Source organism: Oscillatoria sp. FACHB-1406 (assembly GCF_014698145.1).
Classification (GTDB): domain Bacteria; phylum Cyanobacteriota; class Cyanobacteriia; order Cyanobacteriales; family Spirulinaceae; genus FACHB-1406.
Window position 1 is genome coordinate 1 of sequence record NZ_JACJSM010000012.1, and the last position, 57,671, is coordinate 57,671.

Genomic DNA, 57,671 nt, shown 5'->3' on the forward strand with positions numbered 1-57,671 from the left:
GAATCCTAGACAGACTTTGGGAAAAAGGCTTAAGCAACATCTTCATGCAAGTCGCACTCGCCTTGGTGAAAAAATACGACATTTGCACAGAGGTTCTACACTTAGATAGCAGTTCATTTCACGTGCATGGAGAATATAACACCCATGACCCCCTTCAAGAAGAGAACTTAGAACCGCGCTGCATAGAGATCACCTATGGATACTCGAGAGACCATAGACCCGACCTGAAACAATTTACATTAGACTTAATCTGTAGCGGGGATGGAGATATCCCCTTGTGGCTGAAAACGAATTCGGGAAACGCATCAGACAGCCAACAATTTGCGAAGATTCTGCAACAGTTCAAAAAAGAAATAGACTGGGAGAGCTTATTCGTAGCAGATTGTGCATTCTACAGCCGAGAGAACTTAGCACTGAGTAGCAACTTAAAATGGCTGACGCGAGTTCCCTTAACAGTCAAAGCCGCCCAAAAAATCGTGAATCAAATCCCCTCCGAAGAGCTAATCGCCAGTGATACAGAGGGTTACAGGTATAGCGCCCTCTCTCAAAACGACAGTGGAATCGAGCAACGCTGGTTGTTAGTCGAAAGCGAAAAAAGACGAGAATCAGACTTAAAAAAACTCAACAAAAACTTCGAGAAAGCCGCGCAAAAACTGGCGACCGAACTGCGACAACTCAGCCGACAAACTTTTGCCTGTATCCCGGATGCACGTCAGGCGGCTCAGAAACTCTTCAAGAAGGCTAAGTATCATCAATTAGGGGAAATTAAAATAGAAGAAATTCCGCCATCCTCGAAAAAGCAGAATCAGTCTTCAGCGTATCGAGTCACAGCAACAGCCGGCGAATCTCCGGAAAAATTAGCCCCCCTTAAAGTGGCGGCTGGACGCTTTATCCTGGCGACGAATGTTCTCGATGAGCAAGCCTTAAGTCATGAGGAGATGTTAAGCCATTATAAAGGTCAACAAGCGGTCGAGAGAGGATTTCGATTTCTGAAAGACCCGATGTTCTTAACCGATAGTGTGTTTCTCAAGTCGCCCCAACGGATTGAAGCTTTGGGTTTAATTATGGGTTTATGCTTGTTAGTTTATAGTTTGGGTCAACGTCAGTTGCGCTCTGAATTGCAACGTCGAGAAGCGACAGTTCCCAATCAATTAGGTCGTCCGACCCAGCGTCCGACTTTAAGGTGGATATTTCAATGTTTTCAAGCCATTCATGTCTTCGATTTGGGCAAGGGGATACAAGTTTCTAATTTAAATGAGGAACGCTTGTTAATGTTGAAGTTCTTTCCGCCAGCTTGTCAGCGCTATTATCTGGTCGCTGAATAAGACCGATAGCTAACAATTGAGAGCGAACGACTCCATTTCAATTTCTGAGATGGGGTAAGCTGGGATTGCGCCATTTTTCCCAAAATGGCAGTTGAGATTGGGATTGGATTCTAAAAAGGGCGAAAAACCTCGGTATCAGAGCGTGAGAAACCGAGGCCGAGCTATGTCGCACAGAGGGCTACTATTTGTCGTGCGGAATGTGGGTTAAATCAGTGCCATTCAGGAAAAAGTAGATCGATGCCCAGCACCGATATTCAAGCCCCCGATTTCAGTTCTTATCTAATCATTACGAACTCCGAATTATCAATTACGAATTATGTTAATTCGGAGAAGGAGCAACGGCTGCTCGGTTCCCACCAATTTGGACATTTGGCGTTTGAATCGTCGGCGCTTGTTCCCCATTCCACTTTTCAACCCTCGCCCGTTCCACCCGCAAGCGCTCTAACTCCAGCAATTGCGGCGTAATCGAACCGGCGCGCAAGCGGTTTGCCTCGGCTTCGGCTTTTGCTTGCTCGATTGTAACTTGCGCCTCGCCCTTCGCTTTTGCGACATCTGCCGCCGCTTCTGCCTCTACCTTTTTGCGATTAAACTCTGAAGTTTTAGCGGCTTGTTGCGCTGCAAATTGTTCGTTGATACTCTTTTGAATATCGGGCGGCAAACGCATCGGGCCTAGCAGCGATACATCTTGGACAACAATCGTCGGGAAGCGATTTTGAGTACAATCTATCACTCCTTTGACTAACTTTTGTTGATTGGTGGGCAACATCGAAGGCGTTAAATTAAAGTTTTCGGCAACATCGGCAAAACAGTTGCGAAGCCCGTTTCGTAACTCATTCGCGCGAAACTGTTCCGGCGTTTTTCGATAGGTTTCATAGAATTGATGAAGTTTGGTTTTATTACCCGAAATGGGATCGGTTGTGAAGCCAAAAGAAACACCAACATCGGCAGAAACCGGGCTTCCTCCTACCGAGAATGTAACCGATTCATCGTTGGTCGAGCCTTCGGTAGCCGCTTGAGTAAAGGGATAAGTATTAATAAAGGTTGGGAAAATCACAACTTGTTCGGTATAGCCGTTATACCAGACTCGCCCCGTGACGAGTTTGGCATTTTCAATTCCTTTGTTACCGCCGTAGAGTTGAATTTTTAAGCCCGCATAACCGGGTTCTACTGTCTTAACGCTGGTTCCCGGTACGACACCGCAAGAGGCGAGTCCGGAACCCAAACCGAGCAGCAATGTCATTGAAACCAAAGTTTGTTTAACGTTCATCGCTTTTTGATTCCTTTTAACAATTCCATAGGAGTGAGATGTAGTGCTTGAAAATCGGGATCGCTTTGCAATACATCGAGCATTTCGAGGGATTCGAGAACTTGTTGGGAGGAAATGTCTAAAAATTCAGCGAGTGCGATCGCGTCGTATTCGGGAAAGCGCTTTAAAAATAGAGTTCTGGCTTTTTTGGCATCGGCAGCGCGCAATCCGACGTATAATCCCGAACTGCCCAATAAACTGGGGACAGCCAACCAGATCGCAAAACCGATCGCGGGTTTGTTGGAGTTGAGGAAAATTGGCGCAACAGATAACAGCACGAGCGAGAGCAGAACTTCTGCTGCACCGACAATGAGCCATTTTCGGATCGTCTTCAAATTCACAACCTCCTCTGGAGGGGGTAAAATTCAGCAATATCGGCTTTCTGGGACGCGCACGCCTCGAATCTACCCGTATCGAGAGAGAACTACAATCGCTCTTCAGACTTTTTCGGAAGAGGGCGCTAATATCCTAGAATTGAGCCATCAAATCTCTACAGTCATTGATGAGGAGTTCCGTTTTGATGCAATGGTTGCGTTCTCTGTTCGCGCTCGCGCTCGCCTGTCTCAGCTTCCTCGCCACAAGTTGCACCAGCGCTAAAGTTAGCCAATGTAAAAACTTGCTCGAAATCGCCGCTCGAAGCAATCCCCAAGCTCCTGCCGATCGCGCGCCGAAATCCGAGCAAATGATTCGACAAGCCGATCTCGCCGAGCAAAAAGCCGAACAAGTGGAATCGGTTGGCATTACCGATGCCAAACTTAAGGAATATCAATCGAGCATCGCCAATTTGTACAAGGAAGAAAGTCAGCGCTTCCAAGATGCAGCGAAAGCCCAGATCGCCGCGAACCAAGTCTCGGCAAAAACCGATAAAGCATCGCTCGATGCGTTGTCTAAAAGCGCCTCGCTCTATCTCAAGGCGATCGAGATCTATAGCCAACAAAACGATGCGATCGGCAACTTGAGCGCCTATTGCACTCAGTAAAAAACCGTTTCAGTTTATATTTAATGGGAGTCAGTCAAAATTCTATGACCTCGTTGCCACTCAAAATTTATGCCGGATATCGTTGATGTTGCTGTCAGTGCGGGTTCGTTCCAGACTTTAGTCACCGCCGTCCAGATTGCAGGCTTAGTCGATGCCCTTAAAAGTCCCGGGCCATTTACTGTCTTTGCGCCCAATGACGATGCTTTTGCTAAGCTCCTGCCGGGAACCGTAGAATCTTTAGTTAAATCGCCGCCTCAATTAGGTCGAATTTTGACCTATCACGTCGTAGCGGGCAAACTGATGAAAGCAGACCTCGAAAAGGTTCAATCCGTAACTTCCCTGGAAGGTTCGCCAATTCCGATTGATTGTTCGGATGGATTTGAGGTTAAAAATGCAACGGTGATTGCCCCCGATATTGAAGTCGATAATGGCGTAATTCATATTATCGATAATGTCATTTTAATGGGGTAATTTCAGTGACTTTGCTGATGGGGAGCGCAGAGCGATCGCGCTTTTACATCTGACTGTTAAGACAGCAAGTTTCCGATCGCGACTGCCCCTAATTTCCCATCCATGTCTCTACTCGAAACAGCTTGGCAACACGAATTTATAACCACGAACGGCGTGCGATTGCATTACGTGACCCAAGGGGAAGGGCCTTTGATGTTAATGCTGCACGGTTTTCCGGAATTTTGGTACTCTTGGCGGCATCAAATTCCCGAGTTCGCGAAGGATTACAAAGTTGTTGCCCTCGATTTGCGCGGCTATAACGACAGCGAAAAACCCCAGGATGTCAACGCCTATCGCATGGAAGAATTGCTGGGCGATGTCGAAGGGGTTATTAGGGCTTTGGGCTACGAACGCTGCGTTTTAGTCGGACACGATTGGGGAGGCGCGATCGCATGGTTTTTCGCCGATCGCTTTCCCCAGCTTCTCGATAAACTGATTGTCCTCAATCTTCCCCACCCGGCCAAGTTTGCCGAAGGCTTGCAAACCAATCCCCGGCAACTCCTACGCAGTTGGTATATCTTCTTTTTTCAATTGCCTTGGCTGCCAGAATTCCTACTCGGACTGAACGATTGTTCTGCGATCGCAGACGCTTTCTCTCAAATGGCGATTGACAAAAGTGCCTTTGCCCCCACTGACCTGCAAGCCTTTCAAAATGCGGCAGGAAAGCCGGGGGCATTAACGGCAATGCTCAACTACTACCGCAATGTTTTTCCTATCCTAACGCGATCGCGCCCCTGGAACATTCTCGAAGTTCCAACCTTACTCATTTGGGGCGAAGAAGATACCGCACTCGGCAAAGAATTAACCCACGGAACTGAAGCGCTTGTGCGAGATTTTCAAATTCATTACATCCCAAATTGCAGCCATTGGGTACAACAGGAAAGACCCGAATTAGTCAATCAGTATATGCGAGAATTTTTAGATCGGGAAATTAAGTAAGGAGAAAGCAGTTGTGAAATTCGGTCAGTGGTTGGGCTTAATTGTCCTCGTTGTTTCTTTATATATTTTGTGGCAGATTCGGCAACTGGTACTGCTGTTTTTAACTGCTGTTATTCTTGCCGTTGCTTTAGGCTTTCTCGTCAAAAAGTTGCAACGCTTCGTACCGAAACGGAGTCAGGCAGTTTTTCTCTCTCTCGTTCTCGTCTTTTCAATTATTATTGGCGTATTTTGGCTGATTGTCCCCTCCTTTACCGATCAGTTTCAACAACTCGCGACTCGTATTATCGAAAGTTTGCAAAAACTCGATACTTGGTTTCGGCAACTCGAAGCTCGTCTCGACCCAAGATTCGTTCAATTAATTCCCGCTCCCAACGAGCTAGCCAAACAACTTCAACCTTTAGCTAACAGAATCTTTAACCAAGGCTGGGGCTTTTTCTTCAATACGCTAGGAAACCTCCTCAATGTTCTGCTGGTCTTTATTTTGACCTTAATGATCCTCGCCAACCCTCAACCTTATCGTCAGGGGTTTATTCGCCTGTTTCCTTCCTTCTATCGACGGCGTGCCGATGAAATTCTCGATGGCTGCGAAGATGCCTTACAGGGATGGCTAGTAGGCGTTTTATTTAATATGTTTGTGATTGGGACGCTCAGCTTTGTCGGGTTGCTTGCCCTGAGAGTTCCCCTCGCTTTGTCCCAAGCCATTTTAGCCGCATTTTTTACCCTAATTCCTAATATCGGGCCTGCTTTAAGCGTGGTTGTGCCAATGGCGATCGGTTTCCTCGATGCGCCCTGGAAACCCCTGGCGGTCTTGTTACTTTACTTTTTCATTCAACAACTTGAAACCAATGTTTTAACTCCCCTTGTCATGGCGAGGCAAGTTTCGCTTTTGCCAGCGATGACATTACTCGCTCAAATCTTTTTTGCCAGTATCTTTGGATTTTTAGGGTTATTCCTTGCCCTGCCGCTTACCGTTATCGCTCAAGTTTTAATCTCTGAAATTTTAATTGTGGATGTTCTCGATCGCTGCAAAGGAAAGGAAAAATCGGGGCAGTCCTTAGAAGGGACAATTGCGGAAGAAAAATTGCTCCCTGCAACAACAGAAATATCCGATCGCATTCGAGAAGTTATCCGTCCGCCCGAACCGCCTTTTACAACAGTGGAAACGGACGATACACCTCCATCCCTTCGAGAAGGATATCCTGACTCCGAGGAACGCGCTTAACTAGACCCATCACGCAGCAAATTCTATGCGGACGATCGCGGAAATTAATGAAAAAATTGGCAGTCAGCGCGCCGTTGTTTGGACGGTAGAAGAGTTGAAAGCGCGGGTGCAAGAACTCGGCGTGACGCAAGCAGCAAAACAAGTCGATGTCGTTACGACCGGGACTTTCGAGCCGATGGAATCGACTGGCGCGATGATTAACTTAGGCCATACCGATCCGCCCATTAAGATTCGGCAGTGTTGGTTCGATGGCGTTCCCGCTTATGCCGGTTTGGGGGCAGTAGACTTGTACTTAGGGGCGACGGCAATGGCGGACGAACAGAGTTCCCAAGAAGCGAGTGAAGTTTCCGGAACTCCCCTCAGACGCGGCGGCGGTCATGTTATCGAAGATTTAATCGCGGGCAAACCCATTAACCTGCGCGCGCGGGGACAGGCGACGGATTGCTATCCGAGGGCTTTTTTTGAAACAACGATTACCCGCGATACGATTAACCAATTTTATTTATTCAATCCGCGCAATCTGTATCAAAATTTTTTAGTCGGGGTTAATGGCGGCGATCGCGTCCTCTTCACTTATCTCGGGCCATTGCAACCGCGCTTGGGAAATGCCGTTTACTCCAATCCCGGCGCGATTTCCCCCCTCTTTAATGACCCCGATTTAGAAATTATTGGGGTTGGGACGCGCATTTTTTTAGGCGGCGGGATTGGTTATATCAGTTGGGAGGGAACGCAGCATTTCCCCCTACAAAAACGCCTCGAGAATCGCACGCCCATCGGCCCTGCGGCAACCCTCGCGTTAATCGGCGATGCTAAGCAAATGAACCCTTATTGGGTGCGGGGATGCTACTTTTATAAATACGGCCCCTCGATTATGTTAGGCGTTGGCATACCGCTGCCGGTGTTACACGAAGAAGTGGTGGCGCGCTGTGCGGTGCGGGATAAAGAAATTGTTGCACCCGTAGTGGATTTTTCCATTCCCCGGCGGGTTCGTCCGACCTTTGGTTTGGTCAATTACGCGCAACTGAAAAGCGGGCGGATTAAGATTGAAGGAAAGACCGTGAGAACCGCGCCGTTAGCCAGTATTGCCCTCTCGCGACAGGTAGCGGAGGAGTTGAAACAATGGATCGATCGCGGCGAATTTACCCTCACCGAACCCACCGTTAGCCTCGCGCGCGATCGCGCCTTTCTCCCTCAAGATAGTTGGGGTTCGCAAATTATTTTGGAATAGAAAAAAATCTGGGTTATATAGATCGGCGAATAGCAAACATCCGAATCGCACCCGAACGTTTTTATTGGGAAACTGGACGCTCTTGCGGCGTTGCTTTTTGGGGATATAACCGCGTGCAGAAACCCCGACTCGCTTCCGATAGTCTTGACGACCCCTACATTCGCGAACTAGAATCAGACAATCAAAAATTGGGGCGGGAACTTTGGGTCTTGGATATTACAAGCGACTTGGAGATTCCGACTTTTGCTGCGATGAATGGAATGCGAACTGTTCTGGGTGGTTTCAAAAAATCCCAGAGATTTTTGATGAAGAACGAGAAATTGAATGGACTCCAGTCTGGTCGTTCCGCGATCGCGAATTCAAATATCTCCCAACCGCTTACTGCTATTATGGCTATCCGTATAACCCAAAGCTCGACTGTTGGGCTGACTCTAACGGTTGTGCAGCGGGCAATCATTTAGAAGAGGCCATCTTACAGGGTTTTCTGGAACTGGTAGAACGGGACTGCGTGGCTTTATGGTGGTACAACCGCCTTAAAAAACGTAAGGTAGATCTAAACAGCTTTGACGATCCCTATTTCCCTGCCCTGAAAACCCATTACCAGACCCTCGGTCGAGAACTCTGCGTTTTAGATATCGCCAGCGATTTAAACATTCCGGCCTTTGCTGCTGTGAGTTGGAGAAGCGACCGCGAAACACAAGATATTATTTTCGGTTTTGGCGCTCATTTCGATGCGAGTCTAGCGGTTAGTAGAGCTTTAAGCGAGCTAAACCAGATCCTCCCTAACGTTTTATCTGCCCATCCAGATGGCACAACTCGCTATCCTTCTCCTTCAGATCCCCTCGCCATTCAATGGTGGAAAACGGCGACCTTGGAGACTCTCCCCTATTTGGTCAGCGATGAAAGTCTTCCCCCAAAAGTTTCTAGCGATTACCCCCAGCTTAGCTGCGACGATCTCTTGGAAGATGTAGCAACCTGCCAGCAAATTGTCGAACAGAACGGTATGGAAATGCTAGTGTTGAATCAAACTCGACCCGATATCGGATTGAAGGTTGTTAAAGTTATTGTTCCGGGAATGCGTCATTGGTGGAGACGGTTGGGGGCGGGACGACTCTATGAAGTTCCCGTCAAAATGGGTGGGTTGGAGAAGCCATTGGCAGAAAATCAACTCAACCCTTTTCCCATGTGGATGTGAGCGGTGGAGGGGAGGTAAAATTCAACCCTTTTTCCATCAGGATGCGATCGCTATTGCCAAATCGTCAGAGGTTAAAACTTATGCCTAACGACTATCAAATCATTGATGCCGATGCCCACGTCTTCGAGCCTCTGCATATGTGGCAGGAGTATTTAGAACCTGAGTATAAAAGCTTTGCGCCATCCGCCGAGATGAAAATTCAGGGGGAGCCAATTTATCAAAAAGTCTCTCAAGAGGTTGTCGCTCATTGGAGTCAGCAAATTTTCAAAGCCTATCCCCTTGCAAGACACAAAGGATTCACCAATAAGTTACACCTGGCAACCATGCAAGAAATGGGAATCGATGTTTCCTTTATTTATCCAACTCTCGGATTGGCGATTCAATCCGTTGACGCGCTAGCCCCTTCAGTAGCGGGGGCTTTTACCCGCGCTTATAATAACTGGTTGCAAGACTTTTGTAGCTACGATCCCCGAAGACTGAAAGGTATCGCGATCGTTAACCGTCACGCTCCCGAAGAAATGGTGGCAGAACTCCATCGAATCGCTAAATTGGGCTGGAAAGCGGTCTGTTTGCGTCCCAATCCCGTAAAAGGGCGACTGCTGAGCGATCCGGTTTACGAAGGATTCTGGCAAGAGTGCGAAGATTTAGGAATAGCCGTAGGGATTCATGAAGGTACTCACAGTCGCTTGCCGAGCGCCGGAGCCGACCGATTTAACACCCGTTTCGCCTTGCGCTCCTGCTCGCATCCGATGGAACAGATGATGGCTCTGCTCGCCTTAATTGAAGGGGGCGTGTTAGAGCGTTATCCCAGACTGAAAGTCGGATTTCTAGAATCGGGGTGCGGTTGGCTTCCCTACTGGTTGTGGCGGTTAGATGAAGAATACGAGTGCCATTTCTGGGAAGTTAAGGAGACGGTGAAAATGAAACCTTCAGAATATTTTCGTCGCCAGTGCTTTGTTACCTTCGAGCCTTCAGAACCCTACCTAGAGCGCATTATTGAGGAGATCGGTGCTGATAACTTACTATTTGGTTCCGACTACCCTCACATTCATTGGAAGCTTGATGAAGATGAACCCGAGGTTTTCGAGGTTAATCAATGGCTTCATCAGCGATTGCCTGAAGACGCAATAAAAAAAATACTTTGGGAAAATCCCGCCCGTTTCTACGGTTTAACATAGTAAGAAATTCAAAAAAAAGACTGTCAACATCAATTCGGAGTCCGATTTAAACGCTCGCTCGTCATTGGGCAAGCGCCGTTCATTCAATGAAGCTAGAAGCCCGAGGTATTATTAATGATTGCGAACAATAGAGATCGCTACCAAATTATTTCCAAAATATACGAAAGTGCTAACTCTATAGTTTATAGAGCTATCTGGGAGCGAGATGACCGACCGATTATTCTGAAGATTCTGAAAGAAGACTATCCCACCGTAGAGGAACTTACGCGATACAAGCAAGAGTATGAAATTACCCGCTCTCTAAATCTAGAGGGTGTGGTAAAGGTCTATGACTTGCAGAGATATCAAAACAGTCTTGCCATGTTTTTAGAGGATTTTGGTGGGGAATCCTTAAAGTTTTGGATGGCACAACGCAAATTCACTCTAGAGGAATTTATTATTATCGCACGCCAGATCGCTGAGACTTTAAGTGCGATTCATGCCGCCAACATCATCCACAAAGACATCAATCCCTCTAACATCGTCTATAACCCCGAAACCGGTCAGCTTAAAATCATTGACTTCGGAATTTCCGCCATCTTATCCCAGGAAAACCCCACCCTTACCAGCATCGATCGCCTAGAAGGAACCTTAGCCTATATTTCTCCCGAGCAAACTGGCAGAATGAACCGAGCGATCGATTCTCGCAGCGATCTTTACTCGCTCGGAATCACTTTCTATCAATTACTGACCCATCGATTGCCTTTTGAGACCGCAGAGCCGATGGAGTTGGTACACTCCCACATTGCCAAACAAGCGATCGCTCCCCACTTAATAGATAGTCATATTCCCAAAGCAATTTCGGACATCGTTCTTAAATTGATGTCGAAAACAGCCGAGGAACGATATAGCAGCGCTCTGGGACTGAAGGCAGATCTAGAAATCTGTTGGCAGCAGTTACAAAGCACGGGTCAAATCGCAGAATTTCCGCTCGGCGAAAGAGACATTCCCACTCGCCTACAAATTTCCCAAAAACTCTACGGTCGCGAGGAGGAGATTGCCGGACTTTTATCTGCCTTCGAGCAAGTCGTGCAAGGGAAGACTGAAATGGCTCTCCTCGCTGGCTACTCTGGAGTGGGCAAGTCAGCGATCGTCAACGAGCTTCGGAAATTGATTCTCCAACAAGGAGGGAATTTCATTAGCGGTAAGTTCGATCAGTATACGCGAAACATCCCTTATGCTGCCCTAATTCAAGCTTTCCAAGGATTGATACGGCAGCTACTCGCACAGAGCGAAGCGCAAATCCAAATTTGGAAACAGAATCTTTTGGAGGCTTTGGGTAGTAATGGGCAGATTCTTATTAACGCAATTCCCGAATTAGAATCAATTCTAGGCAAACAGCCCCCCATCCCGTCGTTAGGGCCGACGGAATCTCAAAATCGCTTCAACTTAGTGTTTCAAAAATTTATTGGAGTTTTTACGAAGAAAGAACATCCTCTCGTTATCTTTCTCGACGATCTTCAGTGGGCAGACTTAGCATCGTTGAAAGCACTAGAACTCCTAATGAGCGATCGCGAAAGCCAGTATTTATTAATCGTGGGAGCATACAGAGATAATGAAGTCACTCCGACTCATCCTCTGATGCAGACTTTAGAACAGGTTCAAAATATCGGTTTGCTCGTCAGACTCGTTCCCATTTCCCCATTGCAGCGCGATTGCGTTAGCCAATTGATTGCTGATACCCTTGGTGCTTCACCAGAAAAAGTTAAAACTTTGGTAGATCTAGTCTTCAACAAGACCGATGGCAATCCCTTCTTCGTGACGCAATTGCTCAATTTTTTATATACAGAAGGATTACTATACTTTGACTCTTTACAGTGGGTGTGGAAATGGAATATCGAGCAAATTCAAGCAGTCGAAACCAGCCAGAATGTTGTCGAACTCACAATCGGCAAAATGAGGAAGCTCGCTCCTAAAACGCAGAATATTTTAAAGTTAGCTGCCTGCGTTGGAAACCAATTCGATCTAGAAGTTCTTGCCGTTGTTAACGCCCAATCTATATCAGAGACTGCGATTGAGCTTTATCCCGCCCTGCAAGAAGGTTTAGTTTTACCGTTGAGCGACGCTTACAAAATTCCTTTGCATTGGCATCGGGAAATATCCGCAGATAATGCTGAATTTTCTCCAACTTTCGTCCCTAAATATTCCTCTTCAATTTCCTACAGATTTTTGCACGATCGCGTTCAGCAAGCCGCCTACGCACTCATACCAGAAGAGCGAAAAAAGGAAGTTCACCTAAGAATCGGTCAACTCCTTTTGGAAAATATTGCCTCCGAAAAGTTAGAAGATCGTATTTTCTCTCTAGTTAACCACTTCAATATCGGTCAATCTTTAATTGCCGAGCGATCGCAAAGACACGATCTCGCTCGTTTCAATCTAATTGCGGCTAGAAAAGCTAAAAGTGCAGCCGCTTACGAATCTGCCCTTAAATACTTAGAAACGGGAATCGTTCTTTTGTCATACGATAGCTGGGAAGATACTTATGAGTTAACCCTATCTCTCCATCTAGAATTGGTAGAGATGCAATACGTTACTACTCAGTTTGAGGCAGCAGAACAGTTTTCTGCAATTATTCTCGAACGGGCTAAAACCCTTCTCGATCGGATTAAGGTTTATGAGTTGAAAATTCTGTCTCACATTGCAAGAATGGAACTTAATGCAGCGGTAGACCTTGCAATAAAAGTTTTAGAACTATTAGAAATAGTTCTTCCCAAAGAGCCGACTATCCAGCAAGTTAATGCCGCACAAGAATCAATAGAATTGCTTCTGAAAAATAAGCAAGTTGAAAATTTATTCAACTTGCCAGATATGAAAGATTCCAATAAGCTGGCGGCGGTTAGAATTTTGCTGAGCGTCAGTTCGGCTGCAATCATTACAACTCCGCTTCTTTACTCTCTAGTCATAATGACTGAAGTGAATCTTTGTATCGCTTACGGTAATGCACCTCAAGCGGCTGGTGCATACATTTATTTTGGGACACTTCTGTGCGCTAAGAAAGATGTTGAGTCAGGATATCGGTTTGGAAAACTGTCGTTAAGGTTGTTGGAAGAAACTAATCGTCGAGAATCTAAGTCTCTAGTTTTACACTATCTCAACGGATTTATTCGCCCTTGGAAAGAGTCAATTCGCAACAGTAATATTATTGAAATGTTGAGAGAGGCGCTTAATGTTGGCTTGGAGACTGGAGATATAGAAACAGCTTCTTTTAATGCTTCAGCTTATTGTCTATTTTCTCTCTTTGCTGGTATTCCTCTCGATCGCGTGATTAAAAGATACGAAAAATATATAAAATTAGCAGATAAATTAAAACAAGCATATACTGTCTTTTATATGAAAAATTCAAGTAAGACTGCTAAAAGTTTACTTGAAGGATACTCAGAACGATATTGTTTAGTTGCTGGTGACTCTCCCGAAGAAGAAGAGAAGTTACTCGAACAGTGGACTCAAGAGCAAGCAGCATGGTTGCTCTTCAGCACTTACCTAGCAAAAACTATTTCATACTACTTTTTCAAAGACTACGATCTCGCAATAGTGAGTACAATTAAAGCGGATGAATATGCTGCTAGTTCGGCAGCATATATTGTGGCAGTGCAGCATAATTTTTACCATTCTCTTGCTATACTTGCTGGCTATTTTTCTAATAGTAGCGATCGCAACGAAGAAGCATTAGAGCGAGTATCGAGAAACCAAGAAATCTTAAAGATTTGGGCATCTCATTGCCCAGAAAACTTTCAACATAAGTATCAGTTAGTTGAAGCAGAAAGGGCGCGGCTACTCGGACAAAATTGGGAAGCAACGGAACTGTACGAGCAAGCGATTCTAGGAGCTAGAGAAGGAGGATTTATCCATGAGGAAGCCTTAGCTTCTGAACGTGCTGCCGAATTTTATTTTTCCCTAGGCAGAAAAGAAACAGGTCGATTTTACCTCAATGATGCTTATTTTTGTTACAGTCAGTGGGGTGCAAAAGCGAAAGTGAAAAAGTTAGAAGAAGACTATTCACAATATTTATTAAAATCAAATATCCACAACAAATCTAATAATATAGATAACATTACATCAACGACAGATAGCACAGTAACTACTACGGGTTCTAACGGTAAAGGACTCGATTTAAACACAATCGTCAAAGCCTCTCAAACCATTTCCGGCGAAATCGACACCGAAAAACTCCTGCAAAAACTCATGAAAATCGTCATTGAAAATGCTGGCGCGCAAAAAGGTTTGCTGCTCCTAGAAACTGCCGGCAACTGGGCGATTGAAGCCGAAGGAACCGTCGATGTTGAAGACGTTCGACTGCTCCGCTCCCTTCCCATCGACACCCTAGACCCCGACCAACAAACGCCCCTCCTCTCCGCCTCCATCGTCAACTACGTCGCTCGCACTCAAGAAAGCATCGTCCTCAACGACGCAACTCAAGAAGGACAATTTATCAACGACCCCTATATCCTCGCCGCCCAACCTAAATCTGTCCTCTGCGCCCCCATTATCAATCAGGGCAAACTCATCGGCATCGTCTACCTAGAAAATAATCTCACAACTGGCGCTTTCACCGCAGACCGATTAGCCGTATTAAGCATCCTTTCTGCCCAAGCTTCTATCTCCATTGAAAATGCTCAACTTTACCAAAACTTAGAGCAGAAAGTCGAAGAACGCACCGAAGAACTCGCCACAGCCAATGCAGAGATTTTAGTCTTAAACGAGCGACTCAGAGCCGAAAATCTGCGGATGAGTGCCGAACTCGAAGTTACTCGCCGCCTGCAACAAATGATTCTACCGAAACCCGCAGAACTCGAAGCGATCGAAGGAATAACAATTTCCGGATTTATGGAACCGGCAGAGGAAGTTGGCGGCGACTATTACGATGTTCTCCGTCGCGGCGATAAAGCAATGATTAGTATTGGCGATGTCACCGGACACGGTTTGGAAAGTGGCGTTCTAATGATTATGGCTCAAACCGCAATTCGGACTTTGTTAACGCAGGGCGAAACTAATCCCGCTAAGTTTTTGCAAACGGTCAACCAAACGATCTTTGATAACGTCGAGCGGATGGATGCCAATAAAAATATGAGTCTGTCTTTACTGGAATATCAAAACCAAAGTCTGCGTTTGAGCGGACAGCACGAAGAAGCGATCGTCGTGCGAAATGATGGTGAAGTCGAGCGCATCGATACGATCGATCTCGGCTTTCCCCTCGGTTTAGAAGCCGACATTTCCGACTTTATCGCTTCAACTGAAATCCCGTTAAATTCTGGAGATGTTGTTGTTCTGTATACCGATGGAATTACCGAAGCCTTCGATATTAATAATGTTGAATATGGGATAGAGCGCTTAATTGAAGTGGTGGTTCAAAATCGGGGACGAGAGGCAGCCGAAATCGAGCGAGCGGTGATTGAGGATGTGCGTCAATACATCGGGGAGCAAAAAGTATTTGACGATATTACTTTAGTGGTTATCAAAAAAAGTTGAAGCCCAATTTTATTAAAAAAACTGGGCTTTAGGAGTGGGTTTATTCGGGGTTTTTCTGGGGATTTCGAGCCGGTTTAATCGGTTTGGGAACGGGACGCGGAGGGGCTTTACTCGCATCCCGAGGCGGAGTAGGTCGTTCGGGGAGACTGCCCTCGCGACGGGGGAATTTACCCGGCGGTCGTCGTCCTTGACTATTATTTCTGGAGAAGGGCTTTTTCTTTTCGCCCGGTTTGCGTTTTTTAATCGGCATGGTGCCGATATCAGTCGCTTCCTCAATCGCTAAGGTATTGCCCTGCAACATGACCTGCACATCCCAAAAATGACCGAGAACGCGCTCGGTAGGGGCGACTCCTTTAAGCGTCAGTTTAAAGTAGCGAGAGCGATCCGCTTCTTTACGCGGTGCTTGTTGCACTTTAATAATCAGCTTTTCGTCTTCCTTGGCGTAGAAAACCGCCTCGCCGCGAATCGAAAAATAGCCATCTCTGAGGGCGAGGGTTGGCTCGGGTTCGGCAGATTCGGAAGAAGCCTCGGTACTCTCGGAACTCACTGGGGCTTCCGGTTCGGTTTGAGCGGGCGCATTGGCTTCGGCTTCGGGTTGGGCAGCTTCTGCCGAATCGATCGCGCGATCGCTTTTCGTGCCGAGAACCTCCGGTTCCCAAACCCCCACAATTTGAACGTGCAGGTCGCCTTCTTGCCGAGTGCGCGGATAAACGACCCACAAGTGAGGAGCGCTCAAATCTAAATGATTCTTAACAACGCCGATCGCGCGGCCCAAAAGAACGGCATCAATCGGCGTACCATCGACAGCATTGAGCGTTCCGCGCGTCAGGGATTCTTCGCTGGGTTGGTAGCAACCGCGAACCAAGCCGATGGCGCGGTACTGACGGGGGTCGCTGGGGGGCGGGATGGGATGGTTTCGGACGGGGACGGTTAGAGTCACGGGACTAAGATCGGCAGGAGTTGAGGGATGGTTTCGAGTAGATTCGCCAGCATCGGGACTGGGAGACTGGCTTTTGCGAGTAGATAATGGCTCGGAGCGATCGCTCTTAGGGGAGGGTGATTCGGAAGACCGATTCACAGTCGGATTCATAAAAACTCCTTGCGGCGGAGACACACAATTTCCTAGCAGTGTTGCTAAGGATTAGCTCGGTAGGCGAATCAGGCTTTAGCAACAGAAGGAGACACTTACAGTTGTTCGATCTCGATGCTAGCCCAAAATTTTCATTCTGGGTTTTTGCGATCGCGCGATCGGCAATCTGCGGCACTCCTTCATTTATTAACCTGAGTCTGCCTATTTTACTCAATGCAGGGGATCGCCGCGTATATCCGCATAGTTTAGCGAAATCTTTAAATTTCTCGATAAACGATAGTTTAGTAAAATCTTTTAATTTCTCGGACAATAATTGTCAATCACCCCTGCCCTCGCTGGCAAGGAGTGGCAAAGGAATTGCAAGATTGCCGCGAACGCAAGCAATATTTTTGGTAGTCTATAGTATTGTCTAAGCTTGTCTAAGCTAAAAGTTGACAAACGGCTCTGCTGAAATTAAGCATTGCTCGATCGAGAAAATTGAGTTCTATGTAGGGTTTGTGAGGCACTATGGCAAGAACGGCAACACGAGGTAGAAGTTGGCTTTATCTGGGCATTCTCTTAATTGCCCTGCTAGGAACGGGAGCGTGCTTGTTCCTGTTGTTCGTGCAGTTGCTCGAGCGAGAACGCAGCGCGGTCATTGCACCTAGCGTTGAAGCCAATCCCGCACCCACCGTCCTCCAAAACAGCGAAGAACTGGAAACCAAAGCCAAAGGCTTAGAGTTAGTCTTACAACAAAGCGACAAAAACACCGATGCCCTCGAAGGCTTAGTGAAAGTTCGCCTCGAGCAAGGCAACCTACGCGAAGCCCTCGTACCGTTAGAAAAGTTAGCCGACCTCAAACCGCAAATTCCGGACTATCGCATTCTCCTAGCCGAAGGCAAACAACAGATTGGCGATTCTGAAGCTGCGTTTGCTGCCTACGAAAAGGTTCTCAATAGCAGCCCCGGTAACATTAAAGCCTTGCAAGGGATGGTTAACCTGCAATTAGCCCAAAATCGACCCGAAGGCGCGATCGGGCGCTTGCAAGACACGCTCAAAATCGCCGCGCAAGCCAACGCTACCAGCCCCGGACAGTGGGATATTGTTTCTATCCAACTGCTCCTCGCTCAAGTTTACGTGCGCCAAAACCGTCTCACTGAAGCGAACGCCGTTTACGATCAAGCGATCGAAGCCAATCCCCAAGACTTTCGCCCCGTCTTCGCCAAAGCCACGATCCTCAAACAGCAAGGACTCGATGCCGCCGCCAAACCCCTCTTCATTCGCGCCGCTAACCTCGCCCCGCCCAAGTACAAAGATCAACTCAAACAGATCGTTGACCAATTCCCCGCCGACTCTTCCCCCGCCAAAGAGCCAGCAAAAGCCAACCCTTGATAATTCGTAGTTCGTAGTTTGTAATTCGTAATTCGTAGTTTGTAATTCGTAATTCGTAATTCGTAATTCGTAATTCATCACTCATAATTCATAATTCTCCCCCTCCCCGCATGAAGCAGCTTCAATCCACCCCTGCGCCTCTGTATCGAGCCAGCTTTGATTATCAAGCCCCTTGGTATCTGCAAGATGGATTTATTCAAACCGTTGCTGCTAGCTATTGGTACGGGACGACTTGGGGCTGGTGGGGCGAATCCGTCCCTTGGCTGTCTCACCTCCCCGCCATTCCCTGGCAGGAACATATTTTTCGCGGCGCTGAAGACGTACCCCTTTGGGGATTGTGGAGTTGTCCCCCGGCAGCTAAAGGAACTCTGATCCTTAACTACGGCATTACTGGAACCGTCCGAGATGCTTGGTACGCGCACATTCTCGCTCGCAAAGCCTACGCGCGCGGCTTTGCCGTTCTCCTTTACGACTGGCGCGGACACGGTAAAACCGCAGAACTTTCCCCCGCTCCTTCCTCGGATGGCTGGCGCGAAGGCTCAGATCTCGTCCAACTGGCTTGGCAGTTAATCGCGCTCGGTTGCCCCGATACCGTCGCTCTGGCGGGGTTTTCTCTGGGCGGGCAATTGGCGCTGTGGGGGCTGAAAGCGGCGGTGGAAGAAGGCTGTACGCCTATCCGTGCGGGAGCCGTTCTCGCGCCTAATTTGGAGTCGAATCGTTCGCTAAATTATTTGCTGACGACGCGAATCGGACGCATTATTGAGGGCAGGTTAACTGCTGAATTGCGCGTGGAAGCTCGCAAGCGCCAAGAACGTTTTCCGGAGGCGGTTAAACCGGGGGCAGCCCAGCGAGTGGATTCAATCCGCGCTTTCGATCGCGAAATGGTTATCGATTACTATGGTTTCCGCAGTACGGAAGACTATTACGAAAAGACGAGCGGGCTGTATTTATTAGATCGCATCCAACTGCCGTATTTACTGATTTATGCGGCTGACGACCCGATGTTTATCCCGGATTTAGTACCGGAAATTCAGCAGCGCTGCGGGCAAAATCCATCAGCCAACCTCTTATTGACTTCCCGAGGCGGTCACGTTGCCCACATCAATCGTCGCAACCGGCTCGAAGATCGCTTTTGGGGTCTTAACCGAATGTTGGATTTTTGCCAAGAAAAGACGTTTGAGGGAGGTCGAAATCGTTAATTGGCTTGTGACCTGCCTTTGGGAGTTAAAGAGCCGATCGCAAACTTCGTAGAAGGCTGAAGCCAGCGCTACAAATTTTTCATCTAAGATTGGTATAATTTTTTTTTGAATCGGAAGCAAGCTATACTGGCTCGATACACTTGAGAGAGAGAAACTTAAGAATAATGGAGGAATTCTCTCGATAATCCTCTAAACATCGCGAGAAGTTGCACTGTAATTTGAGGTGATTTAACACAGATTTTCAGCACAGGAAGTCCCAGCGATCTCGGCGTTGCTCGTAACGTTTTTGAGCGAAAAACAAGCAATTACAAGATAACGTTACAGGTCATGCTATTAACAATATTGTTGCAAATTGAGTGGAATCTTTATATTGGCTCGATCGCATTCAACCGTCGCAAGCAAACCGGGTTGGGGAAAAAGCCTTAGTTTTGAGCCAAATCTGGCATACCCAATCGATAGTCCCCGGTTTCGTCGTTTCAACCGCAAGACTGCGCTCTTTTTTAGAACGAGTCGGTCGTGAGGAACCTTTACTCGCCGATTTAGCTGATTCGGCCCTGCATATTGATGTTAGCGATTCTGAAGCCCTACGCGCGATCGCGCGACGGGTACGCGCCAGCATCTTAAAAACCGAGTTGCCGTCGGAGTGGCTTTCTGAGATTGGGGAGGCGGTTCGGGGCTGGCAAACCTCGAGCGTAATCGTCCGTCCTTCGTTAGTTCCACCGGCTAACAGACAACAAGATTTTGCGGGGTTGTTGCGATCGCGCGTTTGTAGCTGCGAAAGCGCTGCGCTGGAATTTGCAATTAAATGGGTTTGGGCAGAACGGTTTCGGGCAGCGAGTTTATTTTGTTGGGCGAAAGCGTCTGCTAGTGACAGCCCGAGCGAGCTTGCTTTGTTAATTCAGCCAATTCGCTCTGCTCGCGCTTCCGGAACGGTGGAAATTAGAGGCTCGGAGGCTCGCGTCTACTCGGTTTGGGGACTGGGACACAGTGCAGCACGCGGTCAAGTTAGCCCCGATTGCGATATCGTCTCTTTAAAGGATATTGCTAACGGCACTGAGGGGAGTCGGCGCGGGATATTTACTCGACAGTTGGGCAAGAAAACGCTCCTGTATCGCCTTCAGCAAGGAACGGAGTCTCCTAACGCGGTTGAGGCGGAAAATTTGCAGGTCGAGTTGACGAGCGAAGTGCAACAAAGCTCTTTCTGTTTGAGTGAAGCCGAACTCAATGAGTTGTTGGAATTGACGTGGAATATCGCCGCTAAATTCCCGCAACTCTGTTATTGGGAATGGACGCAATTTTTCGAGGACGAACGGGCGGCGCAACCGCGATTGTTTGCCATCGTTCAGGGAGGTCTGAGGTGTCGCATCCAAACCCCCATCGCTCTCCAGTCTGCGCCCTGGAAAGCGAATACTTTTACTGCCTCCGAACCGGTAGCAGAAGAGGCAGCCGCCCTTTTGCAAGGATTGCCGGCTTCTCCGGGGCGAGTTAGCGCCGTGGCTGAATCGATCGCTAACTTGTCTCCCTCGGCTTCGATACCGCCGGGACGAATTTTGGTGGCCAAAGCGATCGCGCCGGAATGGTTGCCTTTGCTGCAAGAGGCTGCCGGGATTGTTGCCGAACAAGGCGGGATTACCAGTCATGCAGCGATTATTGCCCGGGAATTGGGCATTCCCGCGATCGTCGGCGTTCGCGGTGCGACTTCCACGATTAAGAGTGGAGAACAACTATCGATCGACGGTACGAATGGCAGCATTCATCGGCACGAGATCGCTGATTTTGCCGACGTTGCCCCGCAGACTGAAAGCTCGGTTTTGCAGTCCCGATCTGACTTTCCCATCGCGACGCAACTGTTTCTCAACCTCAGTCAGATTCGAGGTTTGGAGCGCGCGGCACTCTTACCCATCGACGGGATCGGACTGTTGCGATCGGAGTTAGCGATTGTCTCCATGCTCGACCAACAACCGCTGGCTTGGTGGCTTAACGGATCGCGGAAAAATGATTTTGTCAAGTGCTTAAGCGAACAAATTCTCCAGTTTGCGCGAGCATTTTTTCCCCGCCCAGTTTTTTACCGTTCTAGCGATTGGCGATCGCGCGAACTCTCCCCCGATTCGGGCGAAAGTACCGAAGGAGGCAACCCGATTTTGGGACGGCGCGGCACTTTAACTTATACTCTCGCGCCCGCACTCTTTGAAGCAGAACTTGCGGCCCTCGCCAGGGTGCAAGCGTTGGGGTATGCAAACGTCAGATTGATTTTACCGTTTGTGCGCGCTCTCGAAGAAGTTGTATTTTGTCGCGAGCTTATCGAGAACATCGGACTCAACCAATACCCTAACTTTCAACTCTGGATTATGGCAGAAGTCCCCTCCGTCTCCTATATGCTGCCCGAATACGTTAAAGCAGGCGTTCAAGGCATCTCTATCGGGACTAACGATCTCACCCAGCTTTTATTAGGAGTCGATCGCGAACGCGCCGAACTCGCGCGGTTATTTGACGAACGTCACCCCGCCGTTTTAAATACCGTTCGACAGCTAATCGAACAGTCGCGTTCCCTGGGGATTCCCTGTTCGATTTGCGGGCAAGCACCCGTCGTCTACCCCGAAATTATCGATTTATTAGTGCAATGGGGCATTAGCGCTATTTCTGTCGAAGCTGGTGCCGTTGAAAAGACGTATTTAGCGATCGCGCGTGCCGAACAGCGCCTCATGCTGGAGGCAGCACGAAAAGGGAGATAAGGGAATTGAGAGTTGCCCAATTTCAGTAAGTTTTCGCTTAACTTGCTCTCGCGAGTTGGGAATAATTGAGAATAGACTCCCAACTCCTGAATTTGAGGGAACAATTTACGATTTATCCCAATTCTCCAAGTTCGGACGACACATCTTGAGGCTGAAACCCCGAATATATCTAGGTTTCTTCATTTTTAATTTTTAATTTTTAATTTTTAATTGGTATTACCCTTCATTTATCGATGGCCTATCACCTGAGAATTGCAGATCTGCTTCCGAGCGAACGCCCCCGGGAACGCTTATTAGAATATGGGGCAAAAAATCTTGCCCTCGCTGAGTTAATCGCGATCTTACTCGCTACCGGACAAGGAAAAGGCAAACTTTCCGCCGTAGGATTGGGGCAATATATCTTACAAGAATTGAGCAAATATCAGCGCGATCCCCTCGATGTTCTGCGCGATATTCATCCTCAAGAGTTGATGCAAATTCCCGGCATCGGCCCTGCTAAAGCAACGACTATTTTAGCCGCGATCGAACTCGGAAAACGCACCTTTCAGTTCTGCCCCAAACAACGCACCGCCATTGAAAGTCCCGAAGATGCCGCCGCTGCCCTCGCCCACGAGTTAATGTGGCAAAAACAAGAACGTTTTGCTGTTATTCTGCTCGATGCGAAAAACGGTTTAATTGGTACTGAAGTCGTCACCATCGGCACTGCAACCGAAACCTTAGCCCCTCCCGCCGAAATTTTTCGGGAAACCATTCGTCATAACGCCATTAAATTCATCGTCGCTCACAATCATCCCTCTGGCAACGTCGAACCGAGCGAGGAAGATAAAATCTTAACCGGACGACTCCTCCAAGGCGCGCAACTCCTCAATATTCCTCTATTGGATCATTTGATTTTAGGGTGCGGCAATCATTGCAGTTTGCGAGAAGTCACGAACTTATGGACGACTTACCCACAAAATGAGTGATGAGTGATGAGTTATGAGTTATGAATGCTGAGTGCTAAATTACGAATTACATTTCGGCAGGCTCAATGACCCCGAATTACGAATTACCAATCGGGTTGTTTGTTCAGGGGCGATCGTGCTACACTTAACAAGCTATACGGGCGATTGGCACAGGGGTAGCGCACTTCCTTCACACGGAAGGGGTCACTGGTTCAAATCCAGTATCGCCCATCTATTATACAGTAAGGGTTTTAGCCATTTCTCACTGTCCGTTTAATCCCTTGATTAACTACCATTGTGACCGAAGTGTGACCAAATTACTAGATGTACAACTGTACTACCGACCGTTTGTTTACGGTTTGAGAAATAATCTTAAGGTTTTGTACTATCGAGAGGAGTACAAAGAGTATAAAGGAAACAAAAATTAAGGGGAACAGCCTTAGCCATTCCCCTTAGTGCTTTTCAACCCCGTTGGGGTTAGGACAGTCGCAAGCCCCTATTGATTCAATTATGCCCTGTAACGTTTAACTGCGGCTGACAAACTGCCATCCATTAAAATAGAACACAGGTCACTATCAGCACTGGTGTGCTTACCAATCCTTAACGGGATACGGCTAGGGAAAGCACAGTTGTTCTGGGGTCTAGTACCGATGGGCGTGCCAGCATCGTCGGGGAAGTTCGATTCTTCCGTTAGTGACCTGTGTACAACTCAGAGAGTACACATCCTAGGGGAGGGGCATTTTGTGAATAATACAACTAAAAAGTTGTACTTTGAAGTTGTACTTTCTAGAAAATACCCCCTACCCCCCCCTAGGATGACGTTTTCTCGTTGAGTGATTCCTGTTTTAGGTGAGGTTGTACACAGTTGTACAATCCAAAGACGGACAAATTACGCACAATCACACCTTTTGCTGTAAGACGAGCATCAATGCGTTCACTTTCTCTTCAAGGACGCTTATCCGTTTCTCAAAATTATCTGTATCGGTCGGTTGAGGTTCATTAACGGGACTCTCATCGCCTAAAGGTATTTCACCCCTAGCTATCTTTTCAATAAGGTTTGATGCGCTTAAACCGCGTTCAGAAGCCATATCTGAGAATAGCTTAGCCGCTGTAGGGGTTACAGTGTAGCCTTTATTGATTCGCTTTTCTCCATGCTCTGTGTGACTGGCTTTAGGCATACAAATGTCCTACAGTACAAACGCTCAAAACAGATTACATTACCTATTGACTTATTATACAGGTGATAGCTACATTAATACTATGGTTATAACACCCAAACCAAGCAATCACGCGGTTTCTGGGCTTACCCTATCTTGCCTTCTTTCGTGAAGGAAAGCAAGAGAGAACACATTTACTACCACAGAACCATGACAACTGAAGAGAAAACAAAAACATTGAGCGACTTAATCGTTCTCGAAGACATACTCGTTCCTTTGAATGACGTACACCCTCACTGCTTTTTTGAATGGCAAAACGCTACCTATATCAAATTAGAAACAGTGAGTCATCACGAATCGGTTTTTCGCTCGAAGGTATTCTGTCGCTGTAAACGGTTCATTCTCGATAAAGATTCCTCGCGAGTCCTCAATAGTTTGAACTTTCAAGCTGACCTTATTCCTGTGGATGAATTTGTACGAATCGTCCAACTCATACCCTGTGTGAAAAGCAATTGATAACGTTATCGAGGGGAGCTAACAACTTCCCTTTCTTTTTAACCCTATGGACATCACAGAACAACTCTTAGAAAACACATCAGGAGCCAGTGACTTATGGCTTTTATCTAGCGGTGACTTACTCAGTTACGAAGAAGAAATCGCCAATAAATTCAACTACACCGACAGCAACGAAAGCGCTCTCGAATGGGCAACATCAGAAATCAAAAATCAACTCTCTGGATTCGTTCGTGCCGGTATGATTGCCGCTCGCGTCAAACGTTTACACCTTCATTTAAAAGCTGGTTTCTTAAGCTTTAAAGATTGGTGTGATAAAGCACTAAAGAAAACGCACTGGTACGTCAACAAATTGATTGACGCGGCTGAAATCGTAACGACGCTCTTACACGCTGGATTCGATGTTCTACCGACCTGTGAAGCTCAATGCCGCCCGTTAGTAAAGCTATTCGACAAGAAAACTGGTAGCGCCGACGAATTAATAGAAGCGTGGCACGAAATAACCGAAACCATACCCGCTCAACACATCACAACCAACCGAATCAACGAATACTTAGGCGAGCTAAAACCGCCCGCTAAACAACGAATTAGCCTACCAAAGGAACTGTACGAAAAGCTGGACAGACAGGCACAATCTAAGGGTCTAACTGTTGAGGAATTACTGGAATCTTTCGCCGAAGAAGAAGAACCGAGCGAGGTAGAACCTGAGAAGCAAGAGGAGTGGCAGAAGGACGTACAAGCGTTAGTGCAACAGCAGGATTTAGTTGAAGCCATTGAACATGAAATGACGCTATTGGAGCCTCGGAAAACCAGCGAACGAGTAAAGGTAGCGTGGAGTGTTTTGAACCGGCTTAGGTGTCAAATGTTCAACGCAGTTGGCACGTCGTAAAAAAGGGGAGAAACCGAAATTTCTCCCCTTGTCTAAAAACAGTACCCCGATAATACCATGATTACCGATTTGAACGTTCTGGCTTCACAACTGAAGCTTCACCACGACTGGGTTGAGTTTGAGTACAATCAGATGTCCCGTTTAATCATCGATATCATTGAGGAGTCTTCTGACGAAAGAGAATTGAAGTTAGCGGATAAAGACGACCATGAAATTTATGATGAGTATCTGACGTTGCACGCATTAACAACTAAAGCTCTCATTCTGCTTAAATGGCAACGAGAACAAATGTGTAAACACATCAAACACAACGGTCAAATGCTTGATAACTTAGCCCAACTCACGCAACCGATTGCGCAATACGAACAGGCTAAGCAGAATAACTTCTGTCTGATTCGTCCCAGTTCTTAAGGGCTGTATGCTAAGCTAAAGTGACAATCATTTCGTACTATTTAAGCGCTAGTCCATTAGTTTGGATTGGCGCTTTTCTTTCTGTTATGATTAGCAACAGTAAGTAGTACGGATGATTGTGTTATGGACAGACGAAATGTCAACTCCGAGAAGTGGCAAGATTGGGACGATGCGTTTGATTGGTTTAAGGGTCTTTTTGGGACAGAACTAACTACTTGTCTCATTCAAATGGCTTGTCAGGTTACGACTTATGGCATCTTTAAACCTAACGCTACCATCGAACCTTCTAGCGGTGAACTCATTCACGTCATCAAGTTTAATCCTGAAATTGAAAGTCTACCACCGATTAAGATGATGGCTTTTCTCGTTAATCAAATGGTTCATCAGTGGTGTTACGAAACCTCAGACAATAAAACCGCTACTCAAAATTATTGTTCTGAAAAGTTTAAAGAGAAAGCAAGGGAGATAGGTTTAGTTCTCCATGAAGATACGAATCCTAACAACAAACGTCGGAATTATAACGTTAACTTTGACTATGACCCTAATGGGAGATTCGCCACTTTAGCGGATTACTTACTAGAAAGCAGGGGAGGCGATTTTCTCAAAAAGACAACGCCAGTCCTTGATAATGATGATGAGACAGACGCGCCTCTTAAGAAGGGCAGCAAGGTACTGTACATTTGCCCGTGTTGTGGTATCAGAGCTTGGGGTAAATCAAAGCTTAATCTGATTTGTGGTAACTGCTCCAGGGCGCTTACTGAAATGGAGTGATGGTTTTCCGTGGTACGCACGGAATTAGTTTATACACACTTTGACGCAATATCGTCGTTTCAGCCCTCTTTCTGTGCGTACCACGTAAAATAGAATCCTTTTCCGTTGGTACGACGGAAAACTGAAATCGGTTAACGTTGACTTTCAATGAGGACAGTTGCAACCTATATGAGTTGCAACTCCCCTCTCTCGTATCTCTCGTATGTCGAACGTTAACCTCGCAGTATCCTAACTAACTCGTCAATCTTCGCACTGGCGTTACCATGTTGGTGCAACCATTCTTTCGTTTCAGGGAGAAGACTGAAGTTACAGCGTATCTTTCCCTGGTAGCGGTTGTTGGGGATTAAGTTTTCTAGAGAGCGGGGGTTCATCTTTCTTGCTGTTTTTGAGGTTGTACGCATAATGGGGGAAATATGTGTAGAACTAACGTACTGATATTGTACCACAGGTTGTACACGGTAGTACAGACCAAAAAATAGAGGGGGTATCCCCTCTATTTGTGAAAAGTACAACTCTAAAGTACAACTTTAAAGTTGTACTATTTCAAACATACCCCCTACCATTTAGCGCTGTCTCCCTCGATACCAGGGAGGTCGGCGTTTTCATTTGCTTGAAGGTAATGCTCGAAAATGGTTTCGGGCGAGTTTCCACAAATCGCCCCAACGGTAGAAGGGTCTATCCCACTGCGAACCATGCGGGTAATAGCAGTATGGCGACAGTTGTAAGTGCCTAGATATTCACGAACTTTTCCACGCTTGACCAGCGCTTCAACAACGCGCCGGGTGTAACGCGGGGTGAAGTTGTGAGTGTCAATATTGCCACCTAATTGAGCGGTAAAGATTAAGCATTCGCGAGGGCGTTCTAAATGAGGGGTCAATATGCGCTCCATTGCCTCATTGCATTTAATCACTCGTATCGTGCCTGTTTTTGTTCCCTTCAACACGCCCTTGCTGTAAGCTTTGTCGATACGAATGTACATCGCGCCTTGACGCTGGAAAATGTCACCAACGGTTAAGGCAGCCGCATCGGACGGACGGCAACCGATAAGGAGTAAAAACTCAACAAAATCGGCATAATGCCGGTCATCATATCGGCTGTCAGCATGAGTAAAGGTATTGTTGCGGAACGCTTCGACAATTGCTAGCGCCTCATCTTCCGAGTAAGCTTTCTTCGCTCGTTTTGATTTAGGTAACGCAGGCAGCATTTTTTTAATGCTTTCGTAGGGGTTTGTTTCTCGATAACCCGAACGCTTAAGCCAATTGCCGAAACTGATTAAATCGTTACAGAAGCGTTGAATGGTTGAGACTGCGTATTTTTCCAGAGATTTCTTGGCAACACTTGACTTGCACTCCATATCGATTTCAGAAGATAGGAGGAAAGTCATAATATTACGCGCCGTTTTAAACGAGTCCTTGAATGTCGTTTCTTCCATTTGAGTTTTTTGGTACTCTACGAACTCGTCCCACAATTCAGACAACGATTTAACTTTGACGGTGTTAGGCGACTCTTTTCCTAGGTAACTGTACAGCCGTTCTTCGGTTAGTCGCTGGAAAATTAAATCGCTTTCTATCTGACTGGCAATTCCGAGCGCTGCTTTGTTGCCCTCTTTGTTATTAGGGAGTCCGGTAGTAAGCCTGTATCGCTTGCCTTCCCAGCGAAAGTTTAACCATAGTACGCTTGAACGTTCAAAAACCGTAACTTTTTGGCGTTGTTTGTCGAGACTGTACATTTTCTGTGTGTCCAAATTGTGACCAACAAGGGTTCAAAACTGGACAGAGAAAGGCTTTTAACGCCTCAACAGCGTTGAGTTGTGGGCGATGCACTTCCTTCACACGGAAGGGGTCACTGGTTCAAATCCAGTATCGCCCATCTATTATACAGTAAGGGTTTTAGCCATTTCTAAGGACGTGGTTCGGACTGTGCTGTTGTCATCTTACTGGAGAACTCCATTGTTCGATCGCGATCGCAATTTTCGATCTTCCTATCGCAATTCAAGCTAACATAAATCCGGTTCCCCGCGATCGCACTCAGTCCTATGCCGCGAAAAACTCACGCTACAACTCCTCGCCCGACAGCGAAAACTCAATCCTCTCTCGCGCTTCCTGAAGTCCCTCTACGTCTGGCGGCTTTGGAAGAAGAACACAAAAAGCTGTTAGGGTTAATCAAAAGAAAGCGAACGGAATTAACCAATTTTGTCGAACAAATGCGAACTTTGGCAACGGCAGTTTTCCATCAAGGACTGGCGGGCTTACAAAGAATTGCCGAACTCGATCGCGAAATTCACGAACTGTTCGATAAAATTCTTACCGAGCGCAAACTAGACAAACAAACGCGCAAGAATATAGAAATCATTTATGGGAATCTTCAGACGCTTGGGATTATCACTCATAAGCGCCGAGAACGCCCCCAAGATGAAGATTTTTTAGACGAACTGTTCGAGCAATCTCAGACAGAAGAACGCGAATTTAAAGCGCCCGGTTCGGAGCGCGATCGCCAGCAACGGACTTTTGAAGATTTTCAACCCTCGCCAGCACCTCATAGCAAAGAGTCGCGAAAGATTCGGCAAACTTTTTTAAGATTAGCCGAGATTTTTCACCCCGATCTCGTTACCGATCCGGAGACGCAACGCCATCATACGGAAATCATGAAAGAAATCAATACGGCGTACAAGCAAGGCGATCTCGCTCGACTTTTAGAACTGGAGAAAAAGCATAAAGTTGGGGAAAAGATCGACCTCAACAATGAAGATTCGGTAACGCGCCGCTGTCAGTCTCTCGAACAACAAAACGAACTTTTGAAGCAGCAATACGAACAGCTAAAAGAAGAGTTGCGCCAAGTCAGACGAACGCCAGAAGGTGTAATGGTGGCGGATTATCGCCGAGCAAAGAAGGAAGGAATCGACGCGATCGCGGAAATGATGGCGGAAGTGGATCGCAAAAGGGAAGTTATCTCGGAAGTTCGCGATTTTGTTCTGGATTTCTATAAAAAGAAGCTAACGATTCAAAGGTTTATGAAAGGGCCCGATGTTTTACGACGAGTAGCGAGGGATATAATGGAAGAAATGCTCGACCATTTTATCGAATTTGAAATGGGCGACGATTTTGAGTTTTGAATGCGATTATTAAGCCTCGGGTGCAAGTGGTGAAAATTCAACCCTTGCCGCCAGAAATTGTCACCTTAATTGCGGCGGGCGAAACGATTGACTCGCTAGCAGCGGCGGTGCGGGAGTTAGTGGAAAATGCGATCGATGCGGGGGCGCGACGGCTGACGATCGCGTTATTTCCCGATTTGTGGCGCTTGCAGGTTGCCGATAATGGCGGCGGCATGGACTTGACAGATTTACAGGTTTGTGCAGGAGCGCATTGTACGAGCAAAATCCGCGATCGCGCCGATTTGTGGAAGATTGCGAGTTTGGGGTTTCGCGGCGAAGCGCTACACAGTTTAGCGCAGTTAGGAACGCTAGAAATTGCGAGTCGTTCGAGTTTGGAAGATTTCGGCTGGCGGGTGAGTTACGATCGCGCCGGGAAAGCCATTCGAGAAGAAATTACCGCGATCGCGCCCGGAACCATCGTTACCGTTTCCGACTTATTTGCAACCATCCCCGTTCGTCGCAGCGCCCTCCCCTCAAAATCGCAACAACTCAAAGCCGTTCAAGAAACCATTTATCACCTCGCCCTATGCTATCCCGCTATTGCTTGGCAGGTGTTACAAAACGGCGAACCTTGGTTCAACCTCAGCCCCAGTCCGACAGCAAAAGAAGTCGTGCCGCAATTGCTAAAATCGGTGCGTGCGAGCGATTTACAGTATTTAAATTCTGAAATCGGGGAAGAAATTCAAAATGCAAAGGCTGGCATCGAAATTGTATTGGGATTGCCCGATCGCTGCCATCGTCACCGCCCCGATTGGGTTAAAGTTGCGATCAACGGGCGAATCGTGCGATCGCCGGAACTCGAACAAGCCGCGATCGCAGCTACCCATCGTACTCTACCGCGCGATCGCTTCCCCGTCTGCTTTTTACACCTTTGCACCGATCCCGCCCAAATCGACTGGAATCGCCATCCCGCCAAACAAGAAATATACTTGCATTCTATGGCGCAATGGCGCGATCGCGTCGCCGAAACCATCGAACAAGCCCTGCGCCTTAGCCCCACCGACTTAAGCGCCGCCGGACACCAACGCATCAGCCAAGTGCTGAAAGCCGCCGAAGCCAAAAGCAGCCAGTATAAACTCAATCCTAACCTGCAAGTCGCCGTCAGTAAAAGCAGCGCCATCTCCCTACGCGCCGTCGCCCAAGTCAACAAAACCTACATCGTCGCCGAACATCCTAACGGAATCTGGCTCGTCGAACAACATATCGCCCACGAACGCATCCTCTACGAAGAACTCCTCGAGGCTTGGCAACTCGTCGGAATCGAACCGCCCCTCATCCTCAACAATCTCATCCCCGCCCAAATCGCCCAATTACAGCGAATTAACCTCGAAATCGAACCTTTCGGCGAACAAATGTGGGCAGTGCGAACCCTCCCAGCGATGCTGCAACCGCGAGAAGATTGTGCCGCCGCCCTACTCGAACTCAGTTGGGGCGGCGACTTACAAACCGCCCAAGTTGCAGTTGCCTGTCGCAGTGCGATTCGCAACGGGACTGTATTAAGTTTGCCAGAAATGCAGGACATTCTCGATCGCTGGCAGCAAACCCGCAACCCCCGCACTTGTCCCCACGGACGGCCGATCTATTTACCTTTAGAAGAGTCATCTTTAGCGCGTTTTTTCCGCCGTCATTGGGTGATTGGAAAAAGCCACGGGATTTGAACTCGTTTGATTTATTCTGGCTCGAGCCACGGAATCTCTAATCGTCGAAAATCGCGATCGAAAGAAGCTACTGCCCCTCCTTCCTTACGAGCAACTTCTGCCAAAAAAGCATCCATAAAATCGACATTGACTGCTGCCATTCGCTCGATCGCCGCGATCGTTTGTTCTGCTTGTTCTGCGATAATTCCTTCTGCTACGATTAAAGGCAACAAAACCTCAGCAATTTCAGTGCGAGAATATCGATAAAAAGAACTTAAAACCCAAATGATTTCTGCTACAACCATTGGTGAAAGTCTTAGCGTTACTTCTCCTCTTTCTGCTCTTTGAACTAGGCGTAACGCTCGCTGAGCAAGTTCTGGCGGCTCTCCCGTTAGCAATCGGAGTAAGATATTCGCATCAACCCAGAGGTCATTCATCAGCTTTCAGTTGCGCTCTCTCGCCAAAAAGTTTCTCCGGCTTGCTGGCGTACTGATTCCTTTCCGGGATAGGGGATATTAACCGGAAGAACGCCATAAAACTCGCTTAGCCGCTTTGGTTTAATAGCGCGCAAAAGAATTTCAGTTCCCGTGCAGACGAGTAAAAGTTCGTCTCCTGCTTGGATTCCTAGCTGTTGTTGCACTTGAGTTGGAATTTCAACTTGTCCGTCAGGAGTTAGCTTGACTTTCATAGTAAATTTTCGCTTTCGTCTCTATATTTTAAACTCTTTCTTTCCTTCGTGTCTTGCATAAGGCAGCTTTTAATTTAGAGAAAGCCAAACCTCTTTATCGGCGGACGCTAGCGATTTAGACGTGCTGCCTCCTCGAAAACTACTCCAAGGAGTAGGCGTTTGAAAATGCAGCTTAATGTTTTGCTTTCGCGATCGTGTATTGTAAAATGAGCGCTAAGATCGAAAATCCCGACCAGCGATCGCGCCTCAACAACCTCTAAATTTCAATCAATGCAACTCACTGAAACGATAGATTCAATTCATATTGCCGGAATTCGCGCCTACGGTTACATCGGCTTTCTTCCTGAAGAAAAAGTATTGGGACAATGGTTTGAAGTCGATTTAACGTTGGGCGTAGATTTAACTCGGGCGGGGGAAACGGATAATTTAGAAGATACGTTGGATTATCGAGACGCGATCGCGCGAACTAAAAGTTTAATTCAACAGTCGAAGTTTGCCTTAATCGAACGATTAGCCGCCGCGATCGCAGAATCCCTCCTCGAACTCGAAAAAATACAACAAGTGCGCGTCAAATTAACCAAACCCGCCGCCCCCATCCCCGATTTTGGCGGTAAGATTGCGGTGGAAATCGAGCGTAGCCGAAAGCAAGGGTAAAATAAATTGACAGACCTTATGAGCCTCCTCCTTGTATTTGAACTCAATCCAAAATAGAAGTCGCGAACAAATGTAAAAACACGCTCGAAAACGGTAAAAATAACTCGACAATTGCTATAATTTAAGCGATCCGTTAAAAAAGTTTTTGTTTAATTACAAGGAGCAAACATGGCTAGAACACTCACGCTCGTTCTTCCAGATCATTTAGAGCAAGCGCTGACCGAGCGAGCAGAATGCTTAAATCAATCGATGGAGGAAGTTATGTTACAGTTACTTTCGCAACAGTTGACAATTTCATCTCAAAGTGAGTCAGAACAACCTGGAGAAACAGATCCACTTTTACGATTAATTGGTTCCCTGAATGTAGACGTTTCCGACTTAGCAGAAAACCATGACTACTATATTGGACAAGCTTTGCGTCAGAAACTAAAACGGAATGAATAATTTATTTGTCGATACATCAGGTTGGGCAAGTCTTTTTGTTGCTAATCAATTTCACTACCCCCAGGCAGAACATCATTTTCGGCTCGCCTTAAAACAAAAAAGAAAAATTTATACGACTAACTATATAATTGCTGAGTTGGTAGCCCTATTAAACAGCCCACTTCGGGTTTCTCGTGCGCGTGTCTTTGAAATTATTGATGCTATTAAGACAGCCGAATACATTGATATTATTTATATTAACAACAAACAAGATGCTATGGCTTGGGAACTCTGCAAAGGCAGAATCGACAAAGCTTGGTCGTTGGTTGACTGTACATCTTTCGTTATTATGCAACAACTTGGAATTCAAGATGCTCTGACAACTGACCAGCATTTTGAGCAGGCAGGCTTTGTCCGTTTACTCAAGTAGCTAGATTGTTATTTGCAAAGAAAGGTTTGCACTTTACTGATAACTGTTTACTAGAAAGTATCCTATCAAATAACACTATTTTTAACGGTATTTCTCCTCTAAATAATTAGTGTAAATATCAATTTCGTCTTCTATATTTAACTGAACGACACCAACTAAGCTTTGAGTCCAAGGGTCTAGATTCATGAAGTAGCTCTGCTCTGATTCAAGCAAACTCGGAACTTGCATTTCTTTGCGAATAGAATTTAATAAAGATTCAACTAAACGCCAGCGCTCGCTAAGAGATAACTGCAATACTCGATCTTGTAACTCTTGTAATGTCATACTGTTTGCACCAAAAAATTCCATAGAACTAGAAAGTAGGATCCGTTAGGGATTCTCGTAACGCATCACGATTAGAATTGATTTGAGTCAATCGTGCCTTCCTCCAACTCAAAACCCATAAAACCAGCCAGTTGCTCGTTGCGTCATCCTTTGTAACAATTTAGCCAGAGGCATCCCTGCAAGCACTCGAAAGCGGTACGCAGCAAGCAGAAATTTTGCGCGCCGTTTCGTTACAGTATGCAGACAATCCAAATCATCCAGGAGAAACGCTTAAAGATGTTAGAAGCATATCGCCAGCACGTCGCCGAAAGAGCCGCCCTTGGCATCCCACCCTTGCCCCTCAACGCCCAACAAACTGCCGAACTCTGCGAACTGCTGAAAAACCCCCCCGCCGGAGAAGAAGGGGAATTAATGCTATTATTGCGCGATCGCGTTCCTCCCGGAGTCGATGAAGCCGCTTACGTCAAAGCCGGATTTCTCACCGCCGTAGCCAAAGGAGAAATCCAATGTCCCCTAATTTTCCCCCAAGGCGCGATCGAACTTCTCGGTACAATGGTAGGCGGCTATAACGTCCAATCCCTCGTCGAACTGCTCAAATCTCGCGACAGCAACCTCGCCAGCGCCGCCGCCACCGCCCTCAGCAAAATCCTCCTCGCCTTCGATGCGTTCAACGATGTCCTCCACCTCAGCGACATCAACCCCTACGCCAAACAAGTCATCGACGCATGGGCAAACGCCGCCTGGTTCATCGACAAACCCAAACTTCCTCAATCCATCACCGTCACCGTCTTTAAAGTCCCCGGCGAAACCAACACCGACGACTTATCCCCCGCCCCCCACGCCACCACCCGCCCCGACATCCCTTTGCACGCACTCGCCATGCTCGAATCGCGGATGCCCGAGGGACTCCAAACCATCGCCCAACTCAAAGAAAAAGGCCACCCCGTCGCCTACGTCGGCGATGTCGTCGGAACGGGTTCCTCGCGCAAATCCGCCATCAACTCCGTCCTCTGGTACATCGGCGAAGACATCCCCTTCGTCCCCAACAAACGTTCCGGCGGCTACATCCTCGGCGGTAAAATTGCCCCCATCTTCTTCAACACCGCTGAAGACTCCGGCGCGTTGCCCATTGAATGCGATGTCACCGGACTCGAAACCGGCGATGTCATCACCATTTATCCCTACGAAGGCAAAATCACCAACGAAAGCGGTGAAACCATTACTACCTTCGCCCTCAAACCCGACACCATCCTCGACGAAGTGCGCGCGGGCGGACGCATTCCCCTCCTCATCGGGCGCAGTCTCACCGACAAAACCCGCGACGCGATGGGACTTCCCCCTAGCACCCTCTTCGTTCGCCCCCAACCCCCCGAAGACACCGGCAAAGGCTACACCCTCGCGCAAAAAATGGTTGGCAAAGCCTGCGGACTCCCCGGCGTGCGTCCCGGCACATCCTGCGAACCCCTAATGACGACCGTCGGTTCCCAGGATACCACCGGCCCCATGACTCGCGACGAACTCAAAGAACTCGCCTGCCTTGGCTTCAGCGCCGACTTAACCATGCAGAGTTTCTGCCACACCGCCGCCTATCCCAAACCCGTCGATATCAAAACCCACAAAGACTTACCCGACTTCTTCGCCACGCGCGGCGGCGTTGCCCTGCGTCCCGGCGACGGCATCATTCACTCTTGGTTGAACCGAATGCTGCTGCCCGACACTATCGGCACTGGCGGCGACTCCCACACCCGTTTCCCCCTGGGAATCTCCTTCCCCGCCGGTTCCGGCTTAGTTGCCTTCGCCGCAGCCTTGGGCGTAATGCCCCTCGATATGCCCGAATCCGTCCTCGTCAAGTTTACCGGCGAACTGCAACCCGGAGTCACCCTGCGCGATATCGTTAACGCCATTCCTTGGGTAGCCATGCAACAGGGCAAACTCACCGTCGGCAAAGAGAACAAACAAAACCTTTTCAACGGGCGCATTATGGAAATGGAAGGATTGCCCGATTTGAAAGTCGAACAAGCCTTTGAACTCACCGATGCGACTGCCGAACGTTCCTGCGCCGGTTCGACGATTAAACTGGGAACGGAAACCGTCGCCGAATACTTGCGTTCCAACGTTTCCCTGCTCAAAAATATGGTTGCGCGCGGCTATCAAGATGGTCGCACAATTATGCGCCGCGTCGCCAAAATGGAGCAATGGTTGGCGAAACCCGAGTTAATGTCTGCCGATGAAGATGCGGAATATGCAGACGTTTTGGAAGTGAATTTAAGCGAGATTAAAGAACCCATCGTTGCCGCACCTAACGACCCCGATAACGTCAAATTAATGTCTGAATGTACGGGCGATAAAATCGATGAAGTCTTCATCGGTTCTTGCATGACCAATATCGGTCATTATCGCGCTGCTGCCAAGATATTAGAAGGGGCAGGAACGGTGAAAGTTCGGCTATGGATTTGTCCGCCGACTCGCATGGACGAACAACAATTACGCGAAGAAGGCGTATATGGAATTTTTGCTGCCGCCGGAGCGCGCACGGAAATGCCGGGATGTTCGCTTTGTATGGGCAACCAAGCGCGAGTTGAAGATAATGCAACCGTGTTTTCAACTTCTACTCGTAACTTCAATAACCGCATGGGTAAAGGCGCGCGAGTCTACCTCGGTTCCGCAGAATTAGCGGCAGTTTGTGCCTTGCTCGGACGCATTCCCAGCGTTGAGGAATACATGGAGATTGTGACGAAGAAAATCGACCCCTTTGCGGCAGATTTGTATCGTTACTTAAACTTCGACCAAATCTCTGGATTTGAGGACGAAGGGCGCGTTATTGCCTTGGAAGATATGCCAAAGATTGAAGATATCTTAGGGATGCCCGTCGGCGCGAAGTAAGGGCTAAAAATGAATTCCTGTAGGGACGTTATAGATAACGTCCCTACAGGATGCGATAAGAAATGGTGTAAAAAGTAGTTTATAAGATACAAGAAGAAAAAGTAGGGTGTGTTAGCGAAGCGTAACGCACCATTTACAAGATACGAGGAGAAAAAGTAGGGTGTGTTAGCGAAGCGTAACGCACCAAGACGGTGCGTTACGGCGCACTGAAAAACTCCTTTCTTTTTTCATAGGTTTAGCTTGCGCCTAACGCACCCTAGGAAATGGTAGAGCATTTTTCCAATGGATAAGGTACAAAAATTGAATATCAGATTGGTAGGGGCGAATGGCATTCGCCCGCACGGTGTACCCCACACGAAAAATGCGATAGGTAGAGTATAATTAAATTGCCCTAACTTCAAGCAATTGTATTGAGGTAGAGAATAGTAGGATTTTATATTTAGCCGTGTCTTTCGATATTTATGAAGATTTTTTACAGGTAATTTTATCAAAGAAGTTATAGCAGAGAATCAAGTAAAGCTTGTCGTTTTTTCCCCGAATAGAGAGGAGATTGTTTTATGGATAGACTAAACTATAGCGAACTGGTACAAACGATTATCAAAGGTCATGTCGGAAAGAATTTAAACTCGAAAACGGAAGTTCATTTAATTTTTGATACTGAGCGAGATCGCTACCAACTTTTGCACCTTGGCTGGGACGATCTAATTCGAGTCTTTGGGTGTATTATTTATGTAGAAATCAAAGAGGGTAAAATTTGGATCGAACGCGACGGAACGGAAACGGGTGTGGCAAATGAATTAGTTGAAGCTGGCGTTCCCAAGCAAGATATTGTTTTGGCATTTCACGCTCCGTATAAACGAAAGTTTACCGAGTTTGCTGTAGGTTAAAGAGAGGTAGGGTGGAATACCACTGACTTAAGTAAAAGTAGGATGTATTAGCGAAGCGTAACGCACCAATCCTGTGCTAGCGCAAATGCAGTCTGCCTAATTATTGAGGTCGGTTTTCGCAATCGAGCGATTAATCCGAGCTAGCATAATTAAACTACGACCAGATTTTATTTTTACGGTAAGTTTCGTAAAGTTTTAGGTAAAAAACAATTTATATCAATACCCACCGCAGATATTTTAGTGGGCAAGGTAAAGTTCAATAAAAAAGTGATGAGGCAACCTCAATAGCTTTACCCAACCCTATGTTACTCTCTAACTGAGTGTATTTTCGGAAGTCCGATCGAGAACACTTCGCTATAATAAATACTGCTTCATAAATAACCGATCGACTTCATCACAAATATTAACATATGTCAAAAATCATGTCGCCTAGCCCAACGATTGAGTCGAGAGATCTGAGTCTGTCTGGATTGTTTGAAGATTTTTACAGTGTACCTGATTTTCAACGAGAATATGTTTGGGAAAAACAGAACGTTCAAAAGTTATTAGAGGATTTATTTGATAATCTTAGTTTATTTGAAGGAAATTCTAGTTCTAATTTATCGGAATATTTTTTAGGTTCCATTGTCGTTTGTCCAGATTCTACTGATGACAGGAAAACATTTCAATTAATTGATGGTCAGCAAAGAGTTACAACTCTGTATCTAGTTTTTTGCGCTCTTCGATACTTTATTTTAGAATTAGGCGATAAATCTCAATTTTTAGAGGAATTAATTCAAGGAACTGCTCAGGATGTAAGAACGGGAGATGACATTAACAAATATCGACTATCCCTTCAGTATGATAGTTTAGGGGCTAAGACTATAGATTGTATTATACATAATTTATACCCAGAGAAATCTTGGTTAAATTCTTCTCGATCGGCACAGAATATAAATACGGCGTGGAAAGTCATTAAAGTTTTTCTTGCGGATAATGTTGAAGACAACCCAAAACGTTTTAAAGAAATCTGTGCAGCAATTGCTAATCGAGCTAAAATTATCAGAATAGAAACTCCAAATCTCAAAAATGCTCTTAAGGTTTTTGAGACGATCAATGAAAGGGGAGTAGGTCTTAGTTCTATCGATTTATTAAAAAATTATTTGTTTATTCATACTTCCAGTAAAGATTCAAGCAAAAGTATTGATAGGAATTGGTCTAGTTTAACAATAAAATGGGGAAAGCTTTTAGAAATACTTTATCAAAGCAATCAGGAACCATTGCCATTCTTGCGTTACTACCTTTTATCTCATTACTCTGTAGAAATGCAAAATAATTTTCCAGAAGAAGAAATCTATTCTTGGTTTATAGAACATGGAGAAACAGAAGGAATACAGAAAGAGCCTCTAAAGTTTATGGATGAGTTAATCTTGGCAGCAGAGCATTACTGTAAATTTACTCATGCTAAAAATGTAGATGGTTCTGACAATATATATTTGAAGAATATTGCTAAAATTCAAGGTAGAATCAAGCAACATTTAATTCTTCTTATGGGTGGTAGGTTTTTAGAAATAAATTTATTTAATAAACTATCTTTTTATGTGGAAAATCTTCTTTTTGTTAACACGATTACTAGAAAAGCACGACGTAAAGATGTCAATCTAACCCGCGAATTTGCTCAATCTGCTCGCAAGCTTAGGTATGTAAAAACCTCGGATGACTTAAATAAATTTATTGCTGAGAATATTTCGCCAAAATTAGATTTATTGAAAGAAGATTTTCGATTAAGTTTGTCTGAACTATCTAGCAATAATTTAGCTAAATTTCGTTTGCGATATTTTCTAGCTAAAATTGACCAATTTATCGTAAAAGAATCATACGGAAATCTGAAGCCATTAGAATCTTATTTAGATAAGTCGATTACAATAGAACACATACTTCCTCAATCGAAGAAAGATCCTTTATTTCCTAAGCTAGGAAACTTGACTTTATTGGAAAAAACCATTAATAGCTCATTGTCTAATAAAGAATATAAAGATAAAATTGAAGGTTATAGGCAATCTCAAATGTTAATTACTCGTTCCTTAGTAGAAGAGATTGCTGTAGGAAATAAGACTCAATTAAACCGTGCAATGACTAAATTGAATCTTATAAGTTTTTCACAGTGGGATAATGCCGCTATAGAACAACGTCAAATTATTCTTGTGAATATTGCGATGAAGGTTTGGGGATTGGATGAAGAAAATCTTTATCCTATAAAATTTTAAGTGGGGCTGGGTATTAAATATTTAAATTTAGTAGTAAAGATAGATGGAAAAATGACCCTTGCTTTTGATTCGGGTACATATACAAATTTACTGATAAAGTATCAACCTAAAGTCATTAAAACTGAAGCTGAAAACGATCGCGCAGTTGCTTTGGCTGAAGAACTCGATCGCCGGTCTCATCGAACTCCAGAAGAAGAGTCTTTATTAGAATTATTACTTATACTCATTGAAAAATTTGAGGAAGTACACTATCCAATTCCGCAATCTTCCGGAGTATCTATCTTGCTTCATCTAATTGAAGAAAATGGATTAAGTTCTGATGATTTAGCTGGCATCTTAGGAGAGCGAGTTAACATAACAGATATGATTGATGGCAAACAGAGTATGAACCGATCTCAAGTCCGTAGTTTAGCCGACTATTTCAATATCGATGAGAAATTATTAACGAATTAGAGGTAGGGTGGGTATTGCCGCAAGTAAACTCAAATTCAAGGAGCAACTTTTAATTAGCAATGCCCACCGTTGATGTTTTGGTGGGCAAGATAAGTTTAAGGAAAAGCAATGATAATAACGTTAATAGTCTTGCCCACCCTACTGCTATCTTCCATCATACAACCCGATGAGCGGATCGGGGATTGCAGGAGATTTAGGGGCGTTCTGAGGCGACAAACGAGCTTGTAAATATTGCGCGATCGCGTCTTCAAATAAGCTTTCTAAACTCTTGTTTTCTTGGTAGGCAACTTGCATTAATTGAGTTAAAACTTTGGTGTCGGGTTTCCAGTTTAGGACGATCTCGAGCATATTTTTCTCTCCGGGATGCTGAGGAGTTGCAACGATATTAAAACTGAATCGCGATCGCTTAGCAATTATCGTTGCTACCGCTTCCATTTTCCACGGTCATTATAACATCCGAACTTCACAACTTCCAAAGCGATCGCGCGTTATATAGCAGTTTTCACATGGATGAGGTACACCCAGCGGGCGAATACCATTCGCCCCTACGGGGCGGCGTTTAATTTCGAGGCGACCTCGAAATCCGCGCCCCTACCGATTTGATTTTTGGAACTGTACCTCACGCAAACGAAAAACGCTATACCAATTTAAGATTGCGTTGCCGAGAATAAACTCTCCTAAATTCTCAGGATAACGGTGCGTTACGCTTCGCGCTCCACACCCTACTTTTCATTTTATGCAGCTTCACATCAATCTGGTATTAGCTACAAATTAGTTACTAATTAGCTGCTAATTAGTAGCTTAAAAGCGCAAAAATTTGCTATAATAATTAGCTTTTTTTGTGCTATATTTCGACTAACAATCAACGTCAAAAACCAGCCCCTCGCCCTGGAAAGCACGGGACTGGCTTTGGCTCCTATTCGACAAGGAGATAGATTTATTATGCCTTACCGAGACTGCTTGAATCCGTGGATTATCGTGCGGCTGCTGCCCAACTTACAGCGCATTGTCGTGGGGCGATTTCGCAGTTGGTCGGATGCGGAAGGTCACTTAAAAGTGCTGCGGCGACTGATTCCGATGGCTTCGATGATTGTTGTTTTCGATCCTCCTGGCGATCGCGTCTAGAATCTCGCGGGTGGGCAGTAGCCCACCTTTAAACTCTCCGATAGCGCATTCCGGGCAAAAACGTCACAAGTTCGAGCAGTTCGAGTTGTACGAGGGCGTTATGAATTTGGGGAGAACTGAAACCGGTGGCAACCGCGATCGCGTCAAACCCAATTCCTTCATCGGTAATCGCTTCCAATACCTTAGCCAGTTCGGGCGCGAGTTCGGGTAAAATGCGTTGCGGCGGTTCGCTCGGTTTCTCATCCAACTGCGGAATTTCGCCCAACATTTCCAACAGATGCGCTTCGCCCAAAATCACCTGCGCGCCCCGATTCGCAAGTTCCAGACAGCCGACGGATTGCGGGCGATCGAGACTGTTGGGCAGAATGCAAACATCGCGATTGAATTCGTTCGCGTAGCGGGCGGTAATTAGCGCGCCGGAACGCTGGGCGGCTTCCATCACCAGAACGGCGCGAGATAACCCCGCAATAATGCGATTGCGGGGCGGAAAGTTTTTGCCATCCGGCTGGGTTCCGGGGGGATAATCGCTGAGGATTAAGCCTTGTTCCTGAATTTGCTCGTAAAGTTTTCGATTGCTGGGGGGATAGGCAACATCGATTCCCGTCCCTAAAACCGCGATCGTACGCCCTCCGGCTTCCAAACAGGCGCGATGGGCTTCAGTGTCGATACCAAGCGCTAGCCCGGAAACGATGGTAAAACCGTGGCGGGCGAGAATTTCGCTAAGCTTGCGCGTCCACCGCCGCCCGTAATCGGTGGCATTGCGCGTCCCGACGATGCCGATCGCGGGCGTGCTACCTTGATTTTCCAAGGCGTTAACGATGCCTCGATAATACAAAATGGGGGGCGGACTGGGAATTTCTAGCAATAGGCGCGGATATTCGGGGTCGATAGGAGTCCAGAAATTGAGATTTTTTTCTAACTGTTCGGCGAGGAGGGTTTCGGGAACGAGACCGGATCGCGCTTGGGCGATAGCTTCAAGCAGTTTCCGACCAATACCCTCTACTTCCGCGATCGCTGAAGGTGGGGCAGTCCACGCGATCGACAGCATTCCAAAGTGTTGGTGAATCCGTTGCAGTAAAATCGGCCCAATTCCCGCCACTTGCGACCAAGCCAACCAATAAGCGCGTTCTTGTAACAAATTGCTTCTTTACTCCGTCTCTCCTGTCCGATTCTAATTCATCGCTCAAAAGTTTTTCCGAACCTAAATAAGAAAGAGTCTCATTAAGCTAGAATGGTAACGCTCAATCGTTTTAAGACTCAGGAGAGTTCAGCAAGGGACATGAAGATTACTCGACGCAGGGCAATGGGCTTCGGACTGGGATTCGCGATCGCGATCGCAACGGGATGCACCGCGCAAAACGCCGGTTCCGGAAGTGCGGGCAAAAGCGCCGCCAGTGGCGAAATCAACCTCTACTCCTCTCGCCATTACGATGCCGACCAGCAACTTTACGACACCTTCACCCAAGAAACCGGAATTAAAATTAACCTTATTGAAGGTAAAGCCGAAGAATTAATCGAACGAATTCAGAGTGAAGGCGCGAATAGCCCCGCCGATGTCCTCGTCACCGTCGATATCGGCAATTTGTGGCGCGCGGAACAGCAAGGAATTTTGCAGCCCGTTACTTCGCAAATTCTCAACGACAAAATTCCCGCTAATCTTAGAGATAGTCAAGGGCGCTGGTATGCTTTGACCAAGCGCGCGCGCGTCATTATCTACAACACCGATAAAGTCAAACCAGAAGAATTATCAACCTACGAAGACTTAGCAAACCCGAGATGGAAAGGGCGCATCTGTATGCGTAGTTCTAGTAATATCTATAATCAATCCTTAGTTGCTTCTAAAATCGCCGAAATAGGAACGCAAAAAACCGAACAATGGCTTAAAGGCTTTGTCGAAAATTTTTCCAGACCGCCGGAAGGAAACGATATCAGCAATATTAAAGCTGTCGCTGCGGGCGAATGCGATATTTCCCTGGTGAATACTTACTATTTTGCCCGCATGAAAAACTCTACCGATTCATCCGACAAAGAAGCAGTGGCTAAAGTTGGAGTCTTCTTCCCAAACCAAAAAGTCGGGGGAACTCACGTTAATATTAGCGGTGCTGGTGTCGTTAAGACTGCCCCCCATCGGCAAAATGCCATTAAGTTTTTGGAATATTTAACAACACCCGAAGCACAGAAAATTTTTGCGAACAATAACAATGAATATCCCGCCGTTGTTGGGGTAGAAGCCAATGAAACGGTTCGGTCTTTCGGGACTTTTAAGGAATCTAATCTTAATGTTGATGTTTACGGCGAAAAGAATTCCGATGCAGTTAAATTAATGGATCGGGCGGGTTGGAAGTAAGGATTAAGGGATGGTGAAAAATCAATAATTCCCTTAAAACTGCTAATATTTCCAGTATAACTCCCAAGCGATCGCGAACCTCGATTCACGCTTACCTTACCAGTAAGTTAACGGTTGAACGATTAACGTCGTACCGCGCGCTCCCAGGACTTCAACGCGCTGTCCGGGAACGAGGGTCATGGCGCGATCGCACTGAGCAAACCACCAACTCCCGCGATACATTACCATACCGCGATGTTGAGGCGGAATTTCTTCGTCTACAATCGCTTCCCCAGAAAAATGGCGGCTATTTTGACGGAGAGGTTGTCCATGTGAGATGTATTGTTTTGGCATTGCAACTGGTATAAGACTGAAGGGGGTAGCCATTGCTTGGACTCCTAGATGTTTAAAGCATAGGGACAGAAATACCGGACAGCAGTATGTCCTTTTTCTCGATCGATATTTAACTTGCTTATTGCACGTAATTTGGCTAACGATGCAGCGATGCTTTCTCAGAGTAAGCTCATCGTTCTCGTATTGATATCCACAGCCTTAAAGCCATTGCTTCCGGATAGATAACACCCATGAGGGACAGGTTTTCAGGTGTCTGCCGAATAGGGGTTACAGCAACAGGGAAGGCAATGCTTCCTGTATTCTTCTTTCCCTCTTTTTTCCAACTGAATCCCCATTAAACGGTTTGTTTGACTCTTGTCAACGGCATCGCGCCAAAGCTAAGCCCCGCGCGCCACCTCAGACAGACAAGGAAGTGACACATCTGCGTTGCGCCTTTGTCACAGTCCTTCGCTAAAGTAGTCTCGACCTTAGTTCCTTACACGCTATGCCATGCTACCTTCTGTTCAAACTCGCTTAATTCAGTTTTTAGATCGAGAGTTAAAGCTTCCGCCAGACACCATTCAATTTGCTCTAAAACAAACTCAACTCCTGCCCACCCTGTTACCAATGGTTCTTTGGCAGTATGGATTGATTACACTCTCTCAGCTTAACAAAATTTTTGACTGGTTGGAGACGACTTAGAATTCTCCCCTTAAATTGGGGAGAAAGCGCGATCGCTTTAGCTGCCCCCTTGCAACTCGGACGCACTCTATCACTTAGTCTTTGACTTAATTATCCCGGAAGTTAGCACTATCGCCATTCGATTCCGAACGGTCGTCTTCGCGCTGAAAGCGTTCTGAGAGAACTCGAGTACAAGACCAATTGCTCGGCAACGCCGAAGGCCACCCCATCCGTAATGCCTCCGGGCAAATAGTCATAACCGTTAGTTGACAATCAATTAATTGAACCCCTTCTTTTTCCGTCTGTTTTAAACTTTGTTTGAGAATAGAATCATTTTTAAATTCAAGGGTCTTATTACACTGAATGCAGACCATGTGATGGTGATGGTGAGGATAGGGCTGGTTGAGTTCGTAGTGTTTGTGACCTTCTGCAAGTTCGAGTTCTCGCAAAATCCCCATCCGTGCCATGAGCTTAACGCTGCGATAAATCGTCGAGAGACTGATTGCCTCCCCCCGCAACTCCAGTAGATTGTGGAGTTCTTCAGCGCTGAGATGATTGCCGCGCGGTAAGTTTTGGAATACGTGCAAGATTTTCTCGCGTTGGGGAGTCAAGCGCCAGCCTCGTGAGTTGAGTTCGGCTTTTAACGATGCTGCGGTATAGGGGGACATGGTAACGCTCTCAAGAAATTATTTTTATTGACAATGATAGTCCGTATCTCCCTCAGTTTTCAACAAGTCTAGGTAAGGTTTGCAGAATAATTGACAATTGACAATTGACAATTGATAACGTTCGGAGTCGTTCATTGCTCTCTTGAGGTCTAGTCTCTACCTTCACGTTTCCAGTCGCGCTAGATCTGGTGGTAGCTGCTTCAAGGGGAGCGCAAGTTTCTAGCGTTGAAGTCGCTCGACGACGACGCGAGCGCTTTACCTTCTCATTAAGGAAATCAAAGAGGCTGTCGATCTGGCTCTAAGCTCCACTCCGGGCGGTACAGCCGAGAAAATTGTTCTATCAATATCGTTAAGGAGTTGAATTCCGATGGAAAAGATTAGAGAATAAGGTAAATAATTGTAAAGAAGCGTTTCATAATCGCTCGCCACCCGAAAAATCCGGAGACTGCAATGCCCCATCGTTCGATCCAAAAAATCCTAACGTCCTGCGTCGGTTGCCTCCTCGCGCTCTTGACTTGGTTTATCGCCGAGCCTGCCTTAGCTTTTGACGATCCGAGTCTTCTCCCTAGCGAACCCACCCCCATCGTCGATCTTGCCAACTTCCTCCCCTCGGTTCAAGAAGAATCGTTAATTAGCAGTATTAAAGACTTTGAAGCCGAAACAGGCTGGAAACTGCGCGTTCTCACTCAATACGATCGCACCCCCGGACGCGCCGTGATTCCTTTCTGGGGACTCGATGATAAAAGCATTCTCCTGGTTGCCGATTCGCGAGGTGGCAATCTCCTAGCTTTCAGCGTCGGCGATGCAGTGTACCAATTTCTGCCCCGTACCTTTTGGATCGAACTGCAAGCGCGTTTTGGCAATCTCTATTACATCCGAGAAAACGGCGAAAGTAGCGCGATCGCAAAAACCTTAGAAACCGTCTCGGGCTGTCTGCGCGATGGCGGCTGTCAAGTTGTCCCCGGACTGCCCCAAGAACAGTGGTTACTCACCCTGATCTGCTCGATGGCGGGTGGAGTCATTTGCGGTTTCGCTGCCATTCCCCGCAAGCCCGGGCAATTTCTAGCTTGGCAGTGGGCCTTAATCTTCTCGCCCTTATGGGGAATTTTATTCTTTGCCTTTGGCATCGGGCCGGTTGTCAGCCGCACTCACGATTTGCTACCGTTACTCCGGAACGTTCTCGGTTTTAGTATGGGTGCTTTAGTCGCGTTTCTCTCGCCCTATTTCACGAACTCAGCCCCTTCAGAAACCTAAACGGTTAAGATTTGGCAGCGAACAGTAGGCAACGCGATTCTATTGTTTGCTGTCCCCTGAGTTATGGGATTTTTTCAGGATTCAATTAGGCTTGCTATAACTGATAGCTAACATTAAAATACAAAGCCTTATCCTGAATATTATTTCCTCGATCGTCTAACTCGATCAAAGGAGTTGCGCCGTCCAGTCGGATTAGCAAGTTAGAAAAAGGCTGCCAAATCAGTCCGATTCCACCTCCTGCTAAGAAGTTTTGTCGGGGTAGTACGTTAGGATTATCCGAGTGATTCCAAACTTTACCGAAATCGATAAAAGGCGCAACTTGGAAAATAGGAAATCCGCTTTCATCTTGAAAAATTGCAATACGATCTTCAACAGAAATTCGGAACCCATTATCGCCAGAACGGGTATTTTGTCGGAAGCCTCGCAACGATTGTCCGCCCCCGATCGCGAATTGCTGCGAAGGAAGCAAACTATCGGGAGTCAGTTGCAGTTCTGCCTGCATCAGCAACCGATTGGTCGGGCTTAAACGCTGGACGCGCTGCACTTGTCCCAGCCAACTAAAGAAACGACCGTCAGGAATGGGCGATTCATTTTTTGTGGCATCGAAAATTCCCAAACCCAAATTGAATTGCGAACGTAGCGCCCACGCTCCTGAAGAATCGCGCTTGATATAATCTTGAGCAAACTGCAACACGCGAGTTCGACTATTGCCCTCACTATCGGGGCCAATTCCAAACCCAAACGGGATGTTATTGAATAGAAAAGTTTGACCGTTTTGAACGCTGAACCCGAGAGAGAGCGCAAATTCTCGATCGAAAGTTTCGATTAAAGGCTGGCGATAAGCAATCTCGTAGAGTTGGTTATTTGCCTTAATCTCTAAAGCTTTGAAATCGTCTTCCGTTATTTTACTGTGGCTGGGTGCAAACCGCAGTTGAATTGTACCATTAGTAGGATTGAGCGGCATCCTAAAATTAAAGTCGAAAGCTTGCAAACCGCCGCTCAACGATCGCCGATACGAACCCGTCCATTCATCACCCCAACCCGTTAGGTTACGATACCCGATTAAGCCCTTAAATTCTTCGCCCCCAATGCTGGGCGGGGAATAGTTATCAAAGTTTACGCCCAAAATGAAAGGACTCGCTTCTTCTACGCGGACGGCGAGAATGCTTTTCCCTTCTTCGGTTCCCGGCTGCAAGCTCGATTCAACAGTTTTAAAGAGCGGATCGAGCCTTAACAATTGGAGTCGATCTTCAAGTTTATCGACTTGAAGCGGCTCGGTTACGCCTAAGAGAATGCGACTGCGAATATATTCGGGACGAACGCGATCGTTGCCTTCAATTTTAATATCTTCAAGGCTACCTTCTAAGATTTGCACTCGAACGATACCATCGGTAACGGTTTGAGTGCTGAGGATAGCACGGGACGTTAAATAACCGCGATCGAGATAGGCTTGAGTGAGTTTATCGGCGAGAAGTTGGAGTTCCTCGAAACTCACCGATCGCCCTTCGTAGGATTGCGCGATCGCTTGAATTTCAGCATCGCTAAGAATGGTGCTGCCGACAACTTCAATTCGCCGAACGGGAACCAGCGCTCCTGGGGTAGGGATTGGCGGTTGAGAGGGAGGTGAAGGCGAGGAAAGATGAGGATTGGGGGCTGGAAATTCCGGCGGAAGGAGTTGGGAAATTTCGTCGTGTGGGGAGTTAAGTGTTGCTTCAATTTGTGATTCGGGGTAGGTTTGGGCGAGTAACGGTTGCTGAGTTGCGATCGCGCCCAGACATACGCCTGCAAAAATCTGTTTGCACCCTAATTTCTTTAGCATAATTTGGGTACTCCTTGGGTATTGAATTGTTGAATTAATGTGTACCTGCTACGATTTCGAGCGCTTTAAGGTTGCTCGCTCGCGCCCCAACGATTTTGAACCGGACGATTTTGAACCGATTGACGCAATCGCTGCATTTCGGCTTCAAAACCCACCCGTTGTTCTGGGGTTAAAACTTCTCGAATTGCCAAACGACTTTCAATGGTGGTTTCAGAAAGTTGCTGGCGTAGCGCTTCCACTTGTCGATGTTGTTCTCGAATTTGCGCCTCGGTAGCATTCGCACTCGACATCAGAGTTTCTAACGTTTGTCGGGCGGCTTTGAGGTCGCGATCGAGTTGGGCGAGTTTTGGTCTCGCTTGCTCGCGAATTGATTCAATTTGCTGGATTTGTTCGGGGGTAAGTCCTAAGTTTTGGACAAATTCAGGAGGGGAGGGAGGCGCGCTTGGCAGTTGTGCGAAGGCAGCGCTACCACTCCCGATTAACAGTAACATTCCTAACGTCGCTTCATAGGGTCGCATAAAGCACCTCCATTGTTGATGAGATTGTCGATAGGAACCGAGTCTCGCGGTACGGCATTAAACCCAACGAACGATTAACGATTAAAGAGCATTTCAATCCTTATTGAATTTCCCTACTAATCGTTGTTGTATGACTCTGCCGTTGCGCGCTCATAAGTCGCGTTGCTGCTGTAAACCTCTGCCATTTTGTCGTTACCTCTGCCAATTTCATAGGCGGCATTGTCTTCCCAATAGTCGGCTTTATTACGATGCCACTCTTGGTTGGACTCTCGCTCCGCTCGCCGTCGCTCCTCGTCGTAAGCATTATCTTCGGCTTCTGTGGAGCGCACGTCGCTGTCTGCTTCCAAATATCGCCCTGTGGAATTCAGGCTGCTAGCAGAAAATCGAGAAAGACGGGATGCACGTAATAAGCTAGCGGGAGGTTCGATTTCGCCTCGAGCGATTTGTCCGGCGAGGGTTAACTGATTGTGGACGAATTGTAGGTTATCGGGGTATTTCGATAAATCGAGGGAATTTTGGCTTGAAAAGCCCGAGGACAAGGCATCGCGGAAGGGACTCGGACTTCCCGTTACTGCCGCCCCGGAGCCGCTAATATTACGAATCAGGTCGCCATTTTGCACGACACCATTGAGCGTAATTCTGCCCGCTTTGCCTGAATCTATGCCGCCCCAGCGAGAGGTAGCACCGATAACATTCGCAGTAATTGTATTGGCATTAATGGTGATGTCGCCGCCCGCCCCAACTGTCGGGTTATTATTCCCAGCGCTGGAAAAGATGCGTTGGGCGGAAAAGTTACCGTTGGTGACGTTGATGGTAATATTACCGCCTCGGTTATTGGCTCCGTCAAGGGTTGTGGACTCCGAAGAAATGAAGTCCGCGATCGCGATATTACCATTCGTTGCATTCAGCACGATTTCTCCGGCACTTTTTCCAGAATAAGATGTGAACGCACCGGAGTACAAATTCTGCGCCGAAATGCCGCCGTTAGTTGCGGTGAGGCGAATACTACCGCCGCCGGTTTCGTCGAAGGGGTTTGCCCTGACGAGGGGATTAATATTGCCCAGCGTCATGCTCGCAGCCGTAATACTAATATCTCGCCCTCCTGCATCGATGGTGTCATTCGGACTCATCGAAAACGCGCCCCCCGCTTGGAAGGTAATTGTGCCGGTTCCCGGGGCAAAGGCGAGCGTCCCTAACGGTTGAATGGTAATGGTATTGCTGGCTTGAATTTCGACGTTCGTATTTCCCGGCAACGATTCTAGCTGGCTTTGGGCAATCGTCGTCGGCCCAACATCGCCTACTAATACTTGTCCGGTAAAGCTTCCCGCCCCAAAGCCCGGGGTAATAATAATATCGGCAGGATCGAGCAATAACGTGCCAAAGTTGCCGTTAGGGGCGCTAGTATCGACATTGCCGAGATATTGTAGGTTTTGTTTGCCGGAGACTTCTACGAAACCGCCATCGCCCGACTGACTGCCGCCGCGAGCGCTAATATTGCCTAAAAACTGAGTGGTATCGTCCGCCCAGACAATAACGCGCCCGCCATTTCCATTCCCCCCTTGATGAGTGGGGTTAGGGGGGATCGCATCGGCATTAATAACGGAATCTTCGCTGACAAAAGTCCGAGAAGCAGTGATAACGCTTCCTTTTCCTTGGTAGTCGCCGCCGATTAATACGGTGCCGCCGCCTGTACTGCCAGAGGCATTAATATTGGCACTGACTAAGCCAACTTTATCGCCCAAAACCTGGATTCTGCCGCCCGTTGCAGTGCTAGAAACATCAAGTTGACCGGCAGCAATTGAAGTGCCAGCGTCAGTCGGAACGATCGCGCCGGAATGGGTTAACTTAACCGTACCATTTTCTACTGTTACCCCTGTCGCTACGGGGATATTGCTGCTCGCTAAGAGTGCTGGCAACGATAAGGGCGCGATCGGGCGCGCGTTCTCATTGAGAGCGGTTCGGGTTTCTAGGGGTAAATCGAGACTCAATACGCTGCCTTGCGGTGTAATCCGAACCAGTTTTTCGCCGGGAACGGCGGTAATGGTAATCGTGCCGCCGGGAGCCGTCACAGTGCCGGTATTGAGGACTGTTCCGCCAACTAGGGTTACGCTTTGTCCTGGAGAAACAGCGAGGTTTCCGGCGTTGAAAATAGAACCGGGTTGAGAGGTACTGAAAGCAAAGGCGCTAGGGTTGCCACTTAAGGTTTGCAAGCTTTGTGAGTCGGTGTTGAGAGCAAACCAGCGATCGCCAATTTGAATGCCATTGGCGGTTGTGGCGAGGAAAGATGCTGGAACATTCAATCTGGCACTAGAACCGAACGCGATCCCCGCCGGATTCAATAAAAACAAATTAGAATTTCCGCCCGTGACTTGAATCAATCCATTAATGATTGAAGGATCGCCACCGATGACTCTTCCTAAGATGTTTTGAATCGTTGGATTCGAGAGAAAATTTGCGATTTGGCTTGGTTCTAGACCAAATTGCTGAAAACTTTGGTAAAGATTTGAACCTGTTTGAATCCCGCCAGTAATATCAAAGCGATTTCCAATCTGCGTAATGCTGGTTCCCGTTCCATCTGTCGCTGGAACAATGGATTGAGCTTGTACTGGCAGAGCGATGCCTTGAGACAGCATCAAAGCAATTGAGGACAAACAGGTCATTGCTGCGATGTTTTTCATCATGCCCCTGTATATCTCTGTCACAACTTCTAACGTCGATTCTATCCCTCGCCGCGATCGCTCGCTCTATGACTTCATGAATCTTTAGTTAATAAGCAATAATACTTAATGCAAGCTGAAAGCCTCATTCCTTCGTCGTAATACCCACAACTCTGATTTCCATCGAACTTGCGTCCAATAGACTCTATGTCGGATATTGCGGGTTAAATGTCTGATAATCTGTAAAGGTAGGATTCATTATTCCTCCTGTCTTTTGCTCCGTTTCCGCTGGATCGCTCGGGAAGGAGAGGAGAAGGTAGGATTCACGGCTCAGTTACAAGATGGAATGGCACTTCACGGACGCACAAAGTTTAGCGATTATCGATCGCGAAATCCGCAACCGCTCCTTTTCTCCGGCGGAATACGAAATCGTGCGGCGCATTGTTTACGAAACCGCCGATTTTGAATATCCCTCCTTAGTCAGCTTCTCAGAAAAGGCAATGCAAGCGGGCGCTGCGGCCCTCGCTGCGCGCAGTACCATTGTCGTTGACGTGCCGATGGTGCAAGTTGGGATTGCCCCGGGGATTCAGCAGACTTTTGCCAATCCCGTTTATTGTGCGATGGAAGCGCTGACGCGGCCGCAAAAAGAGAAAACCCAGAGTGCTTGGGGAATACAAACCTTAGCCCAACGCTATCCGGAGGCAATTTTTGCGATCGGACAATCGCAAACGGCTTTGACGGCGTTAGTCGAGTTAATCGAGGCAGAAGAAATTCGACCGGCATTAGTCGTAGGAACACCTGCTGGTTTTGTCGGAGCGGATGTGGCGAAAGCGCGACTTAAGGACTCGTCCATTCCCCATATTTGCATCCACGGGCGCAAGGGTAGTCCGGTGGTTGCCGTGGCGATTCTCAACGGACTCGTCGATCTCGCTTGGCAAGCTTACGGGCAGAATGCTTTTTAGAAATTAAAAATTAGAAATTGCTTTAGGACGAACTCACTCTTTTAAGATTAAGGGACAAGTTTTCAGCGTTAATTTTGTTGAAAACTCGCCTCAACAAACTGAGTAATCGCCAAGGTTATTCGCCTCTAAACGATATCTTCTTTAGGCGCAGAGGCGAGTTTAGCTTTCGCGCGATCCCAGAGGCGATCGAGTTCTTCTAGGGAATAATCATTGAGGGGGCGATCGGCGAAGGCTTCTATCAATTCTATACGCCGGACAATGCGTTGATTCGTCCCTTCCAACGCAGCAGAACTATCGAGATCGTACCAACGAGCAATATTCACTAAAGTAAAGAGTAAATCGCCAAGTTCCGCCTGTTGATGCTCTTTGTCTTCTGTTGCGAGCGCTTCGTGAAATTCAGCCAGTTCTTCGTTAAATTTCTCCCACACGCTCTCGATATTTTCCCATTCCAATCCGGCAGCGGCGGCTTTTTTGGAAATTTTCGCTCCCGCCATTAAAGGGGGTAGGGTACGGGCGTAGCGTTGAAGTTTGCGGCTGAGACGTTGAGTTTGTTCGGGGGTTTCTCCTTTTTCGGCGGCTTTAATTTGTTCCCAGTTCTGGCGGACTTGCTCGATCGATTCGACATTGACGTTACTAAAGACGTGGGGATGTCTGCGAATCAACTTTTCGGCAATTCCGGAGGCGACTTCTTCGAGGGTAAAATGATTGTATTCGCTGGCAATTTGCGCTTGCAAAACGACCTGCAAGAGCAGATCGCCGAGTTCTTCTGCGATCGCGTCCCGCTCGCCGCTGCGAATCGCGTGAGCCACTTCATAGGCTTCTTCGATAATATAGGGTATTAGGGTTTCTGGCGTTTGCACTAAATCCCACGGGCATCCTTCCTCCGGCGATCGCAACTTCGCCACTACATCGATCAAACGTTGCAGTGCCTCTAAAATGCTTTGGGAGGTTTCAGTCTGGGGGGTTTGGGAGCTAAACATCGGCAAGGATTAATTGATAATGGATAATGGACAATGGATCATTGATAATGAATAAATTGAGAGTTTGAGATGCTTTATTTTTTAGAAAAAGATTGTTGCGATTGCAAGTTATCAATAAACTTCTTGATGAAAGCCAAAATTAGAAAAATTGTTTTTACTTTTCCCTAATAAAGATTAGCATTGTTAATTGTCCATTATCAATTATCAATTGTCAATTGTTTTAGGTTATGGTATCAGAAAAATTTCGCCAGCAGTTGCGTCAAGAAGTCGAGCAATGGCGATCGCAAGGGTTGATTGACGACGCTCTCTACCATCGCCTCAGCCAGCGCTACGAACTCAACTCACTCGATACCGCTTACCGCAATCGCTTTATTTCAATTTTGCTGGGTTTGGGCAGTATTTTATTAAGCTTAGCGGTTATTACGTTTGTAGCAGCGAATTGGCAGTATTGGTCGCGATCGCTAAAAGTTTCACTGCTTTTAAGCCTATTTGCAGGCATTAATTGCGCGGGATTCTACTTTTGGCGGCAGCGGGCGCAAGGCTGGAAAGTACGGCTCGGACAAAGTTTACTTTTATTGGGCGGCTTGCTTTTGGGCGCAAATATGGCCCTAATGTCCCAGATGTTCCACCAAAGTAGCCCACTGTATCACCTTTTTCTGCTCTGGGGGCTGGGCGTATTGCTAATGGCTTATAGCTTGCGCTTGACGGTGTTAGCCATGCTAGGGCTGATTTTAGTCGCCTTGGGCTACGTCTCGAGCGTGGTTCCTTCTGCTTTTCTCTATCGTTGGGGCGAGGCTTCGGCGTTGCAGTTAGCCGTTCAACATCTGCCGCTGTTAGCAAGTGTTCTGTTTGTACCGCTTGCCTATCGATGTCGGTCGCGCTGGCTTTTTGGCGGCAGCCTTCTGTTGATAGTCGGTTCCTTAGAAACCAATCTCCTTTTCCTCTCGGCTCGACTGTTCGATGCTTCTGCTAGCAGCGCCGAACTGGTTGCCGCGATCGCTTGTACGCTCCCGCCAGCAGTTCTGTGGGCTTATCGAGATGCGATTTGGGAGCGGAGCGCACCGAATCCTTCCTTCGACGCGATCGCGCGCGGAATGAGCATTTTCTTCCTCAGTATGCTGTTCTATGTCCTCTCCTTTCGAGGTTGGTGGTTGGGTTCGCCGCAACCGGGAGATGAAGCGATGCCCCTACAAATTTGGGCGGCGCTCCTCGATGCCTTTATTCTAGGCGGTTTTACCCTATACGCTTGGTGGAAGTTGGGCGTGGGGAATCGGGCTTTTTGGTGTCTCGATCGCACCAGCACTGTAGTCGGAATGGCAATCCTAGTAACGGGTTGGCTCATTTGGTGGCACGGACGAGTCGAAGCTTTGGGCGCGATCGCGATTTTTGCTTTCAACGCTTTACTATTCCTGCTAGCGATCGGTTGCGTGCGCGAAAGCTTGGGAAGCGGAAAGCGCCGAGGTTTTTGGTGGGGTATGGTCTCGATCGTCTTGCAACTGACTTCCCGAATGCTAGAATACAACACCGATTTGCTCTTTAAAGCGATCGTGCTATTTTTCTGTGGTGTGGCGGTTATCTTAGCGGGCTTATGGTTCGAGCGCTACTTACTGACATTGCACTCGCCAGCGCCGATTCCCGATAAAGAATAGTTCCGGACGCAGTTCAACCTAAGCCTCACTCGCCGCTAATAATCCATCCAATTGCCCGCGAACATCCAAATCGTAAAGCTCGTCACAGCCCCCGATATGGCGATCGTTAATAAAAATTTGCGGGACGGTTCTGCGTCCGTTCGCGCGTTCTGCCATGCGATCGCGCGCCGCATCGTCGCCATCGATTTTGTACTCGCTGTAACGAACGCCTTTCCACCCCAACAGCAGTTTAGCTCGGATGCAAAACGGGCAAGTTTGCCAAGTATAAATTTCGACATTAGCCTTGATGCGCTCCGGATGCCGACCGAGGAGAGAATTAAGGAAATCGAACATAGATGCTCCGTTATCAGTTAAGGTCTTATCTTAATATCTTTTAAGTCAGAATATGAAGCCTGTTGCTCGATGGAAAATCATCAATTCGGAGTTTGCGATCGATAACCGTTGGTGCAAGGTTAGGCGGGATGAAGTCGAACTTCCGAATGGGGTTAGGGTTGACGACTATTTTGTAAATGTTAGGCCGGATGTTGTTCTGATTTTAGCCGTGACTCCCGATCGAGAAGTCGTTTTCGTGCGGCAGTATCGGCATGGTGTAGGAGAAATTTTGCTCGAACTTCCTGGCGGAACTTTTTATGCCGATCGCGAAACTTGTTTGGAAGCCGCTGCCAGGGAACTCGAAGAAGAAACGGGATATATCGCTCGAACTTGGACGCATTTAGCGACGCTTTACGATAACCCCGTTAAAGATACCAATAAAATCTATATCGCGATCGCTGAAAATGCTCTCGAGGAGAGTTACCAGCAGCTAGATATTACGGAAGCGGTCGAGGTTGTGCGAGTGCCGATCGCGGAAATCATCGAAAAGATAGCGAACGGAGAGTTAACGGTTGCCGGAACAATTTCAGCTTTGTTGATGGGGCTGAAATATCTAAATTACTTCGATATCATACCTCGCGAATCCGAACCAGAAAAGTCAACAGACTCAGTTAACTCAGACCCCACTCAAAACGACTAAAATCGGCACTATAAAACATTTTTCAATCTTTAATTTTTAATTTTTAATTCCAACAGAGTGAAAGGACTTTGCTACAATAAACAGAGTTATAATCGCGCCCAAACTGCTAATTAATGCTTCACCCCCTGAGCGTTGCGCCGATGATGGAGCGCACCGATCGCCACTTTCGCTATTTTATGCGCCAAATTACGCGGCGAACGCTGTTGTATACGGAAATGATAACAACAGCGGCGATTTTACACGGCGATCGCGGCAAACTTTTAGGCTTTTCGCCCGTCGAAAAACCCCTCGCCCTACAACTCGGCGGCGATAACCCGGAAGCGTTGCAAATTTGCGCGCGCATTGCCGAAGATTGGGGCTACGACGAGGTAAACCTCAATGTCGGCTGTCCGAGCGATCGCGTCCAGAGTGGCAGTTTTGGCGCTTGTTTGATGGCTTGCCCCGATCGCGTCGCCAAAGCCGTAGAAGCAATGCGCCAAGGCACGAAACTTCCCGTTACCGTCAAACATCGCATCGGGATTGACGAGCGCGATCGCTACGAAGACATGGCCGAATTCGTCCGCATCGTCGCCGCAGCGGGATGTCAGCGCTTCAGCGTTCACGCTCGCAAAGCCTGGTTAAAAGGTTTAAGCCCCAAGGAAAACCGCACGATTCCGCCCCTGCGCTACCCCGATGTTTATCGCCTCAAGCAGGAATTTCCTCACCTCGAAATCGAAATCAACGGCGGGATTACAACGCTCGAACAAGCCAAGGAACACCTGCAATTCGTCGATGCAGTCATGATTGGGCGCGCTGCTTACGATAATCCTTATTTATTTGCAACCTGCGATCGCGACTTCTACGGCGAGACAGAACCGCCGCCCACGCGCCAGCAAGTCGTCGAAGCCATGCTACCTTACATCGAAGAATGGACTGCAAAAGGCTTCAAACTCAACGCCATCAGCCGCCATCTGCTCGAACTGTTCGCCGGACAACCGGGGACTAAAGCTTGGAAGCGGCACATCAGCCAAAACGCCCATCTTCCCGGTGCGGGGGCAGAAGTTTTGCGGGCGGCAGCGCAGCAACAATTATTGGCAAGTTCTTATTGACTTTTTGCTCATAAAATGCTGCAAAAACATTGAGTAGTACATTGACAAGCTTAATATTGACAAACCCAAACTATGCTTTATTAGCCCCATATAATTTCATATATCACATCGCCTTTATTGCCTGCCAAACTTTTTCCATTCCAAAACTTCCACTTGTGGAAGCAGCACCAAAACCCGGACAGTATGGAGTCAGAACGGCTACGGGGGGGAAAAATGTTGTTGCGACTCCACTAACTGCATAGCAAACGACAAAACCTCCAATCATCCCTCCTGCCGTTTGTGCAGCACTATCAATAGTTGATTTTACAAGGGGATTAGATTTATATTCGTCGCCTAAAAATGTTGCGAATTCCCAATAA

Annotated in this window: 52 protein-coding genes and 1 tRNA gene (1 of these 53 running past the window's edge); 34 read left to right on the forward strand and 19 right to left on the reverse strand. The window is 47.1% G+C overall.

Annotated features, from left to right (window positions below; all coding sequences use genetic code 11):
• The coding region (locus tag H6G50_RS13165; RefSeq protein ID WP_199302901.1) for an IS1634 family transposase at window positions 1-1,325 on the forward strand (1,325 nt) is incomplete at its 5' end.
• A gap of 319 nt (window positions 1,326-1,644) precedes the next feature.
• Here the strand turns inward: H6G50_RS13165 and H6G50_RS13170 are convergent.
• Window positions 1,645-2,592: an SPFH domain-containing protein gene (locus H6G50_RS13170; RefSeq protein WP_199302903.1), complete on the reverse strand. Its 948-nt coding sequence runs from the start codon at window positions 2,590-2,592 to the stop codon at window positions 1,645-1,647.
• Window positions 2,589-2,972, reverse strand: a complete 384-nt coding sequence (locus tag H6G50_RS13175) for a hypothetical protein (protein ID WP_190716962.1) — start codon at window positions 2,970-2,972, stop codon at window positions 2,589-2,591. Before H6G50_RS13175 ends, H6G50_RS13170 begins: the two co-directional genes overlap by 4 nt.
• A gap of 161 nt (window positions 2,973-3,133) precedes the next feature.
• Here H6G50_RS13175 and H6G50_RS13180 point away from each other — a divergent pair, with 161 nt between their 5' ends.
• The 8 genes from H6G50_RS13180 (at window position 3,134) to H6G50_RS13215 (ending at window position 15,387) form a co-directional block, all read left to right on the forward strand.
• Window positions 3,134-3,610 (forward strand): hypothetical protein, encoded by a 477-nt coding sequence (locus H6G50_RS13180; protein WP_190716964.1) that lies wholly within the window; start codon window positions 3,134-3,136, stop codon window positions 3,608-3,610.
• Between the two features lie 69 nt (window positions 3,611-3,679).
• The gene (locus H6G50_RS13185) at window positions 3,680-4,081 is read left to right on the forward strand and encodes a fasciclin domain-containing protein (RefSeq protein WP_190716966.1); all 402 of its coding nucleotides are present in this window, start codon (window positions 3,680-3,682) and stop codon (window positions 4,079-4,081) included.
• 102 nt (window positions 4,082-4,183) lie between these two features.
• Window positions 4,184-5,059, forward strand: a complete 876-nt coding sequence (locus tag H6G50_RS13190; protein WP_190716970.1) for an alpha/beta hydrolase — start codon at window positions 4,184-4,186, stop codon at window positions 5,057-5,059.
• Window positions 5,060-5,072: 13 nt separating this feature from the next.
• A complete protein-coding gene (locus H6G50_RS13195) occupies window positions 5,073-6,281 on the forward strand; it encodes an AI-2E family transporter (RefSeq protein ID WP_190716972.1) in 1,209 nt (402 codons plus the stop codon).
• Window positions 6,282-6,306: 25 nt separating this feature from the next.
• Window positions 6,307-7,509 carry a homocysteine biosynthesis protein gene (locus H6G50_RS13200; RefSeq protein WP_190716974.1) on the forward strand — a complete coding sequence of 401 codons (1,203 nt, stop codon included), beginning with the start codon at window positions 6,307-6,309 and terminating at the stop codon, window positions 7,507-7,509.
• A 202-nt stretch (window positions 7,510-7,711) separates the two neighbouring features.
• Window positions 7,712-8,704 (forward strand): YcaO-like family protein, encoded by a 993-nt coding sequence (locus tag H6G50_RS13205; RefSeq protein WP_199302905.1) that lies wholly within the window; start codon window positions 7,712-7,714, stop codon window positions 8,702-8,704.
• Window positions 8,705-8,784: 80 nt separating this feature from the next.
• Window positions 8,785-9,882, forward strand: coding sequence for an amidohydrolase family protein (locus H6G50_RS13210; RefSeq protein WP_190716976.1), 1,098 nt, complete (start codon window positions 8,785-8,787; stop codon window positions 9,880-9,882).
• Between the two features lie 114 nt (window positions 9,883-9,996).
• Entirely contained in the window at window positions 9,997-15,387 is a 5,391-nt protein-coding gene (locus H6G50_RS13215) for an AAA family ATPase (RefSeq protein ID WP_190716978.1), read from the forward strand.
• A gap of 40 nt (window positions 15,388-15,427) precedes the next feature.
• Here the strand turns inward: H6G50_RS13215 and H6G50_RS13220 are convergent, their stop codons facing one another.
• The gene (locus tag H6G50_RS13220) at window positions 15,428-16,477 is read right to left on the reverse strand and encodes a hypothetical protein (RefSeq protein WP_190716980.1); all 1,050 of its coding nucleotides are present in this window, start codon (window positions 16,475-16,477) and stop codon (window positions 15,428-15,430) included.
• Between the two features lie 507 nt (window positions 16,478-16,984).
• Between H6G50_RS13220 and H6G50_RS13225 the strand changes: the two genes are divergently transcribed.
• The 5 genes from H6G50_RS13225 to H6G50_RS13245 all read left to right on the forward strand — a co-directional run bounded on the left by H6G50_RS13225 (window position 16,985) and on the right by H6G50_RS13245 (window position 22,954).
• Entirely contained in the window at window positions 16,985-17,848 is an 864-nt protein-coding gene (locus H6G50_RS13225; RefSeq protein WP_190716982.1) for a tetratricopeptide repeat protein, read from the forward strand.
• 110 nt (window positions 17,849-17,958) lie between these two features.
• Window positions 17,959-19,047: an alpha/beta fold hydrolase gene (locus H6G50_RS13230; RefSeq protein ID WP_190716984.1), complete on the forward strand. Its 1,089-nt coding sequence runs from the start codon at window positions 17,959-17,961 to the stop codon at window positions 19,045-19,047.
• 356 nt (window positions 19,048-19,403) lie between these two features.
• Window positions 19,404-21,779 carry a putative PEP-binding protein gene (locus tag H6G50_RS24560; protein ID WP_190716986.1) on the forward strand — a complete coding sequence of 792 codons (2,376 nt, stop codon included), beginning with the start codon at window positions 19,404-19,406 and terminating at the stop codon, window positions 21,777-21,779.
• Window positions 21,780-22,012: 233 nt separating this feature from the next.
• A complete protein-coding gene (gene radC / locus H6G50_RS13240) occupies window positions 22,013-22,744 on the forward strand; it encodes a DNA repair protein RadC (RefSeq protein ID WP_190716988.1) in 732 nt (243 codons plus the stop codon).
• Window positions 22,745-22,882: 138 nt separating this feature from the next.
• Window positions 22,883-22,954 (forward strand) — tRNA-Val (locus tag H6G50_RS13245).
• 668 nt (window positions 22,955-23,622) lie between these two features.
• On the opposite strand, the gene H6G50_RS13250 is transcribed toward H6G50_RS13245, so the two are convergent.
• Window positions 23,623-23,901, reverse strand: coding sequence for a hypothetical protein (locus tag H6G50_RS13250; protein ID WP_190716989.1), 279 nt, complete (start codon window positions 23,899-23,901; stop codon window positions 23,623-23,625).
• Window positions 23,902-24,442: 541 nt separating this feature from the next.
• On the opposite strand from H6G50_RS13250, the gene H6G50_RS13255 reads away from it, so the two are divergent.
• The 3 genes from H6G50_RS13255 (at window position 24,443) to H6G50_RS13265 (ending at window position 26,464) form a co-directional block, all read left to right on the forward strand.
• The gene (locus H6G50_RS13255) at window positions 24,443-25,282 is read left to right on the forward strand and encodes a hypothetical protein (protein ID WP_190716991.1); all 840 of its coding nucleotides are present in this window, start codon (window positions 24,443-24,445) and stop codon (window positions 25,280-25,282) included.
• A 57-nt stretch (window positions 25,283-25,339) separates the two neighbouring features.
• Window positions 25,340-25,693, forward strand: a complete 354-nt coding sequence (locus H6G50_RS13260; RefSeq protein ID WP_190716993.1) for a hypothetical protein — start codon at window positions 25,340-25,342, stop codon at window positions 25,691-25,693.
• A 123-nt stretch (window positions 25,694-25,816) separates the two neighbouring features.
• Window positions 25,817-26,464, forward strand: a complete 648-nt coding sequence (locus H6G50_RS13265) for a hypothetical protein (RefSeq protein ID WP_190716995.1) — start codon at window positions 25,817-25,819, stop codon at window positions 26,462-26,464.
• Window positions 26,465-26,676: 212 nt separating this feature from the next.
• Here H6G50_RS13265 and H6G50_RS13270 read toward each other — a convergent pair whose 3' ends face one another.
• Both H6G50_RS13270 and H6G50_RS13275 read right to left on the reverse strand, forming a co-directional pair.
• Complete coding sequence (locus H6G50_RS13270; RefSeq protein ID WP_190716997.1) at window positions 26,677-26,835, reverse strand: hypothetical protein; 159 nt, start codon at window positions 26,833-26,835, stop codon at window positions 26,677-26,679.
• Between the two features lie 185 nt (window positions 26,836-27,020).
• Complete coding sequence (locus H6G50_RS13275; RefSeq protein WP_190716999.1) at window positions 27,021-28,193, reverse strand: tyrosine-type recombinase/integrase; 1,173 nt, start codon at window positions 28,191-28,193, stop codon at window positions 27,021-27,023.
• A 306-nt stretch (window positions 28,194-28,499) separates the two neighbouring features.
• Between H6G50_RS13275 and H6G50_RS13280 the strand changes: the two genes are divergently transcribed.
• Window positions 28,500-29,576: a molecular chaperone DnaJ gene (locus tag H6G50_RS13280; protein ID WP_190717001.1), complete on the forward strand. Its 1,077-nt coding sequence runs from the start codon at window positions 28,500-28,502 to the stop codon at window positions 29,574-29,576.
• The gene (mutL, locus tag H6G50_RS13285; RefSeq protein ID WP_199302906.1) at window positions 29,573-31,273 is read left to right on the forward strand and encodes a DNA mismatch repair endonuclease MutL; all 1,701 of its coding nucleotides are present in this window, start codon (window positions 29,573-29,575) and stop codon (window positions 31,271-31,273) included. The genes H6G50_RS13280 and mutL overlap by 4 nt, the downstream gene beginning before the upstream one ends.
• An 11-nt stretch (window positions 31,274-31,284) precedes the next feature.
• Here mutL and H6G50_RS13290 read toward each other — a convergent pair whose 3' ends face one another.
• Together H6G50_RS13290 and H6G50_RS13295 are read right to left on the reverse strand one after the other, a co-directional pair.
• Complete coding sequence (locus H6G50_RS13290; protein WP_190717003.1) at window positions 31,285-31,689, reverse strand: PIN domain-containing protein; 405 nt, start codon at window positions 31,687-31,689, stop codon at window positions 31,285-31,287.
• A complete protein-coding gene (locus H6G50_RS13295) occupies window positions 31,689-31,940 on the reverse strand; it encodes an AbrB/MazE/SpoVT family DNA-binding domain-containing protein (protein WP_190717005.1) in 252 nt (83 codons plus the stop codon). The genes H6G50_RS13290 and H6G50_RS13295 overlap by 1 nt, the downstream gene beginning before the upstream one ends.
• Window positions 31,941-32,228: 288 nt before the next feature.
• Here H6G50_RS13295 and folB point away from each other — a divergent pair, with 288 nt between their 5' ends.
• From folB to H6G50_RS13310, 3 genes are all read left to right on the forward strand, one after another.
• Entirely contained in the window at window positions 32,229-32,594 is a 366-nt protein-coding gene (gene folB / locus H6G50_RS13300) for a dihydroneopterin aldolase (protein WP_190717189.1), read from the forward strand.
• A gap of 168 nt (window positions 32,595-32,762) precedes the next feature.
• A complete protein-coding gene (locus H6G50_RS13305) occupies window positions 32,763-33,038 on the forward strand; it encodes a hypothetical protein (RefSeq protein ID WP_190717007.1) in 276 nt (91 codons plus the stop codon).
• The gene (locus H6G50_RS13310; RefSeq protein WP_190717009.1) at window positions 33,031-33,447 is read left to right on the forward strand and encodes a PIN domain-containing protein; all 417 of its coding nucleotides are present in this window, start codon (window positions 33,031-33,033) and stop codon (window positions 33,445-33,447) included. The genes H6G50_RS13305 and H6G50_RS13310 overlap by 8 nt, the downstream gene beginning before the upstream one ends.
• Before the next feature lie 81 nt (window positions 33,448-33,528).
• Here H6G50_RS13310 and H6G50_RS13315 read toward each other — a convergent pair whose 3' ends face one another.
• Window positions 33,529-33,795 (reverse strand): hypothetical protein, encoded by a 267-nt coding sequence (locus H6G50_RS13315; RefSeq protein ID WP_242032821.1) that lies wholly within the window; start codon window positions 33,793-33,795, stop codon window positions 33,529-33,531.
• A gap of 252 nt (window positions 33,796-34,047) precedes the next feature.
• On the opposite strand from H6G50_RS13315, the gene acnB reads away from it, so the two are divergent.
• The 4 genes from acnB (at window position 34,048) to H6G50_RS13335 (ending at window position 40,240) form a co-directional block, all read left to right on the forward strand.
• Window positions 34,048-36,654: a bifunctional aconitate hydratase 2/2-methylisocitrate dehydratase gene (gene acnB / locus H6G50_RS13320; RefSeq protein WP_190717011.1), complete on the forward strand. Its 2,607-nt coding sequence runs from the start codon at window positions 34,048-34,050 to the stop codon at window positions 36,652-36,654.
• A 557-nt stretch (window positions 36,655-37,211) separates the two neighbouring features.
• Window positions 37,212-37,541 (forward strand): XisI protein, encoded by a 330-nt coding sequence (locus tag H6G50_RS13325; RefSeq protein ID WP_190717013.1) that lies wholly within the window; start codon window positions 37,212-37,214, stop codon window positions 37,539-37,541.
• A gap of 410 nt (window positions 37,542-37,951) precedes the next feature.
• Window positions 37,952-39,787: a DUF262 domain-containing protein gene (locus tag H6G50_RS13330; RefSeq protein WP_199302910.1), complete on the forward strand. Its 1,836-nt coding sequence runs from the start codon at window positions 37,952-37,954 to the stop codon at window positions 39,785-39,787.
• Complete coding sequence (locus H6G50_RS13335; protein ID WP_190717015.1) at window positions 39,788-40,240, forward strand: transcriptional regulator; 453 nt, start codon at window positions 39,788-39,790, stop codon at window positions 40,238-40,240.
• 144 nt (window positions 40,241-40,384) lie between these two features.
• On the opposite strand, the gene H6G50_RS13340 is transcribed toward H6G50_RS13335, so the two are convergent.
• Complete coding sequence (locus tag H6G50_RS13340; protein WP_190717017.1) at window positions 40,385-40,675, reverse strand: hypothetical protein; 291 nt, start codon at window positions 40,673-40,675, stop codon at window positions 40,385-40,387.
• Window positions 40,676-41,182: 507 nt separating this feature from the next.
• Between H6G50_RS13340 and H6G50_RS13345 the strand changes: the two genes are divergently transcribed.
• Entirely contained in the window at window positions 41,183-41,365 is a 183-nt protein-coding gene (locus H6G50_RS13345; protein WP_190717019.1) for a hypothetical protein, read from the forward strand.
• 28 nt (window positions 41,366-41,393) lie between these two features.
• Here the strand turns inward: H6G50_RS13345 and dprA are convergent, their stop codons facing one another.
• A complete protein-coding gene (gene dprA / locus H6G50_RS13350; protein ID WP_190717020.1) occupies window positions 41,394-42,503 on the reverse strand; it encodes a DNA-processing protein DprA in 1,110 nt (369 codons plus the stop codon).
• A 141-nt stretch (window positions 42,504-42,644) separates the two neighbouring features.
• Between dprA and H6G50_RS13355 the strand changes: the two genes are divergently transcribed.
• Window positions 42,645-43,712, forward strand: coding sequence for a Fe(3+) ABC transporter substrate-binding protein (locus tag H6G50_RS13355; RefSeq protein ID WP_190717022.1), 1,068 nt, complete (start codon window positions 42,645-42,647; stop codon window positions 43,710-43,712).
• Window positions 43,713-43,808: 96 nt separating this feature from the next.
• On the opposite strand, the gene H6G50_RS13360 is transcribed toward H6G50_RS13355, so the two are convergent.
• Window positions 43,809-44,078 carry an NfeD family protein gene (locus tag H6G50_RS13360; RefSeq protein ID WP_242032822.1) on the reverse strand — a complete coding sequence of 90 codons (270 nt, stop codon included), beginning with the start codon at window positions 44,076-44,078 and terminating at the stop codon, window positions 43,809-43,811.
• 456 nt (window positions 44,079-44,534) lie between these two features.
• On the opposite strand from H6G50_RS13360, the gene H6G50_RS13365 reads away from it, so the two are divergent.
• A complete protein-coding gene (locus H6G50_RS13365; protein ID WP_190717024.1) occupies window positions 44,535-44,726 on the forward strand; it encodes a DUF2949 domain-containing protein in 192 nt (63 codons plus the stop codon).
• 86 nt (window positions 44,727-44,812) lie between these two features.
• On the opposite strand, the gene H6G50_RS13370 is transcribed toward H6G50_RS13365, so the two are convergent.
• Window positions 44,813-45,373 (reverse strand): transcriptional repressor, encoded by a 561-nt coding sequence (locus H6G50_RS13370; protein ID WP_190717026.1) that lies wholly within the window; start codon window positions 45,371-45,373, stop codon window positions 44,813-44,815.
• Between the two features lie 450 nt (window positions 45,374-45,823).
• On the opposite strand from H6G50_RS13370, the gene H6G50_RS13375 reads away from it, so the two are divergent.
• On the forward strand, window positions 45,824-46,627 hold the full coding sequence (locus H6G50_RS13375) for a TPM domain-containing protein (RefSeq protein ID WP_190717028.1): 804 nt from the start codon (window positions 45,824-45,826) through the stop codon (window positions 46,625-46,627).
• Between the two features lie 94 nt (window positions 46,628-46,721).
• On the opposite strand, the gene H6G50_RS13380 is transcribed toward H6G50_RS13375, so the two are convergent.
• The 3 genes from H6G50_RS13380 to H6G50_RS13390 all read right to left on the reverse strand — a co-directional run bounded on the left by H6G50_RS13380 (window position 46,722) and on the right by H6G50_RS13390 (window position 51,645).
• Entirely contained in the window at window positions 46,722-48,446 is a 1,725-nt protein-coding gene (locus tag H6G50_RS13380) for a ShlB/FhaC/HecB family hemolysin secretion/activation protein (protein ID WP_190717030.1), read from the reverse strand.
• A 65-nt stretch (window positions 48,447-48,511) separates the two neighbouring features.
• Complete coding sequence (locus tag H6G50_RS13385; protein WP_190717032.1) at window positions 48,512-48,964, reverse strand: Spy/CpxP family protein refolding chaperone; 453 nt, start codon at window positions 48,962-48,964, stop codon at window positions 48,512-48,514.
• 116 nt (window positions 48,965-49,080) lie between these two features.
• Window positions 49,081-51,645, reverse strand: a complete 2,565-nt coding sequence (locus H6G50_RS13390) for a filamentous hemagglutinin N-terminal domain-containing protein (protein WP_242032823.1) — start codon at window positions 51,643-51,645, stop codon at window positions 49,081-49,083.
• A 317-nt stretch (window positions 51,646-51,962) separates the two neighbouring features.
• Here H6G50_RS13390 and H6G50_RS13395 point away from each other — a divergent pair, with 317 nt between their 5' ends.
• Window positions 51,963-52,583: a precorrin-8X methylmutase gene (locus H6G50_RS13395; RefSeq protein ID WP_190717034.1), complete on the forward strand. Its 621-nt coding sequence runs from the start codon at window positions 51,963-51,965 to the stop codon at window positions 52,581-52,583.
• 125 nt (window positions 52,584-52,708) lie between these two features.
• Here H6G50_RS13395 and mazG read toward each other — a convergent pair whose 3' ends face one another.
• A complete protein-coding gene (gene mazG, locus H6G50_RS13400) occupies window positions 52,709-53,563 on the reverse strand; it encodes a nucleoside triphosphate pyrophosphohydrolase (protein WP_190717036.1) in 855 nt (284 codons plus the stop codon).
• Window positions 53,564-53,790: 227 nt separating this feature from the next.
• Here mazG and H6G50_RS13405 point away from each other — a divergent pair, with 227 nt between their 5' ends.
• Window positions 53,791-55,212: a DUF2157 domain-containing protein gene (locus H6G50_RS13405; RefSeq protein ID WP_190717037.1), complete on the forward strand. Its 1,422-nt coding sequence runs from the start codon at window positions 53,791-53,793 to the stop codon at window positions 55,210-55,212.
• Window positions 55,213-55,230: 18 nt separating this feature from the next.
• On the opposite strand, the gene grxC is transcribed toward H6G50_RS13405, so the two are convergent.
• Entirely contained in the window at window positions 55,231-55,545 is a 315-nt protein-coding gene (gene grxC / locus H6G50_RS13410) for a glutaredoxin 3 (protein ID WP_190717039.1), read from the reverse strand.
• 52 nt (window positions 55,546-55,597) lie between these two features.
• On the opposite strand from grxC, the gene H6G50_RS13415 reads away from it, so the two are divergent.
• Together H6G50_RS13415 and dusA are read left to right on the forward strand one after the other, a co-directional pair.
• Complete coding sequence (locus H6G50_RS13415; RefSeq protein ID WP_190717041.1) at window positions 55,598-56,224, forward strand: NUDIX hydrolase; 627 nt, start codon at window positions 55,598-55,600, stop codon at window positions 56,222-56,224.
• A gap of 113 nt (window positions 56,225-56,337) precedes the next feature.
• Entirely contained in the window at window positions 56,338-57,312 is a 975-nt protein-coding gene (gene dusA, locus H6G50_RS13420; RefSeq protein WP_190717043.1) for a tRNA dihydrouridine(20/20a) synthase DusA, read from the forward strand.
• A gap of 103 nt (window positions 57,313-57,415) precedes the next feature.
• Here the strand turns inward: dusA and H6G50_RS13425 are convergent, their stop codons facing one another.
• A protein-coding gene (locus H6G50_RS13425) for a hypothetical protein (protein WP_190717045.1) crosses the window boundary here: on the reverse strand, window positions 57,416-57,671 show its 3' portion. 242 nt of this gene lie beyond the right edge of the window; the window shows 256 of its 498 coding nt (coding positions 243-498); its start codon lies beyond the right edge, outside the window; the stop codon is at window positions 57,416-57,418.

Excerpts from the sequence above, each read along its gene's own strand:
- H6G50_RS13170 (WP_199302903.1), bottom strand. The coding sequence starts at position 2,592 with ATGAACGTTAAACAAACTTTGGTTTCAATGACATTGCTGCTCGGTTTG.
- H6G50_RS13180 (WP_190716964.1), top strand. The coding sequence starts at position 3,134 with ATGAGGAGTTCCGTTTTGATGCAATGGTTGCGTTCTCTGTTCGCGCTC.
- H6G50_RS13185 (WP_190716966.1), top strand. The coding sequence starts at position 3,680 with ATGCCGGATATCGTTGATGTTGCTGTCAGTGCGGGTTCGTTCCAGACT.
- H6G50_RS13190 (WP_190716970.1), top strand. The coding sequence starts at position 4,184 with ATGTCTCTACTCGAAACAGCTTGGCAACACGAATTTATAACCACGAAC.
- H6G50_RS13200 (WP_190716974.1), top strand. The coding sequence starts at position 6,307 with ATGCGGACGATCGCGGAAATTAATGAAAAAATTGGCAGTCAGCGCGCC.
- H6G50_RS13210 (WP_190716976.1), top strand. The coding sequence starts at position 8,785 with ATGCCTAACGACTATCAAATCATTGATGCCGATGCCCACGTCTTCGAG.
- H6G50_RS13215 (WP_190716978.1), top strand. The coding sequence starts at position 9,997 with ATGATTGCGAACAATAGAGATCGCTACCAAATTATTTCCAAAATATAC.
- H6G50_RS13220 (WP_190716980.1), bottom strand. The coding sequence starts at position 16,477 with ATGAATCCGACTGTGAATCGGTCTTCCGAATCACCCTCCCCTAAGAGC.
- H6G50_RS13225 (WP_190716982.1), top strand. The coding sequence starts at position 16,985 with ATGGCAAGAACGGCAACACGAGGTAGAAGTTGGCTTTATCTGGGCATT.
- H6G50_RS13230 (WP_190716984.1), top strand. The coding sequence starts at position 17,959 with ATGAAGCAGCTTCAATCCACCCCTGCGCCTCTGTATCGAGCCAGCTTT.
- radC (WP_190716988.1), top strand. The coding sequence starts at position 22,013 with ATGGCCTATCACCTGAGAATTGCAGATCTGCTTCCGAGCGAACGCCCC.
- H6G50_RS13250 (WP_190716989.1), bottom strand. The coding sequence starts at position 23,901 with ATGCCTAAAGCCAGTCACACAGAGCATGGAGAAAAGCGAATCAATAAA.
- H6G50_RS13255 (WP_190716991.1), top strand. The coding sequence starts at position 24,443 with ATGGACATCACAGAACAACTCTTAGAAAACACATCAGGAGCCAGTGAC.
- H6G50_RS13260 (WP_190716993.1), top strand. The coding sequence starts at position 25,340 with ATGATTACCGATTTGAACGTTCTGGCTTCACAACTGAAGCTTCACCAC.
- H6G50_RS13265 (WP_190716995.1), top strand. The coding sequence starts at position 25,817 with ATGGACAGACGAAATGTCAACTCCGAGAAGTGGCAAGATTGGGACGAT.
- H6G50_RS13270 (WP_190716997.1), bottom strand. The coding sequence starts at position 26,835 with ATGAACCCCCGCTCTCTAGAAAACTTAATCCCCAACAACCGCTACCAG.
- H6G50_RS13275 (WP_190716999.1), bottom strand. The coding sequence starts at position 28,193 with ATGTACAGTCTCGACAAACAACGCCAAAAAGTTACGGTTTTTGAACGT.
- H6G50_RS13280 (WP_190717001.1), top strand. The coding sequence starts at position 28,500 with ATGCCGCGAAAAACTCACGCTACAACTCCTCGCCCGACAGCGAAAACT.
- H6G50_RS13290 (WP_190717003.1), bottom strand. The coding sequence starts at position 31,689 with ATGAATGACCTCTGGGTTGATGCGAATATCTTACTCCGATTGCTAACG.
- H6G50_RS13295 (WP_190717005.1), bottom strand. The coding sequence starts at position 31,940 with ATGAAAGTCAAGCTAACTCCTGACGGACAAGTTGAAATTCCAACTCAA.
- H6G50_RS13305 (WP_190717007.1), top strand. The coding sequence starts at position 32,763 with ATGGCTAGAACACTCACGCTCGTTCTTCCAGATCATTTAGAGCAAGCG.
- H6G50_RS13310 (WP_190717009.1), top strand. The coding sequence starts at position 33,031 with ATGAATAATTTATTTGTCGATACATCAGGTTGGGCAAGTCTTTTTGTT.
- H6G50_RS13315 (WP_242032821.1), bottom strand. The coding sequence starts at position 33,795 with ATGGAATTTTTTGGTGCAAACAGTATGACATTACAAGAGTTACAAGAT.
- acnB (WP_190717011.1), top strand. The coding sequence starts at position 34,048 with ATGTTAGAAGCATATCGCCAGCACGTCGCCGAAAGAGCCGCCCTTGGC.
- H6G50_RS13325 (WP_190717013.1), top strand. The coding sequence starts at position 37,212 with ATGGATAGACTAAACTATAGCGAACTGGTACAAACGATTATCAAAGGT.
- H6G50_RS13330 (WP_199302910.1), top strand. The coding sequence starts at position 37,952 with ATGTCAAAAATCATGTCGCCTAGCCCAACGATTGAGTCGAGAGATCTG.
- H6G50_RS13340 (WP_190717017.1), bottom strand. The coding sequence starts at position 40,675 with ATGGAAGCGGTAGCAACGATAATTGCTAAGCGATCGCGATTCAGTTTT.
- H6G50_RS13345 (WP_190717019.1), top strand. The coding sequence starts at position 41,183 with ATGCCTTACCGAGACTGCTTGAATCCGTGGATTATCGTGCGGCTGCTG.
- H6G50_RS13355 (WP_190717022.1), top strand. The coding sequence starts at position 42,645 with ATGAAGATTACTCGACGCAGGGCAATGGGCTTCGGACTGGGATTCGCG.
- H6G50_RS13360 (WP_242032822.1), bottom strand. The coding sequence starts at position 44,078 with ATGGCTACCCCCTTCAGTCTTATACCAGTTGCAATGCCAAAACAATAC.
- H6G50_RS13365 (WP_190717024.1), top strand. The coding sequence starts at position 44,535 with ATGCTACCTTCTGTTCAAACTCGCTTAATTCAGTTTTTAGATCGAGAG.
- H6G50_RS13370 (WP_190717026.1), bottom strand. The coding sequence starts at position 45,373 with ATGTCCCCCTATACCGCAGCATCGTTAAAAGCCGAACTCAACTCACGA.
- H6G50_RS13375 (WP_190717028.1), top strand. The coding sequence starts at position 45,824 with ATGCCCCATCGTTCGATCCAAAAAATCCTAACGTCCTGCGTCGGTTGC.
- H6G50_RS13380 (WP_190717030.1), bottom strand. The coding sequence starts at position 48,446 with ATGCTAAAGAAATTAGGGTGCAAACAGATTTTTGCAGGCGTATGTCTG.
- H6G50_RS13385 (WP_190717032.1), bottom strand. The coding sequence starts at position 48,964 with ATGCGACCCTATGAAGCGACGTTAGGAATGTTACTGTTAATCGGGAGT.
- H6G50_RS13390 (WP_242032823.1), bottom strand. The coding sequence starts at position 51,645 with ATGATGAAAAACATCGCAGCAATGACCTGTTTGTCCTCAATTGCTTTG.
- H6G50_RS13395 (WP_190717034.1), top strand. The coding sequence starts at position 51,963 with ATGGAATGGCACTTCACGGACGCACAAAGTTTAGCGATTATCGATCGC.
- mazG (WP_190717036.1), bottom strand. The coding sequence starts at position 53,563 with ATGTTTAGCTCCCAAACCCCCCAGACTGAAACCTCCCAAAGCATTTTA.
- H6G50_RS13405 (WP_190717037.1), top strand. The coding sequence starts at position 53,791 with ATGGTATCAGAAAAATTTCGCCAGCAGTTGCGTCAAGAAGTCGAGCAA.
- grxC (WP_190717039.1), bottom strand. The coding sequence starts at position 55,545 with ATGTTCGATTTCCTTAATTCTCTCCTCGGTCGGCATCCGGAGCGCATC.
- H6G50_RS13415 (WP_190717041.1), top strand. The coding sequence starts at position 55,598 with ATGAAGCCTGTTGCTCGATGGAAAATCATCAATTCGGAGTTTGCGATC.
- dusA (WP_190717043.1), top strand. The coding sequence starts at position 56,338 with ATGCTTCACCCCCTGAGCGTTGCGCCGATGATGGAGCGCACCGATCGC.